This is a genomic window from Streptomyces sp. NPDC047085, from assembly GCF_040643735.1.
Classification (GTDB): domain Bacteria; phylum Actinomycetota; class Actinomycetes; order Streptomycetales; family Streptomycetaceae; genus Streptomyces.
In genome coordinates this window covers 1-56,450 of record NZ_JBEYUW010000009.1, presented here as the reverse complement: position 1 = coordinate 56,450, position 56,450 = coordinate 1, and the positions used below count along the sequence as shown (strand labels likewise).

53 protein-coding genes (1 of these 53 running past the window's edge) are annotated in these 56,450 nt (G+C 71.8%); 34 read left to right on the top strand and 19 right to left on the bottom strand.

Features of this window, described 5'->3' with window-relative positions:
* From ABZ865_RS27315 to ABZ865_RS27295, 5 genes are all read right to left on the bottom strand, one after another.
* Positions 1-372: the start of an MFS transporter gene (locus ABZ865_RS27315; RefSeq protein WP_361235630.1), read on the bottom strand. Its footprint begins 855 nt before the window's first position; only the first 372 of its 1,227 coding nucleotides appear in the window; the start codon lies at positions 370-372; its stop codon lies off the left edge, out of view.
* A 100-nt stretch (positions 373-472) separates the two neighbouring features.
* Positions 473-1,273, bottom strand: coding sequence for a sugar phosphate isomerase/epimerase family protein (locus ABZ865_RS27310; protein WP_361235627.1), 801 nt, complete (start codon positions 1,271-1,273; stop codon positions 473-475).
* Positions 1,274-1,331: 58 nt separating this feature from the next.
* Positions 1,332-2,294, bottom strand: coding sequence for a bifunctional helix-turn-helix transcriptional regulator/GNAT family N-acetyltransferase (locus tag ABZ865_RS27305; RefSeq protein WP_361235624.1), 963 nt, complete (start codon positions 2,292-2,294; stop codon positions 1,332-1,334).
* 99 nt (positions 2,295-2,393) lie between these two features.
* Positions 2,394-2,990 (bottom strand): dihydrofolate reductase family protein, encoded by a 597-nt coding sequence (locus ABZ865_RS27300; protein WP_361235621.1) that lies wholly within the window; start codon positions 2,988-2,990, stop codon positions 2,394-2,396.
* A 131-nt stretch (positions 2,991-3,121) separates the two neighbouring features.
* A complete protein-coding gene (locus ABZ865_RS27295) occupies positions 3,122-4,171 on the bottom strand; it encodes a LacI family DNA-binding transcriptional regulator (protein WP_361235618.1) in 1,050 nt (349 codons plus the stop codon).
* Positions 4,172-4,438: 267 nt separating this feature from the next.
* Between ABZ865_RS27295 and ABZ865_RS27290 the strand changes: the two genes are divergently transcribed.
* From ABZ865_RS27290 to ABZ865_RS27270, 5 genes are all read left to right on the top strand, one after another.
* Positions 4,439-5,590 carry a Gfo/Idh/MocA family oxidoreductase gene (locus ABZ865_RS27290; protein ID WP_361235615.1) on the top strand — a complete coding sequence of 384 codons (1,152 nt, stop codon included), beginning with the start codon at positions 4,439-4,441 and terminating at the stop codon, positions 5,588-5,590.
* On the top strand, positions 5,587-6,753 hold the full coding sequence (locus ABZ865_RS27285) for a dihydrodipicolinate synthase family protein (protein WP_361235611.1): 1,167 nt from the start codon (positions 5,587-5,589) through the stop codon (positions 6,751-6,753). The genes ABZ865_RS27290 and ABZ865_RS27285 overlap by 4 nt, the downstream gene beginning before the upstream one ends.
* A complete protein-coding gene (locus ABZ865_RS27280) occupies positions 6,750-7,589 on the top strand; it encodes a sugar phosphate isomerase/epimerase family protein (RefSeq protein ID WP_361235608.1) in 840 nt (279 codons plus the stop codon). The genes ABZ865_RS27285 and ABZ865_RS27280 overlap by 4 nt, the downstream gene beginning before the upstream one ends.
* 5 nt (positions 7,590-7,594) lie before the next feature.
* Positions 7,595-8,116, top strand: a complete 522-nt coding sequence (locus ABZ865_RS27275) for a hypothetical protein (RefSeq protein ID WP_361235605.1) — start codon at positions 7,595-7,597, stop codon at positions 8,114-8,116.
* 168 nt (positions 8,117-8,284) lie between these two features.
* The gene (locus ABZ865_RS27270) at positions 8,285-9,523 is read left to right on the top strand and encodes a hypothetical protein (RefSeq protein ID WP_361235602.1); all 1,239 of its coding nucleotides are present in this window, start codon (positions 8,285-8,287) and stop codon (positions 9,521-9,523) included.
* A 103-nt stretch (positions 9,524-9,626) separates the two neighbouring features.
* On the opposite strand, the gene ABZ865_RS27265 is transcribed toward ABZ865_RS27270, so the two are convergent.
* A complete protein-coding gene (locus tag ABZ865_RS27265; RefSeq protein WP_361235599.1) occupies positions 9,627-10,532 on the bottom strand; it encodes a ribokinase in 906 nt (301 codons plus the stop codon).
* Between the two features lie 51 nt (positions 10,533-10,583).
* Complete coding sequence (locus tag ABZ865_RS27260; protein WP_361235596.1) at positions 10,584-10,988, bottom strand: ATP-binding protein; 405 nt, start codon at positions 10,986-10,988, stop codon at positions 10,584-10,586.
* A 166-nt stretch (positions 10,989-11,154) separates the two neighbouring features.
* On the opposite strand from ABZ865_RS27260, the gene ABZ865_RS27255 reads away from it, so the two are divergent.
* From ABZ865_RS27255 to ABZ865_RS27240, 4 genes are all read left to right on the top strand, one after another.
* Entirely contained in the window at positions 11,155-11,991 is an 837-nt protein-coding gene (locus ABZ865_RS27255; RefSeq protein WP_361235593.1) for a helix-turn-helix transcriptional regulator, read from the top strand.
* Between the two features lie 7 nt (positions 11,992-11,998).
* Positions 11,999-12,190, top strand: a complete 192-nt coding sequence (locus tag ABZ865_RS27250) for a DUF397 domain-containing protein (RefSeq protein WP_361236342.1) — start codon at positions 11,999-12,001, stop codon at positions 12,188-12,190.
* A 33-nt stretch (positions 12,191-12,223) separates the two neighbouring features.
* Complete coding sequence (locus tag ABZ865_RS27245; protein WP_361235590.1) at positions 12,224-14,482, top strand: ATP-dependent RecD-like DNA helicase; 2,259 nt, start codon at positions 12,224-12,226, stop codon at positions 14,480-14,482.
* Between the two features lie 241 nt (positions 14,483-14,723).
* On the top strand, positions 14,724-16,013 hold the full coding sequence (locus ABZ865_RS27240) for a citrate synthase (protein WP_361235587.1): 1,290 nt from the start codon (positions 14,724-14,726) through the stop codon (positions 16,011-16,013).
* A 636-nt stretch (positions 16,014-16,649) separates the two neighbouring features.
* On the opposite strand, the gene ABZ865_RS27235 is transcribed toward ABZ865_RS27240, so the two are convergent.
* The 4 genes from ABZ865_RS27235 to ABZ865_RS27220 all read right to left on the bottom strand — a co-directional run bounded on the left by ABZ865_RS27235 (position 16,650) and on the right by ABZ865_RS27220 (position 21,039).
* Positions 16,650-18,905 (bottom strand): heavy metal translocating P-type ATPase, encoded by a 2,256-nt coding sequence (locus ABZ865_RS27235; RefSeq protein WP_361235584.1) that lies wholly within the window; start codon positions 18,903-18,905, stop codon positions 16,650-16,652.
* Between the two features lie 87 nt (positions 18,906-18,992).
* On the bottom strand, positions 18,993-19,232 hold the full coding sequence (locus ABZ865_RS27230) for a heavy-metal-associated domain-containing protein (protein ID WP_361235581.1): 240 nt from the start codon (positions 19,230-19,232) through the stop codon (positions 18,993-18,995).
* 72 nt (positions 19,233-19,304) lie between these two features.
* Positions 19,305-20,279, bottom strand: a complete 975-nt coding sequence (locus ABZ865_RS27225; protein ID WP_361235578.1) for a PrsW family intramembrane metalloprotease — start codon at positions 20,277-20,279, stop codon at positions 19,305-19,307.
* 121 nt (positions 20,280-20,400) lie between these two features.
* On the bottom strand, positions 20,401-21,039 hold the full coding sequence (locus ABZ865_RS27220) for a TetR family transcriptional regulator (RefSeq protein ID WP_361235575.1): 639 nt from the start codon (positions 21,037-21,039) through the stop codon (positions 20,401-20,403).
* A gap of 160 nt (positions 21,040-21,199) precedes the next feature.
* Here ABZ865_RS27220 and ABZ865_RS27215 point away from each other — a divergent pair, with 160 nt between their 5' ends.
* Both ABZ865_RS27215 and ABZ865_RS27210 read left to right on the top strand, forming a co-directional pair.
* Complete coding sequence (locus ABZ865_RS27215; protein WP_361235572.1) at positions 21,200-23,455, top strand: MMPL family transporter; 2,256 nt, start codon at positions 21,200-21,202, stop codon at positions 23,453-23,455.
* Positions 23,456-23,487: 32 nt separating this feature from the next.
* Positions 23,488-24,531, top strand: a complete 1,044-nt coding sequence (locus tag ABZ865_RS27210; protein ID WP_361235569.1) for a zinc-dependent alcohol dehydrogenase family protein — start codon at positions 23,488-23,490, stop codon at positions 24,529-24,531.
* On the opposite strand, the gene ABZ865_RS27205 is transcribed toward ABZ865_RS27210, so the two are convergent.
* The 3 genes from ABZ865_RS27205 to ABZ865_RS27195 form a co-directional block, all read right to left on the bottom strand.
* Positions 24,512-25,075, bottom strand: a complete 564-nt coding sequence (locus tag ABZ865_RS27205) for a GNAT family protein (RefSeq protein WP_361235566.1) — start codon at positions 25,073-25,075, stop codon at positions 24,512-24,514. The genes ABZ865_RS27210 and ABZ865_RS27205 overlap by 20 nt on opposite strands.
* 63 nt (positions 25,076-25,138) lie before the next feature.
* Complete coding sequence (locus ABZ865_RS27200) at positions 25,139-25,339, bottom strand: MerR family transcriptional regulator (RefSeq protein WP_100826341.1); 201 nt, start codon at positions 25,337-25,339, stop codon at positions 25,139-25,141.
* A gap of 290 nt (positions 25,340-25,629) precedes the next feature.
* A complete protein-coding gene (locus tag ABZ865_RS27195; protein ID WP_361235563.1) occupies positions 25,630-26,544 on the bottom strand; it encodes a sugar phosphate isomerase/epimerase in 915 nt (304 codons plus the stop codon).
* A gap of 167 nt (positions 26,545-26,711) precedes the next feature.
* Here ABZ865_RS27195 and iolC point away from each other — a divergent pair, with 167 nt between their 5' ends.
* The 6 genes from iolC to ABZ865_RS27165 all read left to right on the top strand — a co-directional run bounded on the left by iolC (position 26,712) and on the right by ABZ865_RS27165 (position 34,622).
* Positions 26,712-27,662: a 5-dehydro-2-deoxygluconokinase gene (gene iolC / locus ABZ865_RS27190; RefSeq protein WP_361235560.1), complete on the top strand. Its 951-nt coding sequence runs from the start codon at positions 26,712-26,714 to the stop codon at positions 27,660-27,662.
* Between the two features lie 11 nt (positions 27,663-27,673).
* The gene (locus ABZ865_RS27185) at positions 27,674-28,606 is read left to right on the top strand and encodes a deoxyribose-phosphate aldolase (RefSeq protein ID WP_361235558.1); all 933 of its coding nucleotides are present in this window, start codon (positions 27,674-27,676) and stop codon (positions 28,604-28,606) included.
* Between the two features lie 7 nt (positions 28,607-28,613).
* Positions 28,614-29,438: a 5-deoxy-glucuronate isomerase gene (gene iolB, locus ABZ865_RS27180; protein ID WP_361235555.1), complete on the top strand. Its 825-nt coding sequence runs from the start codon at positions 28,614-28,616 to the stop codon at positions 29,436-29,438.
* Positions 29,435-31,321, top strand: a complete 1,887-nt coding sequence (gene iolD, locus ABZ865_RS27175; protein WP_361235552.1) for a 3D-(3,5/4)-trihydroxycyclohexane-1,2-dione acylhydrolase (decyclizing) — start codon at positions 29,435-29,437, stop codon at positions 31,319-31,321. The genes iolB and iolD overlap by 4 nt, the downstream gene beginning before the upstream one ends.
* Before the next feature lie 16 nt (positions 31,322-31,337).
* Complete coding sequence (mmsA, locus tag ABZ865_RS27170) at positions 31,338-32,840, top strand: CoA-acylating methylmalonate-semialdehyde dehydrogenase (protein ID WP_361235549.1); 1,503 nt, start codon at positions 31,338-31,340, stop codon at positions 32,838-32,840.
* Between the two features lie 375 nt (positions 32,841-33,215).
* Entirely contained in the window at positions 33,216-34,622 is a 1,407-nt protein-coding gene (locus tag ABZ865_RS27165; RefSeq protein ID WP_361235546.1) for an APC family permease, read from the top strand.
* 42 nt (positions 34,623-34,664) lie between these two features.
* Here the strand turns inward: ABZ865_RS27165 and ABZ865_RS27160 are convergent, their stop codons facing one another.
* Entirely contained in the window at positions 34,665-35,090 is a 426-nt protein-coding gene (locus ABZ865_RS27160) for a GNAT family N-acetyltransferase (protein ID WP_361235543.1), read from the bottom strand.
* A 117-nt stretch (positions 35,091-35,207) separates the two neighbouring features.
* Here ABZ865_RS27160 and ABZ865_RS27155 point away from each other — a divergent pair, with 117 nt between their 5' ends.
* Positions 35,208-37,865, top strand: a complete 2,658-nt coding sequence (locus ABZ865_RS27155) for a CocE/NonD family hydrolase (protein WP_361235540.1) — start codon at positions 35,208-35,210, stop codon at positions 37,863-37,865.
* Positions 37,862-38,725, top strand: coding sequence for an ABC transporter permease (locus ABZ865_RS27150; RefSeq protein WP_361235537.1), 864 nt, complete (start codon positions 37,862-37,864; stop codon positions 38,723-38,725). The genes ABZ865_RS27155 and ABZ865_RS27150 overlap by 4 nt, the downstream gene beginning before the upstream one ends.
* Before the next feature lie 84 nt (positions 38,726-38,809).
* Here the strand turns inward: ABZ865_RS27150 and ABZ865_RS27145 are convergent, their stop codons facing one another.
* Together ABZ865_RS27145 and ABZ865_RS27140 are read right to left on the bottom strand one after the other, a co-directional pair.
* Complete coding sequence (locus ABZ865_RS27145) at positions 38,810-39,217, bottom strand: rodlin (protein ID WP_361235533.1); 408 nt, start codon at positions 39,215-39,217, stop codon at positions 38,810-38,812.
* Between the two features lie 253 nt (positions 39,218-39,470).
* Positions 39,471-39,869 (bottom strand): rodlin, encoded by a 399-nt coding sequence (locus ABZ865_RS27140; RefSeq protein ID WP_361235530.1) that lies wholly within the window; start codon positions 39,867-39,869, stop codon positions 39,471-39,473.
* A 258-nt stretch (positions 39,870-40,127) separates the two neighbouring features.
* Between ABZ865_RS27140 and ABZ865_RS27135 the strand changes: the two genes are divergently transcribed.
* The 9 genes from ABZ865_RS27135 to ABZ865_RS27095 all read left to right on the top strand — a co-directional run bounded on the left by ABZ865_RS27135 (position 40,128) and on the right by ABZ865_RS27095 (position 46,081).
* Positions 40,128-40,541 (top strand): rodlin, encoded by a 414-nt coding sequence (locus tag ABZ865_RS27135; protein WP_361235527.1) that lies wholly within the window; start codon positions 40,128-40,130, stop codon positions 40,539-40,541.
* Between the two features lie 311 nt (positions 40,542-40,852).
* On the top strand, positions 40,853-41,080 hold the full coding sequence (locus ABZ865_RS27130; RefSeq protein ID WP_361235524.1) for a chaplin: 228 nt from the start codon (positions 40,853-40,855) through the stop codon (positions 41,078-41,080).
* 119 nt (positions 41,081-41,199) lie between these two features.
* Positions 41,200-41,652, top strand: a complete 453-nt coding sequence (locus ABZ865_RS27125) for a chaplin (protein WP_361235521.1) — start codon at positions 41,200-41,202, stop codon at positions 41,650-41,652.
* Between the two features lie 445 nt (positions 41,653-42,097).
* Positions 42,098-42,337 (top strand): chaplin, encoded by a 240-nt coding sequence (locus tag ABZ865_RS27120; protein WP_361235518.1) that lies wholly within the window; start codon positions 42,098-42,100, stop codon positions 42,335-42,337.
* Between the two features lie 166 nt (positions 42,338-42,503).
* Positions 42,504-43,715, top strand: a complete 1,212-nt coding sequence (locus ABZ865_RS27115) for a hypothetical protein (RefSeq protein WP_361235515.1) — start codon at positions 42,504-42,506, stop codon at positions 43,713-43,715.
* 189 nt (positions 43,716-43,904) lie between these two features.
* The gene (locus ABZ865_RS27110; protein WP_361236339.1) at positions 43,905-44,195 is read left to right on the top strand and encodes a hypothetical protein; all 291 of its coding nucleotides are present in this window, start codon (positions 43,905-43,907) and stop codon (positions 44,193-44,195) included.
* Between the two features lie 166 nt (positions 44,196-44,361).
* Positions 44,362-44,865: a DUF5949 family protein gene (locus ABZ865_RS27105; RefSeq protein ID WP_361235512.1), complete on the top strand. Its 504-nt coding sequence runs from the start codon at positions 44,362-44,364 to the stop codon at positions 44,863-44,865.
* A complete protein-coding gene (locus ABZ865_RS27100) occupies positions 44,865-45,449 on the top strand; it encodes a vitamin K epoxide reductase family protein (RefSeq protein WP_361235509.1) in 585 nt (194 codons plus the stop codon). Before ABZ865_RS27105 ends, ABZ865_RS27100 begins: the two co-directional genes overlap by 1 nt.
* A 116-nt stretch (positions 45,450-45,565) precedes the next feature.
* On the top strand, positions 45,566-46,081 hold the full coding sequence (locus tag ABZ865_RS27095) for a hypothetical protein (RefSeq protein ID WP_361235506.1): 516 nt from the start codon (positions 45,566-45,568) through the stop codon (positions 46,079-46,081).
* A gap of 131 nt (positions 46,082-46,212) precedes the next feature.
* Here ABZ865_RS27095 and ABZ865_RS27090 read toward each other — a convergent pair whose 3' ends face one another.
* Complete coding sequence (locus ABZ865_RS27090) at positions 46,213-46,458, bottom strand: chaplin (RefSeq protein WP_361235503.1); 246 nt, start codon at positions 46,456-46,458, stop codon at positions 46,213-46,215.
* A 298-nt stretch (positions 46,459-46,756) separates the two neighbouring features.
* Between ABZ865_RS27090 and ABZ865_RS27085 the strand changes: the two genes are divergently transcribed.
* The 5 genes from ABZ865_RS27085 (at position 46,757) to ABZ865_RS27065 (ending at position 53,264) form a co-directional block, all read left to right on the top strand.
* Positions 46,757-47,578: an AfsR/SARP family transcriptional regulator gene (locus ABZ865_RS27085; RefSeq protein ID WP_361235500.1), complete on the top strand. Its 822-nt coding sequence runs from the start codon at positions 46,757-46,759 to the stop codon at positions 47,576-47,578.
* A gap of 204 nt (positions 47,579-47,782) precedes the next feature.
* Positions 47,783-48,559 carry an alpha/beta fold hydrolase gene (locus ABZ865_RS27080; RefSeq protein ID WP_361235497.1) on the top strand — a complete coding sequence of 259 codons (777 nt, stop codon included), beginning with the start codon at positions 47,783-47,785 and terminating at the stop codon, positions 48,557-48,559.
* 399 nt (positions 48,560-48,958) lie between these two features.
* On the top strand, positions 48,959-50,827 hold the full coding sequence (locus ABZ865_RS27075; protein ID WP_361235494.1) for a 1-deoxy-D-xylulose-5-phosphate synthase N-terminal domain-containing protein: 1,869 nt from the start codon (positions 48,959-48,961) through the stop codon (positions 50,825-50,827).
* Between the two features lie 332 nt (positions 50,828-51,159).
* A complete protein-coding gene (locus tag ABZ865_RS27070) occupies positions 51,160-52,665 on the top strand; it encodes an FAD-dependent monooxygenase (RefSeq protein WP_361235491.1) in 1,506 nt (501 codons plus the stop codon).
* A gap of 179 nt (positions 52,666-52,844) precedes the next feature.
* Entirely contained in the window at positions 52,845-53,264 is a 420-nt protein-coding gene (locus ABZ865_RS27065) for a DUF4260 family protein (RefSeq protein ID WP_361235488.1), read from the top strand.
* A gap of 74 nt (positions 53,265-53,338) precedes the next feature.
* On the opposite strand, the gene ABZ865_RS27060 is transcribed toward ABZ865_RS27065, so the two are convergent.
* The gene (locus ABZ865_RS27060) at positions 53,339-54,844 is read right to left on the bottom strand and encodes an MFS transporter (RefSeq protein WP_361235485.1); all 1,506 of its coding nucleotides are present in this window, start codon (positions 54,842-54,844) and stop codon (positions 53,339-53,341) included.
* A gap of 250 nt (positions 54,845-55,094) precedes the next feature.
* On the opposite strand from ABZ865_RS27060, the gene ABZ865_RS27055 reads away from it, so the two are divergent.
* Positions 55,095-56,360: a cytochrome P450 gene (locus ABZ865_RS27055; RefSeq protein WP_361235482.1), complete on the top strand. Its 1,266-nt coding sequence runs from the start codon at positions 55,095-55,097 to the stop codon at positions 56,358-56,360.
* Positions 56,361-56,450: the final 90 nt, after the last annotated feature.

Below are 56,450 nucleotides of genomic sequence, written 5' to 3'. Positions count from 1 at the left end.
GCCGAAGGCCGACTGCACGGCGACCAGCGCGAGCACCGCCCCCACCGGGACATGCCCGGTGAAGCCCTGCACGGCGAGCAGCAGGGAGCAGACCGCCTGGCCCACCGTGGCCGTCAGGAACGTCCGGCGCCGGTCCGCCCGGTCCACCCACGCCCCCGCGAACAGCCCGAACACCACCAGCGGCAGCGCCTGCGCCAGCCCGACCGCGCCGGTCCAGGCGGTGCTGCGGGTCATGTCCCACACCTGATACATGACCGTCACCATGGTCATGAACCCGCCGAGCACGGACACGGTCCGCCCGATCAGCAGCCGCCGGAAGACGGGCGAGGTGCGCAGCGGCCGTACGTCGATCAGTGAGCGGGTGAGGCTCATGAGAGGGAACGCGGGAGTACGAGGGCGCGCGGCGCGGGCTGCTGAATCACCGGGGGAGGCTAACCGGCCCTCCGAGGCACCGCCAGCGAATTAGACCCCGCTAGGCCGCCTCGCCGAGCAGGCGTACGAGATGCTCGCGGCCCGCGTCCAGCAGGTCCGGGAGCGGGGCGGCGGAGTCGTACCAGCGCTTCTCGTACTCCCAGCACAGCCAGCCGTCCCAGCCGTGCCGGGAGAGCACGTCCACGCACTCGGTGAGCGGGAGGACACCCGCGCCGAGCGGGAGCGGGGTGGTGTCCTCTGCCGAGGCGATGTCCTTGACCTGGACGTAGCCGAGATGCGGGGCGAGGGCCGCGTAGCTCTCCGAGGGCTGCTCGCCGCCCAGCCAGGTGTGCATCACGTCCCACAGCGCGCCCACCTGACGGTGGCCGACCGGGCCGAGGACGCGGATCACGTCGGCGCCGGTGCGGTGCGAGTCGTGGGTCTCCAGCAGGATCCGCACGCCGAGCGCGGAGGCGTCCTCGGCGGCGACCCCCAGCCGCCGGGCGGCGAGGGCGTCGGACTCCGCGGAAGGACGGTCCGGGTCGGCGCCGGGGAACACCCGGACGAACGGGGCGCCCACGTCGTGCGCCAGCTGGAGCAGGCCGCGGATCTCGTTCAGGACGGGGGCGTCGTCGCCGGGCGCGGCGACCCGCGCGTATCCGGCGAGGCCGATCATCTCCACCCCCGCCCCCTTGAACAGGGCGGCCGTCTCGGCGCGCTCGGCGGGGGAGAGGCCCGGATGCACCGGTTCCTCGGGATGGGCGCGGAGTTCGACGCCGTGGTAGCCGTGCGCGGTCGCGAGCGCGAGAACCTCGGGGACGGGCAGGCCGGGGACACCGAGTGTGGAGAACGCCAGCTTCATGGCTTCGGACCCTACTCGCCGGGGGCCCGTTCCACCCCTCCTCCGGCCGGTCCGCGCGTCATTCGCTCGGTTGGCGCAGCTCCAGCCGCCAGTCCTGGCCCACCAGATCCTTGCCGAAGGACCGGTGCGGCTTCTCGGCGACGAGCACGAAGCCGTGCCGCTGGTAGATGCGGCGGGCGCTGCTGAGCACGTCGTTCGTCCACAGCACCAGATCGCGGTAGCCGACTTCGCGCGCGAACTCGACCACGGCCCGCACCAGCCGGTCACCGACACCGCGCCCGCGCGCGTCGGGCTCGACGAGCAGCAGCCGCAGCCGGGCGGTGCCGGGCACCTCGTCCCGGACACACATCACACACCCCGCCGGACGGCCGTCCGCCTCGGCGATCCACACCCGCTCCAGATGCGGATCGTGGTCCTCGGCGAAGTCGGCGACGATCCTCGCGACCAGCCCCTCGTAGTCGGCGTTCCAGCCGTACTCGGCCGCGTAGAGGGCGGCGTTGCGCTGCACGATCCAGCCGAGGTCCCCCGGACGCGGCTCGCGCAGTACGACCTCTCCGGCGCCCGACCCGGGAGCCTGCCGCTGTCCGTCCCCGTCCCCGTCCCCGTCCCCGAGGATGCCCCGGATGGTCCGCATCGCCTCCGCCAGCCGTGGCCGGTCCTCCGGGGCCACGGTGTCGAGCAGCGCACCGACCGTGTCCCGCGCCCGCTCGTCCAGCAGTCCGGCGGCCTCGCGCCCGGGGGCGGTGAGCGTGACGCTGCGCCGGCGCGGGTCGTTCTCCGAGGGCCCGCGCTCGATCAGCCCCGCCTCCTCGAACTTGTTCAGGATCCGGCTCAGATACCCCGCGTCGAGGTCGAGCCGCCCGCGCAGTTCGGCCGCGTCCAGCTGCTCGGCGTGCGCGAGCTCGTACAGCAGGCGGGACTCGGTGAGGGTGTAGGGCGCGTAGAGGTGGCGGCCGTAGTCGAGGGCGCCGATGAGGCGGGTGTAGAAGCGGTTGAAGGCGCGAACGTCCTGGACGGTCATGATCGCCTCCGGATGTTTGACTCAGTCAGAGATACCGTCCCCCGAGCCTAAGCCGGCCACCCGCCGCCGTCTACGCCTACGAGCTCCTGCCGTCCACGCCTACGCCTCCTGGACAGGCCGGAGCACGTTGACCTGCACCCCGGTCTTCCCGGTGTTCGACGACACCAGCTCCCAGGTCCGCTTCACCCCGTCCTCCGGGAAGATCGACTTGCCGCCGCCCAGCATCACCGGCATCACCACCAGCTGCAGCTCGTCCACGAGCCCCTCGGCCAGCAGCGCCCGCACCAGCGTGGGGCTGCCCATCATCGCGAGGTCCCCGCCCTCGGCCGCACGCAGCTCGCGCACCTTGCCGAACGCCTCGGCGACCGGCACGCGCACGCTGTTCTCCCAGGTCAGCCCGTCCTCGCCGAGGGTGTCGGAAATGACGTACTTCCGCAGGGAGTTGAGCCGGTCGGCGAAGGGGTCCCCGGCCCGCTCGGGCCACGCGGCCGCCATCGTCTCGTAGGTCCGGCGCCCGTACAGCAGCGCCTCGGCCTGCTCCAGCCCCGCGGCGAAGGCCCCGCCGACCACCTCGGGGTCGAAGAACGGGTGCGACCAACCCCCGTGCGCGAACCCGCCGTCGGTGTCCTCCTCGGGCCCGCCGGGCGCCTGCACCACTCCGTCGAGGCTGATGAACTCGGTGACGACGACACGCATGACGATGCTCCTCGCTGTCTGAACCATCCGGTACCGGCGGTACCCGTTGTGTACGCGGATGAAGACCGGCCCCGCTCCGAAAACTCATCGGCGCCCCATCTCATCGACGCCGAAAGGCAGCAAAAGACAGCTCAGGACGGCCGGGGCACCCCCGTCGACCCCCGCACCATCAACTCCCCGCGCACCGAGGCGATCCCCCCGGGCGGCGCCTCCTCCCGCCCCATGGCGATGCGGCCCGCGCGCGCCCCCGCCTCGGCGAGCGGCAGCCGTACCGTCGTCAGGGCGGGGACCGCGTCGATGCTGAAGGGGAGGTCGTCGAAGCCGGCGACCGAGACGTCCTCGGGTATGCGCAGGCCGGAGTCGCGCAGGGCCGCGCAGGCGCCGAGGGCGATGGAGTCGTTGGCGGCGACGACGGCCGTCAGGGCCGGGTCGCGGCGGAGGAGTTCCAGCGTGGCCTCGTAGCCGGATCGGCGGTCGTAGCGCCCGCACACCGTCCAGCGGTCGTCCTCCTCGATGCCGGCGGCCTCCAGCGCGGCGCGGTGGCCCTCCAGGCGGTGGCGGGTGGTCGTACGGTCCTGGGGGCCGGCGATGTAGCCGAGGCGGCGGTGGCCCAGGCCGGTCAGATGCTCGGTCAACTCCCGTGCCCCGCCCCGGTTGTCGAAGGCCAGGGCGACGGCGTCGGTGTCCGGCGCCGGCGGGCGCCCGCACAGCACCACCCGCGTCCCCGCCTCCGCCAGCTTCCGCAGCTTCGCCGCGACCTTCGCCGCGTGCGGCTCGTCCTCCACGGCCCCGCCGGTCAGCACCACGGCCGCGGCCCGCTGCCGCTGGAGCAGGGTCAGGTAGGTCAGCTCGCGCTCGGGCGAGCCGCCGGTGTTGCAGACGACGGCCAGGCGCTCGCCGCCCGCCCGGCCGCCCGGGCCCCCGATCTCGCCCTGGATCGCGCTCGCCATGATCCCGAAGAAGGGGTCGGCTATGTCGTTGACGAGGATGCCGACGAGGTCGGAGGTGGCCGCGGCGAGCGCGCTGGCGGGGCCGTTGAGGACGTAGTCCAGTTCGTCCACCGCCCGCAGCACCCGCTCACGGGTGGAGGCGGCCACCGGGTAGTTGCCGTTCAGTACGCGCGACACCGTCGCGGGGGAGACCTGGGCTCGGGCGGCCACGTCCGCCAGGGTCACCGTCATCTCGTCGTCCTCCGGTCGCGCTTCGGGCCGCGCGTCTCGTCCTCGTGTGGTTCGTCCACGTAGACAGGGCGTGCGCGGCCTCGGTTCCGTGCGGTGTCGAGCCGACCTTAAGGCCAACCACCCGGTTTGTTCGCCCCCTCGAACAACGGGGTGACCTTTCCGAAACCCGGCTCGAAGCTGTCCGGCCCTTGTCGGGGCCATGGGTCGGGCGCTAGCTTCGCAGGCGCAGAAAGCGCTTGCTGCACCAGCCTACGCGAGAGGACTGACGTGACACGCAAGACGGTGCGTATCGCCATGAACGGCGTGACCGGGCGCATGGGCCACCGCCAGCACCTCGTCCGCTCGATCCTCGCCCTGCGCGACCAGGGCGGCCTCGACCTCGGCGACGGCACCGTGCTGTGGCCCGAGCCCCTCCTGCTCGGCCGCCGTGAGCACGCCCTCCGGGAGATCGCCGAACGGCACGGCCTGGAACACTGGTCGACGGACCTGGACGCCGTCCTCGCCGACGACACGGTCGACATCTACTTCGACGCCCAGGTGACCTCCGCCCGCGAGGACGCGCTCCGGAAGGCGATCGCGGCCGGCAAGCACGTCTACACCGAGAAGCCCACCGCCACCGGCCTCGACGGCGCCCTCGAACTCGCGCGGCTGGCCCGGGAGAAGGGCGTCAAGCACGGCGTCGTCCAGGACAAGATCTTCCTCCCCGGCCTGCTCAAGCTGAAGCGGCTGATCGACGGCGGCTTCTTCGGCCGGATCCTGTCCGTCCGGGGGGAGTTCGGCTACTGGGTCTTCGAGGGCGACTGGCAGCCCGCCCAGCGCCCTTCCTGGAACTACCGCGCCGAGGACGGCGGCGGCATCGTCGTCGACATGTTCCCGCACTGGGAGTACGTGCTCCACGAGCTGTTCGGCCGCGTGACCTCCGTGCAGGCCCTGGCCACCACCCACCTCCCGCAGCGCTGGGACGAGCACGGCAAGCCCTACGACGCGACGGCGGACGACGCCGCCTACGGCGTCTTCGAGCTCGAAGGCGGCGCGATCGCCCAGATCAACTCCTCCTGGGCGGTGCGCGTCCACCGTGACGAACTGGTCGAGTTCCAGGTGGACGGGACGGAGGGATCGGCGGTCGCGGGTCTGCGGCGCTGCCGGGTCCAGCACCGCTCGGCCACCCCCAAGCCGGTCTGGAACCCCGACATCCCCGTCACCGAGGCCTTCCGCGACCAGTGGCAGGAGGTCCCGGACAACGGGGACTTCGACAACGGCTTCAAGGCCCAGTGGGAGCTGTTCCTCAAGCACGTCCACGCCGACGCCCCCTACCGCTGGGACCTCCTGGCCGGCGCCCGTGGTGTCCAGCTCGCCGAGCTGGGCCTGAGGTCCTCGGCCGAGGGACGCCGTATCGCCGTACCGGAGATCGCCCTGTGACCATCCGACTCCCCTCCGCCGACGGCACCTTGCGGACGTACGAACCCCGCCCCGATCCGCCGGCCGTTTCCCCCGGCGCCCCCTTCACCTCCCGTACGGTCTTCTCGGCGGCGCACGTCGTGGCCGACCCGTACGCCGATGTGTCCCCCGCCGATGCGTCCCCCGGCGCGCCCGCCGCCGTCGACTGGGACGCCACCCTCGCCTTCCGCCGCCACCTGTGGTCCCACGGGCTCGGCGTGGCCGAGGCGATGGACACCGCGCAGCGCGGGATGGGCCTGGACTGGGCGGTCGCGGCCGAGCTGATCCGGCGGAGCGCGGCGGAGGCCAGGGCGGTCGGCGGCCGGATCGCCTGCGGGGTGGGCACCGACCAGCTCACGGGCGGGACCCTCGCCGGGATCCGGGCGGCGTACGAGGAGCAGCTGACGGTCGTCGAGGAGGCGGGCGCCCAGCCGATCCTCATGGCGTCCAGGGCCCTCGCGGCCGCCGCGCACGGCCCCGAGGACTACCTGGAGCTCTACGGCCATCTCCTCCGCCAGTCCGCCGAGCCCGTGATCCTGCACTGGCTGGGCCCGATGTTCGACCCCGCGCTGGAGGGCTACTGGGGCTCAGCGGACCTGGACGCGGCCACCGAGACGTTCCTCCAGGTCGTCGCCGCGCACCCCGACAAGGTCGACGGCGTCAAGATCTCCCTCCTGGACGCCCGGCGCGAGATCGACCTCAGGCGGCGGCTGCCGCGCGGCGTCCGCTGCTACACCGGCGACGACTTCCACTACCCCGAGCTGATCGCGGGCGACGAACAGGGCTTCAGCCACGCCCTGCTCGGCATCTTCGACCCGCTGGGCCCGCTGGCGGCGGAGGCGGTACGGGTGCTGGACGCGGGTGACGGGGCGGGCTTCCGGGACCTGCTGGACCCGACCGTCCCCCTCTCCCGCCACCTCTTCGAGCCCCCCACCCGCTTCTACAAGACGGGAGTCGTCCTCCTCGCCTGGCTGGCCGGCCACCAGTCCCACTTCACGATGGTCGGCGGCCTCCAGTCGGCCCGCTCCCTCCCGCATCTCGCCCGCGCCTACGAACTCGCCGACGGCCTGGGCCTGTTCCCGGACCCGAAACTGGCCGAGGAACGCATGAAGAACCTTCTGTCGCTCCACGGGGTGGACCAGTGAACAATCCGGACCTCGCACGCTTCTCCATCAACCAGATGACGGTCAGGCAGCTGTCCCTCCCCGAACTTGTCATAGCCTGCGTGGAGTTGGGAGTCCGGGGAGTCGGCCTGTGGCGGGAACCCGTACAGGCCTACGGCGTGGAGGCGGCCGCCGGGCTCGTACGCGACGCGGGCCTCACCGTCACCACCCTGTGCCGGGGCGGCTTCCTCACGGCGACCGACCCCGTCGAGCGGGCCGAGGCACTCGGCGACAACCACGCGGCCATCGACGAGGCCGCCACGCTCGGCACCGACACCCTGGTCCTGGTCTCCGGCGGGCTCCCCATCGGCAGCAAGGACATGCACGGCGCTCGAGAGCGCATCGCCGACGCGCTGTCCGTCCTCGCCCCGTACGCCGCCGAGCGGGGCGTCCGCCTGGCCATCGAACCCCTCCACCCCATGTACGCCTCCGACCGCTGCGTGGTCTCCACCCTCGCCCAGGCCCTCGACCTCGCGGAACGCTTCCCCGCGCACCAGGTGGGCGTGGCCGTGGACACGTACCACGTCTGGTGGGACGACCGCGCCCCCGAGCAGATCGCCCGCGCGGGCGCGGCGGGCCGCATCCACACCTTCCAGCTCGCCGACTGGACCACCCCGCTCCCCGAGGGCGTCCTCACCGGCCGCGGCCAAGTCGGCGACGGCGCGATCGACCTGCGGCAATGGAAGGGGCACGTGGACGCCGCCGGCTACACCGGCCCGATCGAAGTCGAGCTGTTCAACGAGGAGTTGTGGGCCCGGGACGGCCGGGAGGTGCTGGCGGAAACGGCGGACCGTTTCCTCACACACGTGATCAAATAAGGGGTATGACCGACACGATCGCCTCGCTGGGCCCGCTGGAGCGGATCGACGGCCGCTGGGTGCTGGGGGATGCCCGGCGCCCGGACGGCTTCCGGGTGGAGTTCCGCGAGGACGGGCTGTACCAGCACGAGCGGAGCGGCGAGGGGCTGCTGATCCCCTGGTCCAGAATCATGCTGGGCGTGCGCCTCACGCTGGGCGCGAAGTACCCGCACAAGGGCCACGGGTTCGGGCTGCGCGACTGTTTGCCGGGTCCCTGGAAAGGCCATGGCAGCGGCTATCTGCACATGACCCTGCGCCACCCGTACGAGGACTTCATCCTCCGCTTCACCACCCACCCCCACCGCTACCGCGCCACCGACGTACTGCTGCTCGAGGCCCTGCTGACCCACGCCGTGCAGGAGGGCGAGGTCCACCGGCTCGCGGCCCAGGACCGGCTGAGCCGCATGGTCGCCCAGCTGGTCCCACTGAAAGCCCGGACACCCGGGGCCCTCAGCCGGGCGGTGGCAGGGGCGTGGGAGGCGGGGTGAGCCTGCCGCAGGTCGCCTGACGAGATGTCATCGACCGGTGGCCGTCAGGTAGCCGTTGTGTATTGACCCGTCCCCCGATGACGGGCGCGTGCGCGCCGCGGTGCATAGTTGGGCAGGTTCCGGCCGGGCCGGAGCATGACAACTATTACTCACAGGGGGACTGGCTTCATGCCATTCATACGCCGCCGCGGCGTCACGGCCGCTGTCGCCGTGATCGCCGCGGTCATGCTGACCGCCACGGCCTGCGGCAGCAACACGAACGACGGGGGCAAGGCGTCCGCCTCGTCGTCCGACCGGGCGAACCGGAAGGATCCGGGTGCCGACACCGGCCAGGGAGGCGGCGGGACCTCGATCGGCGGCTTCAAGCTGCCGGACGGCGTCCCCACCGAGCTCACCGGTGATGCGCTGCAGAAGTGGAAGGACGGCGGCTGGAAGGACTTCAGCAACTGGAAGTCCAAGGCCGAGGACTTCGCCAACCCGTACATCAAGGACTTCTGGACACCCGAGCGGCTGGCCGAGGCGAAGGCCAATATGCCGGCGGTCCCCGAGGCGAGCAGCATCAGCTCGGGCTCGGGCCGCACCACCAAGGTGTACGCGCCCGACGGCCTGGTGAAGCGGAAGGCGGCCACCCGGGTCGCGGCGACGTACCACCACTACGCGCCGCCCGTGGGCAAGCTGTTCTTCAGCTCGCCCCAGGGATCCATGGTGTGCTCCGCCGCGGTGGTCACCGACCCGGCGCATCCCGGCAAGTCCAACCTGGTGTGGACGGCCGGGCACTGCGTGCACGCGGGCAAGGGCGGCGGCTGGTACCGCAACATCGCCTTCATCCCGTCGTTCAACAACAGCGCCCGGTACGGCATCCAGCAGGCGACCCGCAACGCCCGCTCCTCGTCGGTCTCCCCGTACGGCATCTACTGGGCCGACTGGGCCACCACGTCCCAGGCGTGGATCAAGGGCGGCGCCCACCAGGCCACCGTGGCCTACGCGTACGACTACGCCGTGCTGCACGTCAAGCCGGAGAAGGGTCACAAGTCCCTTCAGGAGAGCCTCGGTTCGGCGCTCCCGGTGTGGTTCGGCGCGCCGGCGGCCAACAAGGCCAAGAACCTGAAGCTGCGCGGCTACCCCGCCGAGGCGCCCTACGACGGCTCGAAGATGTACGACTGCCGCGGCGCCACCAAGCGTCTCGTGCTCGGCTACAGCTACCCGAGCAAGTACCCGGCGCAGTACATGATGGGCTGCACGATGAACGGCGGCGCCTCCGGCGGCCCCTGGTTCACGACGCACAACGGCCGCACGTACCTGGTCTCCAACAACTCCCTGAGCGACCGCAGGACCTACGTCAGCGGCCCGCACCTCGGTGACAACGCCAAGCAGGTGTACCTGGCGACCAGCAGGAAGTTCAGGTAGAGCGGCCGGCCTCGGCGCGGGCCCTCCGCTCCCGGTCCCCGGTGCCGCCAGGCGCCGGGGACCGCGTCGTCGTCGCCGCCACTGCGAGGGCCACGGCGGGTCTTCACAAAGCGCCGACTTCCTTCGCCGTCGGGTACGACTCCTGCGCGCCCCGTTTCGTCACGGCAGCCGCGCCGACCCGGGCCGCGTAGGCCGCCGCGTCGGGCAGGGGCGTGCCCGTGCCGAGCTTCCAGGCCAGGGCGGCGGCGAAGGCGTCTCCCGCGCCGGTGGTGTCCACCGCGTCGACCTTCACCGACGGCACCCGCGTCACACCGGAGGTGGATTCGCACACCAGCGCCCCCTCCGCACCCAGCGTCACCACCACCGAGCGCGGGCCCTTGGCCAGCAGGAGCCGGGCCCAGTCCTCGGGGTCCTCGCTCACACAGGAGTCGCCGAGGATCACCCGGGCCTCGTGCTCGTTGACGATCAGCGGGTCGCACGCCGCGAGCACCTCGGTCGGCAGCGGGCGCGGCGGGGAGGGGTTGAGGACGAAGCGGCTGTCGGGCGCCAGATTCCGTACGACCTCCACGACCGACTCCAACGGGATCTCCAGCTGTGCGGACACCACCCGGGAGGCGAGGAACACGCTGACGGCCGCGCGGATGTCGGTGGGCGTGAGGTGTGCGTTGGCACCCGGCGACACCACGATGCTGTTGTCCCCCGAAGGGTCCACGGTGATCAGTGCCACGCCCGTCGCCGTCTCACCCACGAGCACCCCGACCGTGTCGACCCCGGCCGCGCGCAGGGAGTCGAGCAGCAGCCTGCCGTACGCGTCGTCGCCGACCCGGGCCACCAGCGCCGTACGGGCACCGAGCCGGGCGGCGGCGACCGCCTGGTTGGCACCCTTGCCGCCCGGGTGCACGGCCAGGTCGCTGCCGAGCACCGTCTCACCTGCGGCCGGCCGTCGCTCCACGTCGATCATCAGGTCGGCGTTGGCCGAACCCACGACCAAGAGGTCGTAGTCGAACATCACTGCACTGCGCTCCCGTCAGCCGGTCCCCAGACCGTAGCGGCTGCGGACTCAGGCCGTGGCCAACTCGCACCACACGTACTTGCCCCGGTTGCCGAACCTGGCGGAGGGCTGCCAGCCCCAGTATTCGGCGCAGGCCATCACGAGGCCCAGCCCTCGCCCCTCCTCCAGTTCCGTCGCTTGCTCCAACGGCCTTGGCGGATCCGGTGGTTCCGGGTCGGCGTCCCACGCCCCGATCCACACCATGCCCTCCGGCGACCGGCGCACCCTGAGCGCGGCGGGCCCCTTGGTGTGCCGTACGGCGTTCGAGACCAGCTCTGCGGCGAGCAGCTCCGCGGTGTCCACGAGTCCGATGAGCCCGTGCATGGTGAGGATCAGGCGCAGGGTGCGGCGACAGATGGTGACGGCTCTGAGGTCGTTGGGGATGTGGAGGGTGTAGTCCCAGGTTTCGGGCATGCGGCATCAACTCCGGTGAGGTGGGGTGGATTTCACGCACGGTGGCATCGCCGCATCCACGGTGCACTTCCGCTGCGTGTGCGGTACGTCACTGACGGTAGGGGTAACGTGTAAGCCGTGGCAAGCTGATCGTGCGGTCCGCCCCCCGAAAGAGGAGAAGCAACTCATGGTCCAGAGGCGCGAACCAACAGCACGTCAGTTGCGCCTGGGGGTCGAACTGCGCAGACTCCGCGAGGCGGCCGGACTCACGGCCGTCCAGTCGGCGGCGCTGCTCGGGGCGAACAGGGTTCAGATGAGCCACATCGAATCGGGGCTCACCGGAGTGAGTGAAGAGCGACTGCGCCGACTCGCGTCCCATTACGCCTGCACGGACACGGAGTTGATTGACGCCCTGATCGAGATCGCCACGGACCGGACACGCGGCTGGTGGGAGGAGTTCCGGGGTTCGCTGCCCAACTCGTTCCTGGACCTCGCCGAGCTGGAACACCATGCCTTGTTCTTGTACGAGGTGGCGATCCTGTACGTACCCGGCATGTTGCAGACCGAGGATTACGCCCGCGCGGTCTTCTCCTCCAGGGTGCCGGAACTCACCGCTGAGGAAACGGAGTTGCGCGTGCTCCACCGAATGAGGCGCCAGCAGAACACCGTTCCGTACGAGGCGGTGATCCATGAGGCGGCGCTGCGGATCAGGGTCAGCGACCGCACCGCGTCGAAGGAACAACTGGCCCGTCTTCTCGAACTTTCCGAAGCCGACCACGTCACCCTGCGTGTCATCCCCTTTGACCTGGACGGCTTCACCAGGGCCTCAAGCACCATGACGTATGTGGGCGGCGCCCTGCCGAAGCTGGACACGGTGGTGCGGGACGCGCCCCACGGCTCGGTCCTCATCGACTTTGAAGCTCAGCTCAATGCCTATCGAACGCGTTTCCGTAAGCTGGAGGCTGTTTCACTCGAACCGGACCGGTCTCGCGACTTCATCCACGGGCTGGCGAAGGAGCTGTGAGGTGCCCATGATCACCCCCGACAACTGGCGGAAGTCGTCGTACTCGGGTGAAGGCGACGGCAACGCTTGCGTGGAGATCGCCACCACCCCCACCCACATATCCCTCCGCGACTCCAAAGCCCCCGCCCGGGCCACCCTCACCTTCCCCGCGCCCGCCTTCACCGCCTTCCTGGAAGCCCTGAAGAAGGCGGAGCGGTAACCCACTGTCACACCCCGCCTGTACCGTCGGAGCATGGCTCAGCAGGCGGGGACCCAGACCGGCGAACGACGGCTCGCCGTGCTCGAAGGCGTGCTGGAACGGATCACGTACGCCAATGAGGAGAACGGCTACACGGTCGCCCGGGTCGACACCGGAAGAGGTGCCGGAGACCTCCTCACGGTCGTCGGCGCGCTGCTGGGTGCCCAGGTGGGGGAGTCCCTGCGCATGGAGGGGCGCTGGGGGTCCCATCCCCAGTACGGCAAGCAGTTCCACGTGGAGAACTACACGACCGTCCTGCCCGCCACCGTCCAGGGCATCCGGCGTTACCTGGGATCCGGGCTGGTCAAGGGCATCGGACCGGTCTTCGCCGACCGGATCACCCAGCACTTCGGCGTGGACACCCTCAGGATCATCGAGGAGGAGCCCAAGCGGCTCGTCGAGGTGCCGGGGCTCGGGCCCAAGCGGACGAAGAAGATCGCCGACGCCTGGGAGGAGCAGAAGGCGATCAAGGAGGTCATGCTCTTCCTGCAGACGGTGGAGGTGTCCACCTCCATCGCCGTGCGCATCTACAAGAAGTACGGGGACGCGTCCATCTCGGTCGTGAAGAACCAGCCGTACCGGCTCGCCGCCGACGTATGGGGCATCGGGTTCCTCACCGCGGACAAGATCGCCCAGAGCGTCGGGATCCCGCACGACAGTCCGCAGCGCGTGAAGGCGGGCCTGCAGTACGCGCTGTCGCAGTCCGCCGACCAGGGCCACTGCTTCCTGCCCGAGGAGCGGCTGATCGCCGACGCGGTCAAGCTGCTCCAGGTCGACACCGGGCTGGTCATCGAGTGCCTCGCCGAGCTGGCCGAGCCGGGGGAGGAGGGCGAGGAGCCAGGGGTCGTACGGGAGAAGGTGCCCGGGCCGGACGACGGCGGCGACGAGCCCGTCACCGCCGTCTACCTCATCCCCTTCCACCGCGCTGAGCTGTCCCTATCCGCCCAGCTGCTGCGCCTGCTGCGGACGGAGGAGGACCGGATGCCGGCGTTCCGGGACGTCGACTGGGGCAAGGCGCTCGGCTGGCTGAGATCCCGCACCGGTGCCGATCTCGCGCCCGAGCAGGAGGCCGCCGTACGGCTCGCGCTGACCGAGAAGGTGGCCGTGCTCACCGGCGGCCCCGGCTGCGGCAAGTCCTTCACGGTCCGCTCGATCGTGGAGCTGGCCCGGGCCAAGCAGGCCAAGGTGCTGCTCGCCGCGCCCACCGGGCGGGCGGCCAAGCGGCTGGCCGAGCTGACCGGCGCCGAGGCCTCCACCGTGCACCGGCTGCTGGAGCTGAAGCCCGGCGGCGACGCGGCCTACGACAGGGACCGCCCGCTGGATGCCGATCTGGTCGTGGTCGACGAGGCGTCCATGTTGGATCTGCTGCTTGCGAACAAGCTGGTCAAGGCGGTGCCGCCGGGCGCCCATCTCCTCTTCGTCGGGGATGTCGACCAGCTGCCCAGCGTCGGCGCGGGGGAGGTGCTCAGGGACCTGCTCGCGGACGGCGGCCCCATTCCCGCCGTCCGGCTCACCCGGGTGTTCCGGCAGGCCCAGCAGTCCGGTGTCGTCACCAACGCGCACCGCATCAACGCCGGGCAGCACCCGCTCACCGACGGCATGAAGGACTTCTTCCTCTTCGTCGAGGACGACACGGAGGAGGCGGGCCGGCTCACCGTGGACGTGGCCGCACGCCGGATTCCGGCCAGGTTCGGGCTCGACCCGCGCCGGGACGTGCAGGTGCTCGCGCCGATGCACCGCGGCCCGGCCGGTGCCGGCACCCTCAACGGACTGCTTCAGCAGGCCATCACGCCCGGCCGGCCCGACCTGCCGGAGAAGCGGTTCGGCGGCCGGGTCTTCCGTGTCGGCGACAAGGTCACCCAGATTCGCAACAATTACGAGAAGGGGAAGAACGGTGTCTTCAACGGCACCGTGGGCGTGGTCACCTCGCTCGACCCGGTCGACCAGCGCCTGACGGTGCTGACGGACGAGGACGAGGAGGTTCCGTACGAATTCGACGAACTGGACGAACTGGCCCACGCTTACGCGGTGACGATCCACCGCTCGCAGGGAAGTGAATATCCAGCGGTGGTGATTCCCGTCACCACGGGAGCATGGATGATGCTCCAGCGGAACCTGCTGTACACGGCGGTCACCCGGGCCAGACGACTGGTCGTCCTCGTCGGTTCACGCAAAGCGATCGGGCAGGCGGTACGCACGGTGTCGGCCGGACGCCGGTGCACGGCCCTCGACTTCAGGCTCGCGGGCCGCTGACCAGCCGCTGGCCGCGGGCGTCACCCCTGCCTCATAAAAAATGATCGATCAAATGAGTCATGAAGGTCACAGAGCACTTCCAGATACCCCCGTAAGGGGGCAGGATGAGCAGGTTGGCGGCACTGAGTGCCGCCGATGAGCCCAATGGTCGACCCCGAGTGCACTCTCCTGAGCCAAATGGGGGATGGTAGAGACAGTCAGGGCACCTCGAAGATGAGGCACTACGTCGGTGAGGGAAGACGTGAGCGACAACTCTGTAGTACTGCGGTACGGCGACGGCGAGTACACCTACCCGGTGGTCGACAGCACCGTCGGCGACAAGGGCTTCGACATCGGGAAGCTCCGCGCCCAGACCGGTCTGGTGACTCTGGACAGCGGTTACGGCAACACGGCCGCCTATAAATCCGCCATCACCTACCTCGACGGCGAGGCGGGCATCCTCCGCTACCGCGGCTACCCGATCGAGCAGCTGGCCGAGCGCTCCACCTTCCTGGAGGTGGCCTACCTGCTGATCAACGGTGAGCTGCCGACCGTCGACGAGCTGACGACGTTCAAGAACGACATCACGCAGCACACCCTGCTGCATGAGGACGTCAAGAACTTCTACAAGGGCTTCCCGCGCGACGCCCACCCGATGGCCATGCTGTCGTCGGTGGTCTCGGCGCTGTCCACCTTCTACCAGGACAGCCACAACCCGTTCGACGAGAAGCAGCGCAACCTCTCGACGATCCGTCTGCTCGCCAAGCTTCCGACGATCGCCGCCTACGCGTACAAGAAGTCGATCGGTCACCCGTTCGTCTACCCGCGCAACGACCTCGGCTACGTCGAGAACTTCCTCCGCATGACCTTCTCGGTCCCGGCGCAGGAGTACGAGCTGGACCCGGTCGTCGTCTCCGCGCTCGACAAGCTGCTGATCCTGCACGCGGACCACGAGCAGAACTGTTCGACGTCGACGGTCCGCCTGGTCGGCTCGTCGCAGGCGAACATGTTCGCGTCGATCTCCGCCGGCATCTCCGCCCTCTGGGGCCCCCTGCACGGCGGCGCCAACCAGTCCGTCCTGGAGATGCTGGAGGGCATCCAGGCGACCGGCGGTGACGTCGACTCCTTCATCCGCAAGGTGAAGAACAAGGAGGACGGCGTCCGCCTGATGGGCTTCGGCCACCGGGTCTACAAGAGCTTCGACCCGCGCGCCAAGATCATCAAGGCCGCCGCGCACGACGTCCTCTCCGCCCTCGGCAAGTCCGACGATCTGCTGGACATCGCGCTGAAGCTGGAGGAGCACGCGCTCTCCGACGACTACTTCGTCTCGCGCAACCTCTACCCGAACGTCGACTTCTACACGGGCCTGATCTACCGGGCCATGGGCTTCCCGACCGAGATGTTCACGGTCCTGTTCGCCCTCGGCCGGCTGCCGGGCTGGATCGCCCAGTGGCACGAGATGATCAAGGAGCCGGGTTCCCGTATCGGGCGTCCGCGCCAGATCTACACGGGTGTCGTGGAGCGCGACTTCGTGCCGGTCGAGGAGCGCTGAGCGCACTGAGCGCGAGGGCCTGCCCACTGGGCAGGCCCTGAATGCCGGGCAGGCAGTAGCAGGCAGAGCCCTGAACGCCGAGCAGGCAGCAGTAGGCAAAGACAGAAGGCGCCCTGAGTCGCCAGTCCCCCCACGGGCCGACGACCAGGGCGCCTTCCCATGTCCCGGTACGGATTCCCCCCACGGGATCCGGCCGGGCGCTCGGAGAGGACAGCGCCTGAATTCGCTGTCTGAGCACGACGGACCGTGCCCGCCGTGCTCCAGTGATGCGGTGCGATCTGCCGGGACAGCGCACGCTGGGAGGGCCGCTCAAAGCTTCCCGGTGTACGTGTCCCGGCAACGCATCTCTGAGGAAGTCCCCCAAGACATCCCCAGATGCCAGTCAGCGCCCCCCAAGACGCTGGGCTGACATCGCCAACTTAGACCTTCGAACCCCTTCGATGGTTACGTTCGCATCACTGTGATCTGCGTCTCTTGCATATGTCCCTTAAGTGCGCAAGAGCCCCGATACACCGATCGAGCCCCAAGCGTAAGGATGATGCGCGAGCCTTGTGAAGAGCTTATGTGAGGCTCGCGTCCGACTCTAGAGGGACTCTTACTTCAACGCGGGCGAACCCCCGGTAACCCCGGGCGACTTCAGCGGAAGCGGCGCAGCCGCAGGCTGTTGGTCACCACGAACACCGAGGAGAAGGCCATCGCCGCGCCCGCGATCATCGGGTTCAGCAGGCCCGCCGCGGCCAGCGGCAGCGCGGCCACGTTGTAGCCGAACGCCCACACCAGGTTGCCCTTGATGGTGGCGAGGGTGCGCCGGGAGAGCCGTATCGCGTCACCGGCCACCCGCAGGTCCCCGCGCACCAGCGTCAGGTCGCTCGCCTCGATCGCCGCGTCCGTGCCGGTGCCCATGGCCAGGCCCAGGTCGGCGGTGGCGAGCGCGGCCGCGTCGTTGACGCCGTCGCCGACCATGGCCACGGTCCGCCCCTCGTCCCGCAGTCGTCGTACGACGTCCACCTTGTCCTCGGGGAGCACCTCGGCGATCACCTCGTCGATGCCGACGGCCCGCGCGACCGCCTCGGCGACCGTCCGGTTGTCCCCGGTCAGCAGGACCGGCGTGAGCCCCAGCGCGCGCAGCTCGCGCACGGCCTCGGCGCTGGTCTCCTTGACCGCGTCGGCCACCGCGAGGACCCCGCGGGCCGTGCCGTCCCAGCCGACCACGACGGCCGTACGGCCCTCCTGCTCGGCCCGGGTGCGGGCGGCGGCCAGTTCCTCGGGCAGGCCCTCGTAGAGCCGGCCGACGGCCACCTCGTGGCCCTCCACGCGCCCGCGAACGCCCCGCCCGGGAACGTTCTCGAAGTCCTCGACGGGCGGCAGGGTCCCGGCGCGCTCCTCGGCGCCCGTGGCGATGGCCCGGGCGACGGGGTGCTCGGAGGCGTGCTCCAGGGCGCCGGCGAGGCGCAGCAGCTCCTTCTCGTCCTCGCCGTCGGCGACGTACACGTCCTGGAGGGTCATCCGGCCGGTGGTGACGGTGCCGGTCTTGTCCAGGACGACGGTGTCGACGCGGCGCGTGGACTCCAGCACCTCGGGGCCCTTGATCAGGATGCCGAGCTGGGCGCCCCGGCCGGTGCCGACCATCAGCGCGGTCGGCGTGGCGAGGCCCAGCGCACAGGGGCAGGCGATGATCAGGACGGCGACGGCGGCCGTGAACGCGGCGACGCTGTCCCCGGTGGCGCCGAGCCAGACGCCGAAGGTGGCGGTCGCGATGAGGATGACGACGGGCACGAAGACGGCGGAGATCCGGTCGGCGAGCCGCTGCACCTCGGCCTTGCCGTTCTGCGCGTCCTCCACCAGCCTCGCCATCCGGGCGAGCTGGGTGTCCGCGCCGACCCGGGTCGCCTCGACGACCAGCCGCCCGCCGGCGTTCACGGTGGCGCCGGTGACCTGGGTGCCGGGACCGACGTCCACCGGCACCGACTCGCCGGTCAGCATGGACGCGTCCACCGCGGAGACGCCCTCGACCACGGTCCCGTCGGTGGCGATCTTCTCGCCGGGCCGTACGACGAACCGGTCGCCGACCGCCAGCGAGGCCACCGGCACCCGCACCTCGCGCTCCGCCCGCAGCACGGCGACGTCCTTGGCACCCAGTTCCATCAGGGCGCGCAGGGCCGCGCCCGCGCGGCGCTTGGAGCGGGCCTCCAGATAGCGGCCGAGGAGGATCAGCGCGACCACTCCGGCAGCGACCTCCAGGTAGATGGTGGAGGCGCCGTCCGCGCGGGAGACGGTGAACCGGAAGGCGTGGCGCATGCCGGGCATGCCCGCGTCACCGAAGAACAGGGCCCACAGCGACCAGCCGAACGCGGCCAGCGTGCCGACCGACACCAGCGTGTCCATGGTGGCGGCGCCGTGCCGGGCGTTGGTCCAGGCGGCGCGGTGGAAGGGCCATCCGCCCCAGACGACGACGGGCGCGGCGAGGGTGAGCGAGAGCCACTGCCAGTTGTCGAACTGGAGCGCGGGAATCATGGCGAGCAGCACGACGGGGGCCGCGAGCAGGGCGGAGACGAGCAGGCGGTGGCGCAGGGCGGCGAGTTCGGGGTCCGGCCCGGGCGTGTCCGGGCCGGCCTCGGGTTCGGGCCGCGGCGGCGCGGGTTCCTCGGCGGTGTAGCCGGTCTTCACCACGGTGGCGATCAGGTCGGCGACCTGGACGCCCTCGGGGTAGCTGACCTTCGCCTTCTCCGTCGCGAAGTTCACGGTCGCGCTCACGCCGTCCATGCGGTTGAGCTTCTTCTCGACCCGGGCGGCGCAGGAGGCGCAGGTCATGCCGCCGATGACCAGCTCGACCTCGGAGGTCGTACCGGTCGTACCCGCGGTTATGGGCGTCTCTGCGGTGGTGCTGGTCATGTCCGGACTCCAGACATCGGACCGGACCGCACGGATCCAGTATCAGCTGGTCGGCGCGGCCCGGTCGGGGAAGAGGGTGCGTGCTTCTCAGGCCTGGCCGGTCAGCTCGTAGCCCGCCTCGTCGACGGCGGCGCGGACGGCCTCGCCGTCGAGCGGGGCCGCGGAGACGACGGTCACCTCACCGGTCGACGCGACGGCCTTCACCGAGCTGACGCCGGGGATCTGGGAGATCTCGGCGGAGACGGAGCCCTCGCAGTGGCCGCAGCTCATGCCGCTCACCTTGTAGACGGTGGTGACGGAGCCCGGGGTGTCGGTCTGGGCGCTCATGTCGTTCTCCTCGTCGGGGCGTGTGGGGTCGATGGTTCCACGGTGGAACCCCGTGCCTCTCACACTATACCCCTAGGGGGTATGACGCCAAGAGGCGCCACGGCGCGCGTCCCGGTGCCCGTCCCGATGGGCCAGCGACCGCACCCAGCCGACGCCGAGCAGAGCGACGAGCACCAGGCCGCCGAGCGAGAACAGCGCGAACAGGTGCCCCTGTACGGCACTGGGCCGGGCGAGGTACCCCTGCGCGAACAGCACCGCACCCGCGTCGGCGCCGGTCAGCCGGGCCACCAGCCACAGCGCGAGGCCGTGCGTGGAGTCCCACAGGGCGTGCAGCAGGGCGACGGCCACACAGGTGGCGATCACCGGCGGGGGGAAGCGGAAGCGCCCGCTCGCCCGGCGGTGGGAGAGCAGGACGCAGCCCGTGATCGCCGTCCACAGGCCGTGCCCGAAGGGCGCGAGCAGGCCCCGCAGGAACTCCGTCTCCAGCAGCGCCCGCAGGTCGGTGCCGTGGGCGGTGACCGCCGCGTCGAAGGCGTACCCGGCGCTCTCCAGCGCGGCGAAGCCGAGGCCGACGGCCGCGCCCAGCACCAGCCCGGCCCGCCTGCCGCGGATGGCCGGCTGCCGGCGCAGCGCGAACACCAGCGCGCCGAGCTTGGCCGCCTCCTCGATCAGCCCGACGCCGACGAACATCCCGAGGGAGGGGCGGAGCAGGTACGACTCCATCGCCGACGCGCCGAGCACGCCGAGCGTGCCGCCGGCCAGGAAGCAGCCGAGGATCGCGCTGACGCCCAGGTCCCGGCCGTGCCGTTCGTACGCCCAGAGCACGAAGGCGACGGGAACCAGGAAGGCGCCCAGCAGGATCAGGATCGGCAGCGGCGCGGTGTCCGCCGTCACGTACGTCGCCAGCGCGGTCAGCGCCCACAGGGCGAGCCCGCCGCCCAGGCAGCGTCTCCACAGGCCCGCCCCGATGCGCGGGTACGGCGGCGGGGGCTGCTGCGGGCCGGGGATGCGGGCCCTGGGCGCGCCGGGCGGCGGAGAGTGGGTCACGTCGGGTCCCCCTCGGGCTCCTCGGACTCCTGCTGGGCGATTCATCCCGCACCCTATGCAGACGCGCCCTTTGTCGCAGTCCGGGACATCCCGTTGCCGCGGTCCGGAACGGCCCGTCGGGTCAGCAGTGTCCGAGCCGGTCGCCCACCAGCGGATCCAGGTAGCGGACCAGCACGTTCTTGACCTCCTGGACGTAGGCCTCGCGCTCGGCGCCCTCGTGGGCGAGGACCAACTCCAGGCCGGCCTTGTAGATCCCGAGGCAGACGTGGGCCGTGCGCGTGAGGTCGGCCGGCGCGGTCTCGGGCAGCAGGGAGGCGAGCAGGTCCTCGACGCGGCCGATCAGGGTCGCGTGCAGCTGGTCGTGCGACTCGGTGATCCCGCCGGGCATGTCGGGGCCGTGCATCAGCGCGAAGAAGACCGGGTGCTCGGTGTTGAACGCCATGAACCGGTCGACGGCCGCGCCGACCGCCTCCTCCAGCGGAGTGGCCGGGTCGACCGGGGCGAGGGCCTCGCCGTAGGTCTCCCGCATCCGGTGCATCAGCCGGTCGCCCAGCTCGATGGCGATCGCTTCCTTGTTCGGGAAGAACTGGTAGAGCGTGCCGGGCGAGACGCCCGCCTCGCGGGCGATGGCGTTGGTGCTGGCCGCGGTGTAGCCCGTGGCACAGAAGACCTGGGCGGCGGCCTCCAGGAGCTGCTCGATACGGCGTTCGCCGCGCGCCTGCCGGCGGCGCGGCTGCTCCTTGTCGGCGGTGTCGGACACCGGTTATCCCCAGCCCTTCGGAGGCGATTGACAAACGCGAGTGGTCGCTCGCATTCTTGAGAAACGCGAGCGATCTCTCGTGTTTGCCAGTTTATGGCAATGACCGATCCATGCTGCCTGCCTGTACAGACATGGGTCACGGTGAAGGGGACACCGCACGATGACCGAAGTCAACAAGGCTGCGCGCACGGGGGACGGACCACCCCGGCCCGGTGGCTGGACCCGATTCGTGACCGCCCGGCCCCGCCTGTCGCTGCTCGTGGCCCTGGTGCTCACCGCGCTCGCCGTGCTGGCCGGCGGCGGCGTCGCGGACCATCTGGGCAGCGGCGGCTGGGAGGACCCGGCCGCCGAGTCCACGTACGCGACCAAGGCGCTGGAGCGCGAGTTCCCCGACTCCCAGCCCAACCTGCTGCTCCTGGTCGACTCCGGCCGCGCCTCGGTCGACGACCCCGCGGTCGCCGCCGAGGCCCGCGACCTGACCCGGCGGCTGGCCGCCGAGCACGGCGTGACCGGCGTCGGCTCCTACTGGGGGACCAAGTCGCCCGGCCTGCGCGCCACGGACGGCCACGAGGCGCTGATCGCCGCCCGCATCACCGGCGACGAGAACGCGATGGGCCGGACCCTGGACCGCATCACGCCCCACTACCGGGGCACGCACGGCCCGGTCCAGGTGAGGATCGGCGGCATCGTCGCGGTCCGGCACGAGATGCAGACGATCATCAAGGAGGACCTGACCCGCGCCGAGATGATCGCCCTGCCGATCACCCTGGTGCTGCTGGTGATGGTCTTCGGCAGCGCGATCGCGGCCCTGCTCCCGCTGGGCATCGGCATCGTCGCCATCCTCGGCACCAACGCGGTGCTGCGCGGCCTGACGACCTTCACCGACGTCTCCGTCTTCGCGCTGAACCTCACCACGGCCCTCGGCCTGGGCCTCGCCATCGACTACGCCCTGTTCATCGTCCGCCGCTACCGCGAGGAACTGTCCACCGGCGCCCGCCCGTTGACCGCCGTCGGTACGACACTGCGCACGGCCGGACGCACGGTGCTGTTCTCCGCCCTCACCGTCGCGGTGTCGCTGGCCGCCATGATGCTCTTCCCGCAGTACTTCCTGCGGTCCTTCGCCTACGCCGGCATCGCCGTGGTCCTGCTCGCCGCGGCCGCCGCCCTGATCCTGCTCCCGGCGGCCCTGATCCTGCTGGGCCACCGGGTCAACTCCCTCGACCTGCGGCGCCTGTTCCGCCGAGGCCGCGCCCCGAAGGCCACCGGCGCCGAGGGCACCGCCTGGGCCAGGACCGCCTCGCTCGTCATGCGCCGTGCCCCGCTCTTCGCCCTCGGCACCAGCGCCCTGCTGGTGATCCTCGGACTGCCCTTCCTGGGCGTGAAGTTCGGCACCGCCGACGACCGCCAGCTGCCCTCGGGCGCCGAGTCGCACGTGGTGCAGCAGCACATCCGGGACGGCTTCCCGGGCACCCCCGGCGGCGGTCTGGAGGTGCTCGCCGAGGGCAGGGCCACCGAGGCCCAGTACGCCGACTACAAGCAGCGGGTGGCCGCCCTGCCCGAGGTGGTCCGGATCGACGGCCCCCTGGTCAGGGGCGACGCGGCCTACTTCACGGTGCAGCCCAGGGGCGAGGCAGTGGACCCCGACGCCCAGCGCCTGGTCGGCGACCTGCGCTCGCTGAAGACCCCCTTCGACACCAAGGTGACCGGCACGGCCGCCGTCCTGGTCGACTCCAAGCACGCGATAGGTGAACGGCTGCCCTGGGCGGGCGCGTTCATCGCGGTCGTCACCCTGCTGCTGGTCTTCCTGCTCACCGGCAGCGTGCTGATACCCCTGCAGGCGGTGGTGCTCAACGCGCTCAGCCTGACGGCGATGTTCGGCGCGGTCGTCTGGGTCTTCCAGGACGGCCACCTCTCCGGCGCGCTCGGCTTCACCAGCCCCGGCTCCATCGAGACCACCCTGCCCGTCCTGATGTTCTGCGTGGCCTTCGGCCTCTCCATGGACTACGGAGTGTTCCTGCTCTCCCGCATCAAGGAGGAGTACGACCGCACCGGCGATCACAACGAGGCGGTCCGCCACGGGCTGCAGCGCACCGGCGGTCTGATCACCGCGGCGGCGGTCATCCTCGCGGTGGTGATGGTCGCCATCGGCACCTCCCGGGTGACCAACACCAAGATGCTCGGCCTCGGCATCGCCCTCGCGGTCCTGATGGACGCGATGGTCGTCCGCAGCCTGCTGGTCCCCGCGATCATGCGGCTCACGGGCCGCGCCACCTGGTGGGCCCCGGCACCGCTGCGCCGCTTCCACGAACGGTTCGGACTGAGCGAGGGCGAGCCGGCCGCGCCCGCCGAGGAGGACGAGGGCAAGGGTGAGGGCAAGGACGAGGACAAGGAGGAGAAGGAGACCGCGACGGTGTGAACGGCGGGGGGGGGGCTGGGAAGCTGGGGCCCATGAGAGCCGTGGTGTTCGAGAAGTACGGGGAGCCGGCCGAGGTGCGGGAGGTGCCCGACCCGGAGCCCGCCGAGCACGGGGTCGTGGTCCGCGTCGAGGCGACCGGCCTCTGCCGCAGCGACTGGCACGGCTGGATGGGCCATGACCCGGACATCACGCTGCCGCACGTGCCGGGGCACGAACTCGCCGGTGTCGTCGAGGCGGTGGGCGCCCGGGTGACCGGCTGGCGGCCCGGTGACCGGGTCACCGTGCCGTTCGTCTGCGCCTGCGGCGGCTGCCCGTCCTGCGCGGCCGGCGACCAGCAGGTGTGCGAGCGCCAGACCCAGCCCGGCTTCCACCACTGGGGCTCCTTCGCCCAGTTCGTGGCCCTGGACCACGCAGACGTGAACCTGGTCGCGATCCCGGACGGGATGGCGTACGCCACCGCCGCCGCCCTCGGCTGCCGCTTCGCCACCGCCTTCCGCGCGGTGGTGCAGCAGGGCCGGGTCGCGGCGGGGGAGTGGGTCGCGGTGCACGGCTGCGGCGGGGTCGGACTGTCGGCGGTGATGATCGCGGCGGCCTCGGGGGCGCGCGTGGTCGCCGTCGACGTGTCGCCCCAGGCCCTCGACCTGGCGCGGAAGTTCGGGGCGGCCGAGTGCGTGGACGCGAGCGGCGTGCCCGACACGGCCGCCGCCGTCCGGGAGCTGACCGGCGGGGGTGCCCACCTCTCTCTCGACGCCCTCGGCTCGCCCGTCACCTGCGCGTCATCCGTCGAGTCCCTGCGCCGCCGGGGCCGGCACGTCCAGGTCGGCCTGCTGCCCTCGGCCGACGGCACCACCTCCGTCCCGCTGGCCCGCGCCATCGCCCTGGAACTCGAACTCCTCGGCAGCCACGGCATGGCCGCCCACGCCTACCCGGGAATGCTGGAGCTGGTGCGGTCCGGGGTGCTGCGCCCCGACCTGCTGGTGACGCGGACGATCCCGCTCGACGCGGCCCCGGCCGCCCTCGCGGCGCTGGGCACGACGCCCGGGGCGGGCGTGACGGTCATCGAGCCCTGGAGCTGAGCGCGGCCCACTCGCGGTCGAGGATCGCCATGATCACTTCGTCGGCCCACTCGCCGTCCCGCCGCTGCACCTCGCGCCGTACCCCCTCGACCATGAATCCGACCTTCTCGTAGACGTGCAGGGCCCGGCGGTTGTCGGCGTAGGCGCCCAACTCGATGCGGTGCAGGCCGAGTTCCCCGAAGCCGTGGCCGACGATCAGCCGGGTCGCCTCGGTGCCGATGCCGCGGCCGCGGCCCCGGGGGCCGATGAGCGTGCGGAAGGTGCAGCTGCGGGCGGCCGGGTCGTACTCGTTCAGGACGACCTCGCCGAGGAGCTCGCCGGTCGCGGGGTCGGTGACGGCCAGGTCGAGACGGTCGGGGGCGGTGGCACGGGAGCCGTACCAGGATTGCAGCCGTTCCAGGGTGAGCTCGTTGGACGGCTCATACGTGAAGCGGAGGACCTCGGGGTCGGCGATGATCTCCGACATGACGTCGGCGTCGGCCTCGGTGAAGGGCCGCAGGACGGTCTTCCGGCCGGTCAGAACGGGTTTGACGGAGAAGCTCATGCGACGACTGTGCCCCACGCGGCAGGTGGGGCACAGCTGCTTTTCCGGGAGGTGCGGTGCAGGTCAGTCCCCTCGGCGACCCCGGTTGCCCGGCCGGGAGGCGACCCAGGCGCGGACGGTGTCGGCGTACCAGTAGGGCTTGCCGCCTTCCACGTGGTCGGGCGGAGGCAGCAGGCCGTGCTTGCGGTAGGACCGTACGGTGTCGGGCTGCACCCGGATGTGCGCCGCGATCTCCTTGTACGACCAGAGCCTTCGGTCGGTCATGCGTTGCACCTCCCTGCGTGCGCCGCGGCGGCGACCGGGAACGGCCGTCGAGGGAGCCGGGCGCTGCGCTGGCGATCACCAAGCCTGTGTCCGGTGAACGACACAGAGTGACCGTGGGAAAGCGGCTGTCGATCGGGTGTGACGCAGGGGCCGCGTATGCGTGACACCTGTGACAAGAGCGTCGTATTTGTGACACGCCTGCCGAAAAGAGCCCCTACGCCTCCGAGTGCGCCCCTACGCCCCGCCGGGTGCGCGCCCAAGCCCGGTGGGGCGTCCCGTCCCCGTGAGCCCTACGCCCCGCAGGACCGCAGGAAAGCCCGGGTCCGCCGGGCGATCGGCAGTGGTGCGTCCGGCTCGCAGGGGTACATGTCCTGCTCGACGATCGCGAACAGATCGACGCCCAGCCGCTGCGCCGCCTCCAGCACCGGTCCCAACTCGGGCACCCCGGAGGGCGGTTCGCACATCACGCCCTGCGCGACGGCCGGACCGAACGGCGTGCCCTTGGCCCGGACGTCGGCCAGGATCTCCGGGTCCACCTGCTTCAGGTGCAGATAGCCGATCCGCTCGCCGTAGGTCTCGATCAGCTTGACGCTGTCCCCGCCGCAGTAGGCGTAGTGCCCGGTGTCCAGGCACAGCGACACCAGGTCGGAGTCGGTGCCGTCCAGGAAGCGGGTGACGTTCTCCTCGCTGTCGATGTGGGTGTCGGCGTGCGGGTGGACGACGATCGTCAGGCCGTACCGCTCCCGCACCTCCCGCCCCAGCCGTTCGGTCAGCGCGGTCAGATTGCGCCACTGTTCGGGCGTGAGCTCGGAGGGCTCCAGCACCTGGCCGGTCTTGTCGTCCCGCCAGAAGGAGGGGATGACGACCAGGTGGCGGGCACCCATCGCCTGGGTGAGGGCGGCGATGTCGGAGACGTGCGCCCAGGTCTTGTCCCAGACGGGCTCGCCGTGGTGCAGGCCGGTGAAGACGGTGCCGGCCGACACCTTCAGGCCACGCCGGGCGGTCTCCTCGGCGAGCACGGCCGGGTCGGTCGGCAGATAGCCGTAGGGGCCCAGCTCGATCCACTCGTAGCCGGAGTCCGCCACCTCGTCGAGGAAGCGTCGCCAGGGGACCTGCCGGGGGTCGTCGGGGAACCACACGCCCCAGGAGTCGGGCGCCGATCCGATCTGGATACGGGAGAGTGAGGAGGGTGACAGCGACGTCATGCCGGTCAGCGTGCGGGGCTCCGGAAAGCGGTGTCAAGAGCTGGTCCGAATGTCCGGACAAAATATTGACAGGGGTCGGCGGGCAGGACTAGAAAGCCGGGGGAGAGCCGCGTGAGCCGTAGCGGCGCGCCGGAGAGCGAACCGGGCAGCGCGCAGAAGGGAAGCCGATGGCGTACGACCTGATCACCATGGGGCGGATCGGAGTGGACCTCTACCCGTTGCAGACCGGAGTCCCGCTCGCCCAGGTGTCGTCCTTCGGCAAGTTCCTCGGCGGCTCGGCGACGAACGTCGCGGTCGCCGCGGCCCGGCTCGGCCGGGACACCGCCGTGATCACCCGCACGGGCGATGACCCGTTCGGCGTCTATCTGCACGAGGCCCTGCGCGGCTTCGGCGTCGACGACCGCTGGGTCACCCCGGTCACCGGCCTGCCCACGCCGGTCACCTTCTGCGAGGTCTTCCCGCCGGACGACTTCCCGCTCTACTTCTACCGGCAGCCCAAGGCCCCCGACCTGGAGATCGACGCCGACGGCCTGGACCTGGACGCCATCCGGGACGCCCGCATCTTCTGGGTCACCGGCACCGGCCTGAGCGAGGAGCCGAGCCGCACGGCGACCCTCGCGGCCCTCGCCCACCGGGCCAAGTCGGGTACGACCGTCTTCGACCTCGACTGGCGGCCCATGTTCTGGCGGGACCCGGAGTCCGCCCGCCCCTTCTACGCCGAGGCGCTGCGCCACACCACCGTGGCCGTCGGCAACCTGGACGAGGTGGAGGTCGCCACCGGGCTGCGCGAACCCCATGCCGCCGCCCGCGCGCTCCTCGCCGCCGGGGTCGAGATCGCCGTCGTCAAGCAGGGACCCAAGGGCGTGCTCGCCGTGAACAGCGCGGGCGAGTCCGCCGAGGTGCCGCCGCTCCCGGTGAACGTCCTCAACGGCCTCGGCGCCGGTGACGCCTTCGGCGGCTCCCTCTGTCACGGCCTCCTCGAAGGCTGGGACCTGGAGACGATCATGCGGTACGCCAACGCGGCCGGCGCCATCGTCGCCTCCCGCCTGGAGTGCTCCTCCGCGATGCCCACCCCCGACGAGGTGGCCGCCGCGCTCGACGCCGGAGCGGTGCTGTGAGGGCGGGGCGCGTGGCGGGCACGCACACCGAGGGCGGGGGCGCCGGCCGGCGTCCCCGCGTGGACGTCGCCGAGCTGGTCCGTATCCGCACCCACCATCCCGAGGCGATCGCCGAGGCCGCCGTCCGCCGGGCCCGGCGCCCGCTGCTGAACGAGAACGGCCGGCTGATGATCGTCGCCGCCGACCACCCGGCCCGGGGCGCGCTCGGCGTCGGCGACCGGGGGCTCGCCATGGCCAACCGCGCCGACCTGCTGGAACGCCTGTGCCTGGCGCTGTCCCGGCCCGGCGTCGACGGCGTCCTCGCCACCGCCGACATCCTCGACGACCTGCTCCTGCTCGGCGCGCTCGACCACAAGGTCGTCATGGGCTCCATGAACCGCGGCGGCCTGCAGGGCGCGAGCTTCGAGCTGGACGACCGCTTCACCGGCCACCGCCCCGAGGACATCCAGCGCCTCGGCTTCGACGCCGGCAAGCTGCTGCTGCGCATCGACTACGACGACCCGGGCTCCCTGACCACCCTGGAGTCCACCGCCCGCGCCATCGACGACATGGCCGCGCGCCGGCTGCCCGTCTTCGTGGAGCCGTTCATCAGCCGCCGCACCCCGGAGGGACGGCTGCGCAACGACCTGTCCGCCGAGGCGGTCACCCGGTCCATCGCCATCGCCTCCGGCCTCGGCGGCTCCTCGGCCTACACCTGGCTGAAGGTGCCGGTCACCGAGAACCCCGACGACATGGCCCGGGTCATGGAGACCTCCACGCTGCCCGCCGTGCTGCTCGGCGGAGACATCGGCGACTCGCCCGAGGAACAGGTCGCCGCCTACGAGAAGTGGCGCGGGGCGCTCCAACTCCCCACCGTGCGCGGCCTGGTCGTCGGCCGCTCGCTGCTGTACCCGGCGGACGGCGACGTGGCCGCCGCCGTGGACACCGCCGTAGGACTGCTGTGAGGGCCGCATGACCAGCACCGACCTGCACCTGCCGAACGGCACCACCGCGAACCCCCCGTACGCCGTCGACATCGACCCCAAGTTGGCCGGCTGGACACACAGCAGCCTGCGCGTCGTCGAGTTGGCGCCCGGCGGGAGTCATACGTTCACCACCGGGGACAGCGAATGGATCGTGCTTCCGCTGCGGGGCGGATGTACGGTGCGAATCGAAGAGAACGAGATCCAACTCCTGGGCCGGGAGAGCGTGTTCGCGGACGTCTCCGACTTCGCGTACGCCCCCCGGGACGCCCGGGTCCAGATCGCCTCCGGCGCGGGAGGCCGCTTCGCCCTGGCAGGAGCGAAGTGCGAGCGACGACTCCCCGCCCGCTACGGCCCCGCGCCGGAGGTCCCCGTCGAACAGCGCGGCAGCGGCAACTGCGCCCGCCAGGTGCGCAATTTCGCCTCCGCCGACGCCTTCGACTGCGACAAGCTGATCGCCGTCGAGGTGATCACCCCCGGCGGCAACTGGTCCTCGTACCCGCCGCACAAGCACGACGAGCACCGGCCGGGCGAGGAGTCCGAGCTGGAGGAGATCTACTACTTCGAGATCGACGGCCCGGGCGGGCTCGGCTACCAGCGTGTGTTCCCCTCGCGGGAGGGCGGCGCCGACGTCCTCGCCGAGGTGCGCACCGGCGACGCCGTGCTCGTCCCCGACGGCTGGCACGGCCCGTCGATCGCCCAGCCCGGGCACACCATGTACTACCTGAACGTCATGGCCGGACCCGGCGCCACGCGCGAGTGGCGGATCTGCTTCCACCCCGACCACGCACAGACCACAGGGGGGTACCGATGACCACCGCGACGACGAGACTCACGGTCGCGCAGGCGCTCGTCCGCTTCCTCGCCGCCCAGTACACGGAACGCGACGGCGTACGGCACCGGCTGATCGGCGCCACCTGGGGCATCTTCGGGCACGGCAACGTGGCCGGGCTCGGCCAGGCGCTCGTCGAGTACCCCGGGCTGATGCCGTATCACCAGGGCCGCAACGAGCAGTCCATGGTGCACGCGGCGGTCGGCTACGCCCGCCAGTCGAACCGCCTGTCCACGCACGCGGTGACGACCTCCATCGGCCCGGGCGCGACCAACCTGGTCACCGGCGCCGCCCTCGCGACCATCAACCACCTGCCGGTCCTGCTGCTGCCCGGCGACGTCTTCGCCGCCCGCCCCGCCGACCCGGTCCTCCAGCAGCTGGAGGTGCCGTACGCCGGCGACGTGTCGGTCAACGACACGCTGCGCCCGGTGTCCCGGTACTTCGACCGGATCACCCGGCCCGAGGCCCTGATCCCCAGCGCCCTGCAGGCCATGCGGGTCCTCGCCGACCCGGTGGAGACCGGCGCGGTGACCCTCGCCCTGCCGCAGGACGTGCAGGCCGAGGCGTACGACTGGCCGGAGGACTTCTTCGCCGAGCGCGTGTGGACCGTACGACGGCCGGGCGCGGACCCCGCGGAACTGGCCGAGGCCGTCCAGGCGATCCGGGCCGCGCGCCGGCCCCTGGTCGTCGCGGGCGGCGGGGTCCACCACAGCCGCGCCGAGGACGCCCTCGCCGAGTTCGCCGAGGCCACCGGGATCCCGGTCGCCTCCACCCAGGCCGGCAAGGGCTCCCTGCGCCACGACCATCCGCAGGACGTCGGCGGCATCGGCCACACCGGCACCGCGACCGCGAACGAGCTGGCCCGCACCGCGGACCTGGTGATCGGCGTGGGCACCCGGTACACCGACTTCACGACCGCCTCCGGCACCCTCTTCGAGAACCCGGACGTCCGCTTCCTGAACCTCAACATCGCGCCCTTCGACAGCCACAAGCTGGCCGGGCTCCCGCTGGTCGCCGACGCCCGCAGCGGGCTGGGCGAGCTGACCGAGGCGCTGGTGATGCACGGGCACCGGGTCGCCCGCTCGTACGTCCGCGAGTACACCGAGGACAAGGAGCGCTGGGAGCAGCGCGTCGACGCCTGCTTCGAGGCGCACGAACCGGACGTACGGCCGACCCAGCCGCAGGTCGTCGGCGCCCTCGACGCCCTGGTGGACGAGTCGGACATCATCATCAACGCGGCCGGCTCGCTCCCGGGCGACCTGCACAAACTGTGGCGGGCGCGGTCGTACGACCAGTACCACCTGGAGTACGGCTACTCCTGCATGGGCTACGAGATCCCGGCCGCGATCGGCGTGAAGCTCGCCGCGCCCGAGCGGAACGTGTGGGCGCTGGTCGGTGACGGGACGTATCTGATGATGCCGACGGAGATCGTGACCGCCGTCCAGGAGGGCGTCGCGATCAAGATCCTGCTCGTGCAGAACCACGGGTACGCCTCGATCGGGGGCCTGTCGGAGTCGGTGGGCGGTGAGCGGTTCGGCACCGCGTACCGCTACACCGCCGAGGACGGCACCTTCACCGGCGCCCCGCTGCCCGTCGACCTCGCCGCCAACGCGGCCAGCCTGGGTATGCGGGTGCTGCGCGCGAAGACCGTGGAGGAGCTGCGCACGGCGCTCGCCGAGGCGCGGGCCGCCGACACTCCCACATGTGTCTACGTGGAGACCGAAACGTCCGACACTGTGTCGGGCGCGCCTCCGGCGCAGGCCTGGTGGGATGTTCCTGTGGCCGAGACCGCGACCCGACCGTCGGCGGTCAAGGCACGTGAGCTGTACGAACGGCACGTCTCGACCCGACGCCGCCATCTGTAGTAAGGAGTCTCTGGGCATGACGAAGATCGTCAACCACTGGATCGGCGGGAAGACCGTCGAAGGCGCGTCGGGCACGTACGGTCCGGTCACGGATCCGGCGACCGGCGCGGTCACCACGAAGGTCGCCTTCGCCTCCGTGGAGGAGGTCGACGCGGCGGTCGCGGTGGCCAAGGACGCCTTCGCGACCTGGGGCCAGTCCTCGCTCGCGCAGCGCACCACCATCCTCTTCAAGTTCCGCGCGCTGCTCGACGCCCACCGCGACGAGATCGCCGAGCTGATCACCGCCGAGCACGGCAAGGTGCACTCCGACGCGCTCGGCGAGGTCGCGCGCGGCCTGGAGATCGTCGACCTGGCCTGCGGCATCAACGTGCAGCTCAAGGGCGAGCTGTCCACGCAGGTCGCCAACCGGGTCGACGTGGCGGCGATCCGCCAGCCGCTCGGTGTCGTCGCGGGCATCACGCCGTTCAACTTCCCGGCGATGGTTCCGATGTGGATGTTCCCGATCGCCATCGCGACCGGCAACACCTTCGTGCTGAAGCCGTCCGAGAAGGACCCGTCGGCCTCCATCAAGATCGCCGAGCTGCTGGCCGAGGCCGGGCTGCCCGACGGCGTCTTCAACGTCGTCCACGGCGACAAGGTGGCCGTCGACCGCCTGCTGGAGCACCCGGACGTCAAGGCCGTCTCCTTCGTCGGCTCGACCCCGATCGCCCGCTACATCCACACCACCGCCTCCGCCCACGGCAAGCGCGTGCAGGCGCTCGGCGGCGCCAAGAACCACATGCTGGTCCTGCCGGACGCCGACCTGGACGCGGCCGCCGACGCCGCCGTGTCCGCCGCCTACGGCTCCGCGGGCGAGCGCTGCATGGCCATCTCGGCCGTCGTCGCCGTCGGCTCGATCGGTGACACGCTGGTGGAGAAGATCCGCGAGCGCGCCGAGAAGATCAAGATCGGCCCGGGCAACGACCCGACGTCCGAGATGGGCCCGCTCATCACCAAGGTGCACCGGGACAAGGTGGCGTCGTACGTCGAGGGCGCCGCCGCCGAGGGCGTCGAGGTGGTCCTGGACGGCACCGGCTACACGGTCGAGGGCTTCGAGGACGGCCACTGGATCGGCATCTCGCTGCTCGACAAGGTGCCGACCAGTGCGAAGGCGTACCAGGACGAGATCTTCGGCCCGGTGCTGTGCGTGCTGCGCGTCGACACGTACGAGGAGGGCGTGGCCCTCATCAACGCCTCGCCGTTCGGTAACGGCACCGCGATCTTCACCCGGGACGGCGGCGCCGCCCGCCGCTTCCAGCTGGAGATCGAGGCCGGCATGGTCGGCGTGAACGTGCCGATCCCGGTGCCGGTGGGCTACCACTCCTTCGGCGGCTGGAAGGACTCGCTCTTCGGCGACCACCACATCTACGGCAACGACGGCACGCACTTCTACACCCGCGGCAAGGTCGTCACCACCCGCTGGCCCGACCCGTCCGAGGCCCCGGCGGGCGTGGACCTCGGCTTCCCGCGCAACCACTGAGCCCTCCGCAGCCCCTTGTCAGGCCGTCCGGATTCCGGACGGCCTGACATTTTTTTGACGCCTTGGCTGCGATTCTCGTTTCGGCGGGATGAAACGGATGACGAAGGGGTTATGGGCGGATGACCTTCGAAAGCAAGGTCACATTCGGCCAGGGCTTGATGGATGCTCCAATAGGGCTTCACGGCCTGGGAAAGTGATGTGAGATGCGCCGTGGCGCGGGTGCGGATTCCGAAGGTAAACGGCCATTGACGTGGTGGTTTTCGTCGGGGTTCTATGCAGCGCCGGGAGCGGACCAGAGGACCGCACGACGAGCCGCCGGAGGCGATAGCGCTCCCGACCCCACCCTCACTCGCACCAGTCGATCGGAACCGCCGCATGACCGACACGCTCCGCCCTGTCGACACAGCTGTCATAGAGGCCCCTGACGCCTCCGACAGCCCTCAGAAGCTCAAGCGTTCCATCGGCGTCGTCGGAGGCACCCTGCTGACGCTGTCGTGCGTCACGCCCGCCTCCACGCTCTTCGTGGTCGTCCCCGACCTCTTCGGCTCCCTCGGCACCGCCACCGCCCTCACGATCGCCATCGGCTCCCTCCTCTGTATCGCCGTGGCGTTCTGCTACTCCGAGCTGGGCACCCTCATCCCCAGCGCGGGCGGCGAGTACGCCATGGTGTCGACGATGGCCGGGCGGCTCGCGGGCTGGCTGGTCTTCGTGCTGTCCCTGCTGGTCGTCATGATCGTGCCGCCCGTCATCGCGATGGGCACGGCGGACTATCTGGCGCCCATCGTCCACCTCGACCCGGCCATGACCGGCGCCGGCGTGATGCTGCTCGCCACCCTCGCCGGCCTGCTCGACCTGCGCGCCAACGCCTGGATCACCGGCATCTTCCTGGTCCTGGAGGTCATCGCCGCCGGTGTCGTCGCCCTGCTGGGCTTCTCGCACAGCCACCGCGGGATGGGCAGCCTGGTCTCCATGCAGGTGGCCGGTGAACACGGCCACACCGACACCGTGACCGCCATGCTGGTCGTCTCCGGGCTCGCCATCGCCCTCTTCGTCACCCAGGGCTTCTCGACCGCCGTCTACCTCTCCGAGGAGCTGGAGCACCCGCGCCGCAACGTCGCCCGCACGGTCCTGGCCACCCTCGCGATCTCCACCGTGATCATCCTGGTCCCGGTCGCCGCCATCACCATGGGCGCCGGTGACCTCCAGGAGCTGACCGGCGGCGACATCAGCTCCATGGTCACCGCCTGGTCCAACTCCGCGGTCGGCACCTTCGTGAGCCTGTGCGTGGCCCTCGCGATCATCAACGCGGGCATCGTCATGGTCATCCAGAACTCCCGCGTCCTGTTCGCCTCCGCCCGCGACAAGGCCTGGCCCGAGCCCGTCAACAACGTCTTCTCCAAGCTCGGCCGCTTCGGCTCCCCCTGGGTCGCCACGCTCGCGGTCGGTGTCCCCGGCGCGCTGCTCTGCTTCGTCAACCTGGACACCCTCTACGGCGTCACCGGCGTCTCGGTCACGGGCATGTACCTGCTGGTCGCGGTCGCCGCCCTGCTCTCCCGCCGCGGCTCCCACAAGCACACGCCGGCCTGGCGGATGCCGCTGTGGCCCGCGATGCCCGTCCTGCTGATCGCGGTCCTCGCGTACATCCTGACCCAGCAGGAGGCGAGCTACCTGCTGTGGACCGGCGGCATCACCGCGGTCGCCACCCTCTACTGGGCCCTCTACCTCCGCCCGCGCCGCGACACCCGCTGGCTGGTGTCCATCCCGGAGGACGCGCAGGCCTGACGGCCGCCGCCGTCAGCGGCCGTGAGCGGCCGTGAGCGGCCGTCATGTGAAGTCCCACGTCATCACCGTGCACGTCCCGTCGTCCTTGCCGCCCGCACTGCGATACGCGGCAAGGGCGACGTCGTTTCCGGTGTCGACCCCGACCCACATGCCGTAGCAGCCCCGCTCCCGCGCCAGCCCGGCCAGCCGCAGCACCAGCGCCCGCCCGATGCCACGGCGCCGGTACGGCTCACCGACCCCCAGCTCGTACAGGAACATCTCGGTGCCCTTGTCGGGGTGCACGGTCTCGACCCCGCTGACGAAGCCGACGGGGACGTCCCCGCCGTCCGCCCCGTCCTCGTACGCGAGGAACAGGTGGTGCCCGGCGGTGGTGAGGAAACGCTCCGCCCACTCGGGGCGCACGGGGTGGTCGAAGAGGTGCTGTGCGGCGGTGAGCTCGGTGACGGTGGTGGCCCGGCGAATCTCCATGGGGCTTCTCGTACCACGTCCGAAGTACGCGACGGGAGCCCCGTACTCCCCAGGGAGGGGCCCGGGTTCAGACCGGGGGCAGCCGCCGTTGTCGGTGGCGGCCCGTACCGTTGAGGCATGGATCTTCGAGTGCCCGCGCCCGCGCTGCGAGGGCTGCTGAAGGGGCCGCGGCGGCTGATGGCCGCCGCGGCCGCTGTCGTGGTGCTCGCCGGTGCCGGCACGTGGACGGCGGTCGCCTCCGACGACCCGCCGCCGGTGCACCGCAGTGACCGGGTCATGACCATGGCCGACGGGACGCGCATCGACACCTCCTACTTCACCGGCGCCTCCACCGGCCGCCGCCCCGCCGTCCTGCTGGGGCACGGCTTCGGCGGCAGCAAGGACGACGTACGGCAGGAGGCCGAGGACCTCGCCCGCGACGGGTACACGGTGCTGACCTGGTCCGCGCGCGGCTTCGGCCACTCCACCGGAAAGATCGGGCTGAACGACCCGAAGCACGAGGTCGCCGACGTCTCCCGGCTCATCGACTGGCTCGCGCGGCAGCCCCAGGTCCGCCTCGACAAGGCGGGCGACCCGCGCGTGGGCGTGGCCGGCGGCTCCTACGGCGGCGCGATCTCCCTGCTCGCCGCCGGGTACGACCACCGGGTCGACGCCATCGCCCCGGCCATCACCTACTGGAACCTCGCCGACGCCCTGTTCCCGGACGGCGTGTTCAAGAAGCTGTGGGCCGGCGTCTTCTTCAACACCGGCGGCGGCTGCGCGAAGTTCGAGCCCGATCTGTGCCGGATGTACGACCGGGTCGCCGAGTCCGGCACCCCGGACGCCGCCGCCCGCGCCCTGCTGGAGGAGCGCTCGCCGTCCGCGGTCGCCGGCCGCATCAAGGTGCCCACCCTGCTGGTGCAGGGCCAGACCGACTCCCTGTTCACCCTCGCCCAGTCCGACGCCGCCCAGAAGGCGATCGGGGCCAACGGCGCCCCGGTCGACGTCGACTGGATCGCGGGCGGCCACGACGGCGGCGACATGGAGACCGGCCGGGTCCAGGGCCGCGTGACGGCCTGGTTCGACCGCTACCTCAAGGGCGACACGTCCGCGGGCACCGGCCCCGCCTTCCGCGTCACCCGCACCGGAGGCGTCGACTCCACCGACGGCGCCGCCCAGCTGCGCGGCGCGAGCGCCAAGACCTACCCCGGCCTGCACGACCACCAGAAGGCCATCGCCCTCAGGGGCGGCACCCAGCACCTCGCCAACCCCGCCGGCGCCAGCCCGCCCGGCGTCTCCGCCCTGCCCGGCCTCGGCGGCTCCGGCGGACTCTCCCAGCTGTCCGCGCTCGGCGTCGGCATCTCCCTCGACTTCCCCGGCCAGTACGCCAGGTTCGACTCGGCGCCCCTGCGCACCGGCCTGCGCATCACCGGCTCGCCGACGGTCACCGCCCACGTCACCTCCACCGCCGAGGACGCCGTCCTGTTCGGCAAGGTGTACGACGTCGGCCCCGACGGCATCCAGCAGGTGCTCCCCTCCCAGCTCGTCGCACCCCTGCGGGTCACCGGCGCCAAGGCCGGCAAGGACGTCACGATCACCCTCCCGGCGATCGACCACGAGGTGCAGAAGGGCCACCGGCTCCGCCTGGTCCTCGCCTCCACCGACCTCGGCTACGCCTCACCGGCCGCCCCGGCGACCTACACCGTCTCCCTCAAGGGGGACCTGAGCGTGCCGACGGCCCCCGCCGTCACCACCGCCGCGGCCCCGCTGCCCGCCTGGGTGTGGTGGCTGCCCTTGGCCGGCGCCCTCGCCGCGCTCGCCCTGCTGCTCACCGCCCGCCGCCGTACGACCGCGCCCGCGCCCGACCCGGACCTCGCCGACGTCCCGCTCCAGATCAGCGACCTGAGCAAGCGGTACGCCCGGTCCACCGACCGGTACGCGGTGCGCGACCTGTCCTTCCGCGTGGAGAAGGGCCAGGTCCTCGGCCTGCTCGGGCCCAACGGCGCGGGCAAGACCACCACCCTGCGCATGCTGATGGGCCTGATCACCCCGGACGGCGGCGAGATCCGCGTCTTCGGGCACGCGATCCGCCCCGGCGCACCCGTGCTGTCGCGGGTCGGCGCCTTCGTGGAGGGCGCGGGCTTCCTGCCGCACCTGTCCGGCCGGGAGAACCTGGAGCTGTACTGGCGGGCCACCGGCCGCCCGCCCGAGGACGCCCACCTGGGCGAGGCCCTGGAGATCGCCGGCCTCGGCGACGCCCTCGCCCGCGCGGTGCGCACCTACTCCCAGGGCATGCGTCAGCGCCTGGCCATCGCCCAGGCCATGCTCGGCCTGCCCGACCTGCTCATCCTGGACGAGCCCACCAACGGACTCGACCCGCCCCAGATCCGCGAGATGCGCGAGGTGATGATCCGTTACGCGGCCGCGGGCCGCACGGTCATCGTCTCCAGCCACCTCCTCGCCGAGGTCGAGCAGTCCTGCACCCACCTCGTGGTGATGGACCGCGGCCGCCTCGTCCAGGCGGGCCCGGTCGGGGAGATCGTGGGCTCCGGCGACACGCTGCTGGTCGGCACCGGCACCCCCGTGGAGGAGCCGGTCGTGGAGAAGGTGGCCGCGCTGCCCGGCGTCGCCTCCGCCGTCCGCACCGAGGACGGGCTGCTGGTCCGTCTCGACCCCGGCGGCACCGCCGAGCGGCTGGTCGTGGAGCTGGTGCGCCTGGAGGTGCCCGTCGCCTCGGTCGGCCCCCACCGGCGCCTGGAAGACGCCTTCCTCACCCTGATCGGAGGTTCCGCATGAGCACGCTGGCCGAGCGCACCGAGACGGCCTCCGGCTACCGCGCGGGCCACACCCTGCCCCTGCGCGTGGAGCTGGTCCGCCAGCTCAAGCGGCGCCGCACCCTGGTCATGGGCGCGATCCTCGCCGTGCTGCCGTTCGTCCTGCTGACCGCGTTCGCCATCGGAGGCAGCCCGTCCGGACGCAACGGCCAGGTGACGCTGATGGACACGGCCACCGCGTCCGGCGCCAACTTCGCCGCGGTCAACCTGTTCGTCTCGGCGGGCTTCCTGCTGGTGATCCCGGTCGCCCTGTTCTGCGGGGACACGGTCGCCTCGGAGGCCGGCTGGTCGTCCCTGCGCTATCTGCTGGCCGCGCCCGTGCCCAGAGCCCGGCTGCTGTGGTCCAAGCTCGTCGTGGGGCTCGGGATGAGCCTGGCCGCGATGGTGCTGCTGCCGGTCGTGGCCCTCGCGGTCGGCACGGCCGCCTATGGCTGGGGCCCGCTGCAGATCCCCACCGGCGGCGCGCTGGACGCGGGCACGGCGGCACAGCGCCTGGTGGTCGTGGTGGCGTACATCTTCGTGTCCCAACTGGTCACCGCGGGGCTGGCGTTCTGGCTGTCGACGAGGACGGACGCCCCGCTCGGCGCGGTCGGCGGCGCGGTCGGCCTGACCATCGTCGGCAACGTCCTGGACGCCGTCACCGCCCTCGGCCACTGGCGCGACTTCCTGCCCGCGCACTGGCAGTTCGCCTGGGCCGACGCCGTCCAGCCCCACCTGGAGTGGACCGGCATGATCCAGGGCACCGCCATCTCCGTCACCTACGCCCTGGTGCTGTTCGCCCTGGCCTTCCGGGGGTTCGCCCGCAAGGACATCGTCTCTTGAGGCTCAGCTCGCGTTCCGGGCCGGCGGACAACACGACGGCGGGTCACCGGGGGAACCGGTGACCCGCCGCGGCGGCGCGCTCGATCAGCCGTTGCTGGTGCCGTTGGCCGACAGCGCGGAGATGTCGTCCAGGAGGTGCGAGAGCGGCTCGTCGCCCTTGGCCTGGGTGGAGTTCTCGGTGCACTGCTGGTTCTGCGGGGCGGACAGGACCGGGATGTCCTGGACGCCGACGTTGGCCAGGGCCAGGATCGACTGGGCGTTGACCTTGGCGGGCAGACCGACGCAGGGCTTGTTCAGCGAGCCCTGGACCAGCGACAGCTGCGGGCTCAGGTCGCCGTTCGTGCTGGAGTTGCCGAACGACTGAGTGGCGCTGTTACCGCTGTAGGAGGTCGTGCCGTTGTCGTCGCCCAGCGCGAGGGCCTGGGGGGCGGCCACACCCGCGAGACCGGCGACGGAGGCGGCGACAGCCGCGGTTGCCCACAGCTTCTTCATGTTGATTTCCCTTCGAAAGGCGGACTCCGGGGAGGAGCTGCGTGATCGTCAACGGCGGAGACTCCGCCGTGGTTGCGGTTTATGCCCCGATTGGACCAGTGCAGTCCGATGAATGCACAAACGCCCCCCTGAGGCTGAACGCGCCTACGCCATCTGGGGCGTTCGCAGGACCGACCGGAGGCAGGACGGCGGGCCGCCGAGGAGTCGGCGGCCCGCCGTCCGGAGCCCGCGTGGGGGCCCGGAGATCTCCGGATCAGCCGTTGCCGGTGCCGTTGCCGGCCAGTGCGGAGATGTCGTCCAGGACGTGCGAGAGCGGCTCGTCGCCCTTGGCCTGGGTGGAGTTCTCGGTGCACTGCTGGTTCTGCGGGGCGGACAGGACCGGGATGTCCTGGACGCCGACGTTGGCCAGGGCCAGGATCGACTGGGCGTTGACCTTGGCGGGCAGACCGATGCAGGGCTTGTTGAACGAGCCCTGGATGAGCGCGAGCTGCGGGCTCATGTTGCCGTACGTGGCGGAGTTGCCGAACGACTGCATGGCGCCGTTGCCGCTGTAGGTGGTCGTGCCGGTGTCGTTGCCGATGGCCAGGGCAGGCGACGCGGCGCCGACGGCGGCAGCGGCGACCGCGGCGGAGGCCAGAACCTTCTTGATCACTTGCAATTCCCTTCTGAAGAAACCCCGTCCACCGGAGCGACCGGATCAACTGCCGATACCCCTGACGAGTTGCTCCCGTTCACCCCAATGGCCCATGACCGGGAAGAAAACGCGCCTGGGTGGGTGCCGGGGAATTCCACCGGTTCCCCGAGTCCGAACGATCCGATCGGGTGATCTCCCGCAACCAATCGGCCGCGGCCGGGTTGATGCCAGGGCAGGAACGTGGGTCTTGGCGAGGAGTCAGGAAAGGAAAGCGAAATGCTGAAGAAGGCAATGGCCGCGGCGGCGGTCGCCGCGTCCCTCATCGGTGTGTCGGCGGCGGCGGCCCCCCAGGCGCTTGCCCTCGGCGACGACACGGGCACCACGTCGTACAGCGGGAACAACGCCGCGGAGGCGTTCGGCAACAGCACGACCAATGGGGCCATGAGCCCGCAGACCACGCTGGTCCAGAGTTCGCTCAACAAGCTCTGCGTCGGCCTGCCCGCGAAGGCGGACGTGCAGTCGGCGGTGGCTGTCCTGGCCAACGTCGGCGTGCAGGACGTCCCGGTCCTGTCCGCCCCGCAGAACCAGCAGTGCGCCGAGAACTCCACCCAGGCCAAGGGTGACGAGCCGATCTCGCACGTCCTGGACGGCATCTCCGCGCTGTCCGCCAACGGCACCAGCAACGGCTGATCCCAGCCGGCCGAGGACCGCTCGGGCGGCGCGTGCGATGTCCGCGCCGCCCGAGCGGCTTTTGTCGTTTTTCCGGGCCCTGTCTTTGCTTCCTCTTCGAAGAAGCGTTTCTCTTCGCACCGGGGCGACTGTGCCAACCTGTCAATTCTGTGAGGGCGTTCGAGTGAATTGGGGGGCGACGCGCGTTCCGTAGTTTCTTCTCCTGTCTATCCCTCGTTCTACAGCCTGCCGGTCATGGTGCGAGCCGTTCAAGCTGTGCTCGCTCGGTTTCGGCCGACAAAGGGGCATGACCGCAGAGAAGGGAAAAGTTCATGAAGAAGAGCGCTGCTGTCGTCGCCGGCGCGATCCTGGCCCTGGGCGGTGCCGCCCCCGCCTTCGCCGATGCCGGTGCCGAGGGCGCCGCCACCGGTTCCCCGGGTGTGCTGTCCGGCAACACGGTCCAGATCCCGATCCACATTCCGGTCAACGCCTGCGGCAACACGGTGGACGTCATCGCCCTGCTGAACCCGGCGTTCGGCAACACCTGCAGCAACACCTGACCGCATAACGCAACGCATCAGCCCACCGGCTGTGTTCTGGCCGGCCTCGGACGGTCGATCCTTCGATTCCGTGTTCCGAGGCCGGCCTTTCCACTTCTTCGAGCAGGAAGACAACTCGATTGCGACAGACCCTCGGCAAGGGCGTGGTCGTGGCCGCCGCAGCAACGAGTGTGCTGTCCTTGTACGGCGGCCGGGCGCTCGCCGACTCGGGCGCGCACGGCGCGGCACAGGGATCCCCCGGTGCACTGTCCGGCAACACCGTCCAGGTTCCGGTGGATGTCCCGGTCAACGTCTGCGGCAACTCCGCCGACGTGGTGGCGGCCGCGCTGAATCCGGCTTTCGGTACCTCCTGTGCGAACGCCCACGGTTCGACTTCGAACGCGGCTCCGCCTCCCGGTGGGGGCGACCACACTCCGCCGCCCGGCGGTGGCGGGCGCCGGAGGGTGCCACGCAGTCTTCCGCGCACGGGCGGTGATGCGGCGGTCATGATCGCGACCTCGTTCGCCGGCGTTGCGCTGATCGCGGCCGGCATCGTCCTGTACCGGCGCGGCCGAGCCGCGTCCCGCCGGTAGCGTGCAGGGGGGCCGGACCCGGGGTACGGCCCCGCCGGCCTCCGTGACTCCGCGCCGTTGACAGGGCGCGCGAGGCTCAGGACCCGTCGCCGAAAGCCGGGTGCCGACCGATGTGTCCGCGGGTCGCCCGCGCCGCCCCGGTTGCCGCCGGGGGCGCAGGGCCCGGCGGCAACCGGGGGCGGGGCCGGCGCTCACCGTCGTACGCGGCGGCGGGGCCGGGGAATTGCGCATGCCCGGCGGTGCCTCTCGCGCGTGCGGGAGAGGCCGCAACTTTAGTGACCAGACGTACCGATGCGGAGAATCTGGCCACGTGTGTCGGAAATGTGAAGACGCCCTCTCGGGGAGATCACTCCATTGGCGGCGCAACTCCGAAGAGCGCGGCGCGTTGACACAGCGCCGGGCATTCCGCCCGATGTTTTGTGTCGATCCCAAGGAGCACCTCTCCATGTCGCGTATTGCGAAGGGTCTGGTCCTGACCTCCGCCGCCGTCGCGGCCGTCGCCGGCGGTGCCGGTGTGGCCTCCGCCGACTCCGGCGCATCCGGCCTCGCCGCCAACTCGCCGGGCGTGCTGTCGGGTAATGCCGTCCAGGTCCCGGTTCACGTTCCGGTCAATGTCTGCGGCAACACGGTGGACGTCATCGCCCTGCTGAACCCGGCGTTCGGCAACACCTGCGTCAACGACTGACATCGGGACGCAGCCCTTCGGCCGGCCGTCCGCCCGCGCTTCGTCAGCGGGCGGGCGGCCGGTTCGCTTCCCCCAGATGGGTCGCTCAGAGTGTTCGCGCAGTTGCGGTTCGTCACCAAGGGTTCAACGGTGGGATCAAGGCCCCTGCTTTGGAAAGGAACCCCCTATGCGTGGTCTACCCGCGCGGCGTATCGCCTCCACCGCTTTTTCCACAGCCCTCTTGGTCGGCATCGCCGGCCCGGCCGCCGTAGCCGCCGACGCGTCCCATCAGTCCGCCCATGCGGCCCTCCGCCAGCCCGTCCCCGGCGCGGAGAAGCTGCTCGCCCAGATCAAGGCGCTGGGCAGAACCAACTCCGCCCTCACCCCGGTCGTCAACCTGCTCGACGCATCGCTCCGGAACGGGCGACTGTCCCCCGCCGAGGCCAAGCGACTCGGCGACGCGGCGAAGGCCGCCATCGGCAAGGTCGCCACCAAGGCCACACGGACAACGGTGGCCCTGCCGAAGACGCACGCCACGCCGAGTGCGGCCGCTACGCCGAGTGCGGCGGCCACGCCGAGCACGGTGGCTACGCCGAGTGCGACGGCTACGCCGAGTGCGGCTGCTACGCCGAGTGCGGCGGCCACGCCCAGCGCTGCCGCCTCGCCGAGCAAGCCGGCCGTGCCGAGTACGCCGGCGACGCCGAGCACCGTGGCAAGCCCGAGCACCGCGGCCCTGCCGAGCGCGGCGACTCCGAGCGCCGCGGCCGTACCGACCGTGGCCTCCCCGAGCGCCGTGGACACGGCGGCCTCGCCGAGCACGATGAGTACGCCGAGTGCCTCCGCCTCGCCGAGCACCCCGGCCGAGCCGGCTGTTCCGGCGACTCCGTCCACCGCTTCCACCCCGAGCGGCGAGGTCACTCCGTCCGCGGCGGCCACGCCGAGCACCCCGGCCGCCCCGAGCCTCCCCGCTGCCGAGTCCCCGGCGGTGGTGCCCGCGCTCGTGACGACCGCTGACGACGCCGGGGTGCCGGCGGCACGCGATCTGACCGACGACGAGCTCGCCGCGTTGCAGGATGCGATCGACGCGCTGATCATGGCCGTCACCTCCGACCTCGATGACGTTCTGGCGGCCGTCGCCGACGTGGTTGACCTGCTGACCTCGACCCTGCCGACCGTGCCGCCCGTTTCGGTGCCGCCCGTGCCATCCGTGCCGCCCGTGCCATCCGTGCCGCCCGTGCCATCCGTTCCGCCTGTACCGTCCGTGCCGCCAGTGCCGTCCCTGCCCCCGACCATGCCCCCGACCCCGACCATGCCCCCGACCCCGACCCCGACGATGCCCCCGACCCCGACCCCGACCATGCCCCCGACCCCGACCCCCGAGCTTCCGCTCACCAGCTGACGCGCGACCCCCACGACCTCAGCCGTTGTGCCGACGGGCACGACGGCTGAGGTCTTTTTCCGTGGCAATCTCGTCCGAGGGGATCTCATATGTCTTCTCGCGGCCGAGGTTTCCGGCCCGGCGGGAACTCGTTGGGCACGGCGTCAGAAATCCCTGGGGTGACCTGAGTTGCCGACCGAAAGGAACATGATGAAGTCCCTGAAGGCTGCCGTTGTCGTTGCCGGTTCCGTGGCCCTCGCCGGCGTCGCCGCGCCCGCGTTCGCCCACAACTCCACCAACGTGACGCCCACCAGCCTCAACGGAGCAGTCAACCGCCTCACCTCGGGTGGCCTCACCGTGCGCGACGTGATGCCGCTGCGGCACCAGTCGGACGCGCTCGACACCGAGAACAAAGCCTCCGTCCTCAGCACGGTCAAGGGCGCCACCACCGCCCTGAACCAGCACGGCTCGCTGCTCGGCGGACTGCCCCTGCAGGGCTGACACCCCGCACGGACGCCACAGCAGGGGCCGGTACCCGCACACCGCGGCACCGGCCCCCGGCGTGTTCGACGCCGCTTCGCTCGATCGTGTGGCGCGTCCCCGGGCACTGGTCCGGAAGGGTGAGAAGCCGCCCGGCCGCGGCGCGGCCCGTCGATAAGGTCGCGCGGTGACCTCAACCTCAAGCGATGCCCGCCCCGCCGTCCGCGCCGCCGAACTCGGCACCCTCGTCGTCCTGCCGTGGAGCGGCGAGGCCCCCGACGGCACCGACATGCCCTACCTGCTGGCCTACTCCCTCGGGGACGCGGCGGGCGGCCCGGAGGCCACCGCGGCCGCGGTCCGGCAGCTGCTCGTGAGCAACGGTCTGCCGGTCGACGGACGGCTGGTCGACGGCACCGCCAAGCCCAGCCTGCCCGTCACCCTGCTCGTCGAGGCCGGCCAGGCGGTGCTCAACATGCCCCAGCTGGTCGCCCAGGCCACCGCGCCGCGGGAGTGGCTCGCCGCCGTCGCCGCCCGCGGCTACGCCTACCTCGTCTTCACCACCCGCGCCTGGCCCGAGGCCGCCCCCGGCCGGCCCGTCGAGGCCGCCGCGCTGGCCGACTTCGCGGGTGCCGAGGAGACCCTGACCGCCGCCGCGCACGTGACCCTGCCGGCCCGCAGCCTGCGCGGCTGATGCCCAGAACCCTGGCCGGCGGCAGAGGGTTCGGACTGCTGCTGGTGCTCACCGGGGCGGCGGGACTGCTCGCCTCCTGGGTCATCACCCTCGACAAGTTCAAACTGCTTCAGAACCCGGCCTTCGTCCCCGGATGCAGCCTGAACCCGGTGGTGTCCTGCGGCAGTGTGATGAAGAGCGACCAGGCCTCGGTCTTCGGATTCCCCAACCCGATGCTGGGCCTGGTGGCCTACGGCATCGTCGTCTGCGTCGGCGTGAGCCTGCTGGCCGACGCCTGCTTCCCCGGCTGGTACTGGCTGCTGTTCGAGGCCGGGTGCCTGTTCGGCGTCGGGTTCGTCTCCTGGCTGCAGTTCGAGTCGCTGTACCGGATCAACGCGCTGTGCCTGTGGTGCGTTCTGGCGTGGGTCGCGACGATCCTGATGTTCTGGTACGTCACCTCGCTGATCGTCGGGAACGGTTTCCTGCCCGCCCCCGGCCGGCTGAAGGGCTTCTTCGCGGAATTCACCTGGGTGCTTCCACTGCTGCACATCGGTGTCGTGGGCATGCTGGTCCTCACACGCTGGTGGGACTTCTGGACGAGCTGATGAGTGACGGGCCGACTATTGCTGCACTCGGGCGAATTGTGCGCTGAAGGCGTTTTCCGGCTCGTTCCGCGGTACGGACGTCGAACCCCCGCATCCTGAAAGGGACCGTACCTGACATGAAGTCGACCACCCGAGGAACCCTTGCCGTCATCGTCACGGGCGTCGCGGCCGCCGTGGGAGCCACGGCCACCCCCGCAGCGGCGGTCGGAACGGTCCCCGTTCCCGTGCCGCTGGAGGGTGTCTCCAACTCCCTGAACACCGAGATGCCCAAGGCCGGTCTGAACCTGCCGCTGCCGACGCCCGGTGCTCCCGACGGTCCTCGGTACGTCACCGGACGGCTCCTGCCCGACCGCACCCTGCCCCAGCTGCCGCTGCACGGCGCGCTGCCGGGCGCCGGCCTGTCGACGCCGGTGCCGCACCTCCTCGGTGACGGCTTCGACCACGTCGGCGTCGACGCCCCCGCCTCCCACCTGCGCACCCTTGCCCCGGGCCTGTCCCTGGACGCCCCGCTCACCCCGCCCGATCCCGACCGCTTCGGCCTCCCGGACCTCAAGCTCCCCCGGGCCGGCGTGCTCGCCCCCGCCCTGCAGACCGTCCCGGCCGCCGACCTGGGTCTGGGCCCGGGCTTCTAGAAGGCCGCCGAAAAGCCGTACCGGCCGACCGTGCGGCGAAGAGCCCCGGCGCTCGAGGTGCCGGGGCTCTTGCCTTGCCTTGCCGCAGCCGCTGTCGCTGTCGCCGTAGCTGCCCAGGTGTCGCCGGTGTCCTAACCGCCCTGGTTGGTGCAGGAGTTGCCGAAGGCCGGGTTCAGCAGACCGATCACGTCGACGGTGTTCCCGCACACGTTGAGGGGGACGTGGATCGGGACCTGGACCAGGTTGCCGGAGAGCACGCCGGGCGAGTTGGTGGCCACACCCTGGGCGCCGCTGTCGGCGAGGGCCAGGCCGGCCCCACCGATCACCACGGCACCGGTGCCGAGGGCGACGACGGCCGCCTTCGCGATGCGAGACATCACGTTCTCCTTCTTGTTGCTCGGAAGTACCGACGGCAGGACCGACCCGCCGCACTTCCCCTTCAACGGCCCGGTGCGGGGCTGGTCACGGTGATCGTGCGGGGATCACCCTTCCCACGGCGTGAGGATCCCCCGTCCAGCGGGAGCGGGCCCGCCCGCGTGAGCCGGTGCGACGACCGTGCGGCGACATGACGGATTCATATGGCGGGCACGCGGTTTTCACTGGCAGGAACGTGAAGCGGTGAGTGGGAACCGGGGCCCCGGGCGTGCGAACGTCACAGAGAGGAAAGGGGCACCCATGGAAACGGGGATTCTGGGGCCGCTCGTCGTGCGCGTAGCCGGCACGTCCGTGGTGCCCACCGCGGCCAAGCCGCGCCAGATGCTCGCGCTCCTGGCGGTCAACGTCGGGCGTGACGTCAGCATGGCCACGCTGGTCGAGGAGCTGTGGGACGGCAGTCCGCCGGGCGGGCCGGCCGGAGTCGTGCAGACGTATGTGAAGCAGCTGCGCCATGCCCTCGCCTCCGCCGCCGCGGGCCTCGGCCCCGGCGCGCCGCAGGCCAAGGAGCTGCTGAGCCGGGGCCACACCGGATACGCGCTGAACCTGCCCGGGGCCACGACGGAGGCTCAGGCCTTCCAGGAACTCGCCGAGGCGGGGCTGCGCGCCGCCGCGCCGGACGGGGACGCCGAGACGGCGGCCCGGCTGCTCCGGCAGGCGCTGGCCCTGTGGCGCGGCCCGGTCTTCGCCGACGTACGCACCGGTCCGGTGCTGCACGCCGAGGGACTGCGGTTGGAGGAGGCGCGCCAGGCGGTGCTGGAGGCGCGCCTGGCGGCCGATCTGCGCCTGGGGCGGCACGCCGAGATACTCGGCGAACTCGCCGCGCTCACCGAGCGGTTCCCCTTCCAGGAGAACCTGCACGCCCTCCTCATGGCGGCGCTCTACCGAAATGGCCGATCCTGGCAGGCCCTGGAGGCCTTCCGGCGGCTGCGCGCGACCTGTGTGCGCGAGCTCGGCATCGAGCCGTCGCCCCGGCTGCAGCGCCTGCACCAGGCGATTCTCGACCCGGACCCCCGGTCCGACGTCCTCGGGACCGCCCTTGATCCAGGTTTGGCCGTTCTTTAGGCGCTCCCGGCACTCTGAGGGCGTACCGGCCGGATCCGTTCCCCGAGGTGACGGTGTCCTCCCGGCCCGGTGGTGGCACCCCCGCGCAGACCCCCCGTCGCCGCGCGGGCCGTGCACCACCCGGTTCGGCAGGCCTTCGGAAACCGTGCGGCGTGGCGGATTCCGGCCGGTTCTTCACGCTGGAGCGAACCGAGGCGGAGCGAGATGACGCGATACCTGGCCCGGAGTGTCACCGACGATTCCGACGACACGATCCGGCTGTTCTGCTTCCCGTACGCGGGCGGCGGTGCCTCCGCCTACGGGCGCTGGCAGCGCACGCTCGACGCGCACGGGGCGGGAGTGCACGTGCTGCCCGTGCAACTGCCCGGCCGCGAGGGGCGGATGGACGAGCCCCGGTTCACCGATCTGTGGGCGCTCGTCGCGGACATGGACGAGCAGCTCGACGCCGAGCTGGAGCGGCCGCACATCTTCTACGGCCACAGCATGGGCGCCCTGCTCGCCTACGCGCTGGCCTGGCGCCGCCAGCAGCGCGGCGCGAACATGCCGCTCGCCGTCGCCCTCAGCGCCTACCGTGCGCCGCACCTGCCGGCGCCGAAGATCGCCGACCCGGACGCCAGCGACGAGGAGCTGATCGACTCCCTCGCCGCCCTCGGCGGCATACCCGAGGTGCTGCTCAAGCACCCGGACTTCCTCACCGCGCTGCTGCCCGTGGCCCGCGACGACCTGATGCTGTGCACGGGGTACGCGGCGGCGCACGACACCGAGCCGCTGCGGGTCCCGCTGCACCTGTACGCGGGGCGGCGCGATCGGCTGGTGTCCGTGTCCGAGGTGCTGTCCTGGCGCCGGCACGCCGGCCGCGGCTGCGAGGTGCGCACGATGCCGGGCGGGCACTTCTTCGTACGGGCCCACGAGGGGGAGTTCCTGCAGGAGCTGGCCGGGCTGACCCGCCTGTACGGCAGCCGGGTGCCGGTGGCGGCCTGACACCGGCCACGGGCCCCGCCGGACCGTGACCGGTTCATGGTCCGGCGGGACCCACCGGGTCACCGGGGTCTCACGGTCCCGCGAGGCCCACCGGGTCACCGGGGTCTCACGGTCCCGCGAGGCCCACCGGGTCACCGAGGAGCCCACGGTCCCGTGGGACCCACCGGGTCACCAGGGATGCACGGTCCCGTGGGGCCCGGCTGATCATGAGGGATTCACGGGGGAGCGCGGCGCGACTCCCTTCTTCCGGTCTCCCTCGGCGTGTCAGATTGGCGCGAGTGGAAGGAGCGGGCGGACCAGCGGACCGGCGTGTCGACTCCTGCCGTTCCTCCCCAGACAACGCGCCGGTCGCCGCCGACCCGGCCCCGACCGGACTCCCGCCCGAGCAGGAGGTGCGCCTTGAACCCGCCTCACGAGCCGTCCGACAGACCCGACACACCCCTGCTCGACAGCGTCTACGGCCCGCAGGACGTCCGTCTCCTCGAACCCGGGCGGGTGCCCGGACTCGCCGCGGAGATCAGGGACTTCCTCGTCGCCTCGGTGCCGTGCGCCGACGGCCGGCTGGACGCCAATCTCGGCGCCGTCGAGCTGGCCATCGCGCTGCACCGGGTCTTCGACTCGCCGCGCGACGCGGTCCTGTGGGACACCGGCCACCAGTCCTGGGCCCACCGGCTCGTCACCGGGCGCAAGGACATCGGCCGGCCGGACCGCGGGGACGGCCCGGCGGGCGGCGGCTCCGCACGGGCGGCGTCGCGGCACGACCCCATCGAGACCTCCCGCGCCTCCACGGTCCTGTCCTACGCCGACGGGCTCGCCAAGGCCTACCGCATCGCCGGCCGCGACGACCGTCATGTCGTCGTGGTCGTCGGCGACGGGGCCCTGGCGGGCGGCATGGCCTGGGAGGCGCTGAACAGCATCGCGGCCGCCGGGGACCTGCGCCTCGTCGTGGTCGTCAACGACGACGGCGGCTCCGAGGGCCCCGTGCGCGGTGCCCTCGCCGGCCACCTGGCCACGCTGCGCACCCGGCGCGGCTTCGAGCGGTTCCTCGACACGGGCCAGGAGATCCTGCGCCGTACCCCCGTCGTCGGCGGCCCGCTCCAGGGCGCCCTGCGCGGGGCGAAGAAGGGACTGCACCAACTGGTCGCCTCCCAGGGCCTGTTCGAGGACCTGGGGCTCAGGTACCTCGGACCCGTGGACGGGCACAGCGTGCCGGACCTGGAACAGGCGCTGCGCCTGGCGAAGGACGGCGGCCCGGTGGTGGTGCACTGCGTCACCCGCAGGGGAAAGGGCGCTCCGCGCCGCCCCGCCGAGGCGGAGGGGACCGCACGGCACGGCGGCGCCCCGGTCCTCTCCGCCTTCGGCCCCGCCGACGGCCGGCCCCGCCCCCAGCCCTGGGAGTCGGTCTTCGCCGAGGAGATGGTCAAGGCCGGCGCCGACCGCCCCGACGTCGTGGCCGTCACGGCGGGGGTACCCCGGCCCGTCGGGCTCGGCCCGTTCGCCGACACCTTCCCCGAGCGGTTCTTCGACGTCGGCGCCGCCGAGCGGCACGCCGTCACCTCGGCGGCGGGGCTGGCCACCGGGGGACTGCACCCGGTCGTCACCGTGCACCCGGCCTTCCTCGACCAGGCCTTGGAACAGGTGCGTTCGGACGTGGCGCCGCTCGGCCTCGGCGTCACCCTCGTGCTCGGCGGGGCGGACGCGGACGCCGCCGGCGAGGACGGCCTCGGCCGGCCCGGCCCGGGAGACGGCGCGCCCTGCCGGCCCCTGCCCGGCCTGCGGCTCGCCGTGCCCCGCGACGGGGCCCGGCTGCGGGCGCAGTTGCGCCAGGCCCTGGAGGTGTCCGACGCGCCCACCGCGGTGTGGTTCCCGCCGGGCGACACCGGGCCCGACATCGAGGCCGTGGCGTACGACGGCGGGGTCGACGTCCTGCGCCGCGGGCGGGGCCGCGATGTGCTCGTCGTCTCCGTCGGGGCCATGGCACCGGCCTGCCTGGAGGCCGCGCGGCTGCTGGAGGCCGAGGGCGTCTGCGCGACCGTCGTCGACCCCTGCTGGGTGCAGCCACTGGACGCCGCGCTCCCGCGGCTGGCGGCCGGGCACCGGCTGGTGGTCACCGCGGCGGACGGCGGACCGGGCGGCGGCGTCGAGGCGGCCCTCCTCCAGGAACTGAACGACGCCCGTGTGGCCGTACCCGTCCTGCGGACCGCGCCCGGGCCGACCGGAGCGGACATCGCGCACGCGGTGCTGGGCCGGCTGCGGGACGGGACATGACGGCCTTCGCGTACGACGTCACCGCCCCGGCACCCGGCAGGACCGCCTCCGCGCGCGGCACGGCCTCCCGCGTGGACGCCTCCAGTACGGCGTCCGCGCCGCACCCTTCCCCTACGGCGTCCGCGCCGCACCCTTCCCCTACGGCGTCCGCGCCGCACCCTTCCCACGACCCCTTACGCGACTCCTTACGTGCCTGCGCACGCGGCTCCGTGCCCGCGGGGACGCCCCGCTGTGCGTAGCCGACTGAATCGCGAGGTCAACGAGATGCCCCCCCACCTGATGATCCCGCCGCCTCGCGCACCACCCCTGTATCCAGGTGAAAGGAACCGGTCATGGCATCTCCCTCTCGTCCCTCTCCAGGGGGGCCGCGCACCGCCCTCGTTCTCGGCGGGGGGCTCGCGGGCGTCCTCGCCGCACACGAACTCTCCCCCCACGTCGACTCGGTGATCCTCGTCGACCGGCGCGGCGACTCCGCGTCCCACGCGGCCCCGGGCGGCACCGACCCCGCCGTCATGCTGCACTCCGCGGGCGCCCGCGCCCTGGACGCCCTGCTGCCCGGCATCGTCAACGACCTCGTCATGGCCGGTGCCCACCGGCTCGGCATGACGAAGGACATGGCCATCCTCACCCTCCGCGGCTGGCTGGCGCACGGCTGCGACGGGCAGTTCGTCATCACCTGCACCCGGGACCTCGCCCGGCGCGTGGTGCGCGAGCGGGCGCTGCGCCCGGACAACATCACCGTCCTGGCGAACACCGAGGCCGTCTCGCTGACCGGGGACGCGTACCTGCTGACCGGCGCGGTGGTACGGGACCGGGCCACCGGAACGGTACGACGGCTCGACGCCGAGATCGTCGTGGACGCCACCGGACGCGGCACCGGCGTCGCCGACCGGATCAGCGAACTGGGGCTGCCGCCCGTGCCCGTGGACTCCCTGGACGGCGGGATCGCCTACGCCACCCGGATGTTCCGGCTCGCCCCCGAGGTCGCCGCCGGCCGCCCCGCCGTGCACATCCAGCCCGACCCCTCCACCGACAGCCGTGGCGGCACGCTGCTGCCCGTGGAGGGCGACCGCTGGATCGCCACCTTCGTCGGCATGCGCGGCACCGAACCGCCCGTGGACGAGCGTGAGTTCACGAGGTTCGCCGGGGTGCTGCGCGACCGTGCCCTCGTCGACCTCCTGGCCGGTGCCGAGCCGCTGGGTCCGGTGAGCGGCCTGGACGGCCTGGTGAACCGCAGGCTGCACCTGAAGTGGCTGCCGCGGGTCCCGAAGGGGCTCATCGTGCTCGGCGAGGCGGAGACCTGCTTCAACCCGGTGTACGGCTACGGCGCGTCCACCGCCGCGATGTCGGTCCTGGCGCTGCGCCGGGGCCTGGAGCGGTACGGCACCGGCGACAAGCTCACGCCCCGCGTGCGGCGTGCCGTCGCCAAGACCACCCAGGGACCCTGGGGCACGTCCTCCCCGGGCGAGCGGCGGCATCCCGAGACCGTCGCGACCATGCAGCCCAGCCGGGCCGCCCTCGCCGTGATGCGGGTGCTCGGCCGCTACACCGACCGCGTCCTGCGGGCGGGGACGGGACGCCCGGCCGCCACCCGGGCGCTGGTGGACATCATCACGCTCTCCCGGAGCCCGGCCGCGCTGCTCACCCTGCCGGTCGTGGCCGCCGCGGTGCGCGGACCGGGCCCGGACGCCCAGCTGCACACCCCGCCGCCCGCCGCGGCCCCCCGCGCCCGGACCACGCGTCCCGTCGCCGGCGGCGTCGCCGACGGGGGCGTCGCCGTCACCACCAAGGCCGTTCCGATACCCGCCGGTTCCGACGCGGACGGCGCCGGACGTTGACCCGCCCCGCACGGCCGGCTCATCGGGGATTGCCTGGTTTGGCCGCAGTTTAGGGAACGTTGCGAGGCTGGACGCGCGCCTGCCCGGGGCCGTGTCCGGCCTCGCGGCGCGTTCGTCCCCCTTCTCAGGCGCACGGTTCCGTGGTGCCTGAGCCCTCCAAGGCCCCGAGGAGCGAATTCATGTCCAACCACACGCATGCCGGCGGTGCCATCCGCAGCTCGACGTCGCGGCCGGTCCGCGTCGCCTGGGGGCTGCTGGCCGCCTTCCTGGCCGTCTGGACGGTGTTCGAGGCGGTGAAGCACGCCGGGTGGGTGATCCCGCTCGCGCTGCTCGGCCTCATCGGTCCCGACCTGTCGTTCTTCGTCGGGGCGTCGGGCCCGCACCAGCACGGTCAGCTCCCGCGCGGCACCGTCCCCGTCTACAACCTGCTGCACCGGCCGCTCGCGCCCCTCGCCGTCATGACGGTCGCCGCGCTCCTGTCGGACGGTCCCGGTGACAACGCCGCGCCCTTCACCTTCGGTCTCGCGTGGATGCTGCACATCGCGCTCGACCGGTCCCTGGGGTACGGACTGCGCACCGCCGAGGGCTGGCAGCGCTGACCGGCTCCCGACACGTTCGAGGCCCGCCGCCCATCGGGGCGGCGGGCCTCAGTCGTTCAGGCAGCCTCGGTCGTTCAGGCGGCGGTGGCCTGCTCGGCCGGGGCGGCGGCCTCATCGGCACCCGCACCGGCGCCGGCACCGGCCTCGGCACCCTCACCGGCCGGGCGGATGCCCCGGAAGCCGATGACGCCGTTGGCGATGCTCAGCACCAGGAAGACCAGCAGCACGGTGAACCCGGACTGCAGGCCCTCGACGAGCACGACGTCGTGGTGGGCGCCGGTCTTGGCGACGTCCGTCATGCGGTTGTTCATGACGGTGACGGCGACCGCGATACCGAAGGCCGCGCCCAGCTGCGTCGAGGCGTTGAGCAGCGCCGACGTGGAGCCGGAGTCCTCGTCCGTGGCCTGCGAGGTGCCGACGACCGGCGTCGGGATCAGGCAGAGCACCAGGCCGACGCCGAACACCGCGGTGACCGGCAGCAGGTAGCCCCAGTAGCCGTGGTGCACCGGAAGGCGCGTCAGCATCACGACGACCACCGCGAAGGCGACCGTACCCACCAGGTACATGCCACGCGGACCGGTCTTGCCGATCAGCTGCGAGGCGACGGGCGCGAGGACCAGCAGCGCGATGCTCACCGGCAGGTACGCGAGGCCGGTCTGCAGCGGGCTGTAGCCGAGCACGCCCTGCATCCACAGCGGAAGCAGGAAGAAGATCGGCATCATCATGGCGGCGGTCAGGAACTCGCCCAGGCTGCCGGCCACCACGGACCGGGTGCGGAACAGCCGCATCGGCACCAGCGGGGCCGGGCTGCGCCGCTCCACCGACACGAACGACACCAGGAGCACGGCGGCGACGACGAAGGAGGAGAGCACCTTCCAGTCGGTCCAGCCCTCGTCGCTGCTGGAGACGATGGCGTACACCAGCAGCAGCACACCGCCGGTGCCGGTCACCGCGCCGGCGACGTCCTTCGCGGGCCGGTCGCCGGACGGCCGGGGCAGCTTGACCAGGGCCAGCGCGGCGGCGGCGAGGGCGACACCGACCGGCACGTTGATCCAGAATGCCCAGCGCCAGTCGGCGTTGACGATGGCACCGCCGAGGATGGTGCCGACGCTGGCGCCGATGCCGATGACCGCGCCCCACACACCGAAGGCCTTCGCCCGCTCCTTCGGGTCGGGGAAGACGGTCACCAGGATCGACAGGGACGCGGGCGACAGCGCGGCCGCGCCGATGCCCTGGACGGCTCGCGCGGTGAGCAGCGCGGTCTCGTTCTCGGCGAGACCGGCGCCCAGCGAGGCGAGCGTGAACAGCGCGAGGCCGAACAGGAACACCTCCCGCCGGCCCACCACGTCGGCCAGCCGGCCGCCGAGCAGCAGCAGACCGCCGAAGAGCAGGACGTAGATGTTCATCACCCAGGTCAGACCGGTGGTCGACAGACCGATGGCCGACTGGAGCTTGGGGCCCATCACGTTGATGATCGCCGAGTCGATGGCGATGACGAACTGTGCGACGGAGACAACGCCCAGAATCCACCAGCGCCGCGCGGGGGCGTCGGTGGTGGGCGCGGTGTTTTGGAGCGGCATGGGTCCTCCTGCCGGTCGCTCCGGAAAGCCGGGACTTCCGCGGGTCGGGGACGGCGGATCGGAAAGCGGAACACGGGAATCACGTGTGCGTGGAGCGTAGGACGGGGCGTTGAAGCCGCCCTAAAGCCAGGCGAACCAGGCGCCTTTGCCGTGGCACAAGCCGATATTGCGAGGATCTCGGCGCCCGTTTTCCGATGGGGGCACCCACGGTCCGCTCCCGGCCCCCCATGCCCGTACGGAGGCAGCATCCATGGAGTCAGTGGACACCGTCACACCGCCCGCGCCGGGCGGTGCCGACCATTCCGAGCCGACCGGACCGTCCGAGCCCACCCTGGACTATCCCTTCCATCGGCCGTCGGCGGTCGAGATACCCCGCGTCTACGCCGAGTTGAGGGACCGCTGCCCGGTCGCCCATGTGCGGCTGCCCAGCGGTGACGAGGGGTACGTCGTCTCCCGTTACGACGACGTGCGCACCGTCCTGGCCGACCCCCGCTTCAGCCGGGCCGCCACCACCGCGCCGGGCGCCCCCCAGCTCACCAAGACGCCCCCGCTGGCCGGCGGCCTGTTCACCATGGACCCGCCCGAGCACACCCGGCTGCGCCGGCTGGTGTCGAAGGAGTTCACCTTCCGGCGCGTGCAGAACCTGCGGCCGCGGATCCAGGAGCTGACCGACGGGCTCCTCGACGCGATGGAGAAGCAGAGCCCGCCCGTCGACCTCAACACCGCGCTCGCCTTCCCGCTGCCGGTGATGGTGATCTGCGAACTGCTCGGGGTGCCCTTCGAGGACCGTGACAAGTTCCGCGGCTGGTCCGACGCCTTCGTCTCCCTCACCTCGCACACGCCCGAGGAGATGGCCGCCCAGCGCAGGTCGATGATCGAGTACCTGGCCGCGCTCATCCAGCGCAAGCGGGAGGAGCCGACCGACGACCTGATGGGCGCGCTCGTCACTGCGCACGACGAGGAGGGCCGGCTCACCGAGCACGAGCTGATCACCATGGGCATCACCCTGCTCGTGGCCGGGCACGAGACCACCGTGTCCATGATCGGCAAGTGCATGCTCACCCTGCTGCGCCACCCCGAGCACCTGGCCGCGCTGCGCGACAGCCCCGAGCACATCGACCACGCGGTCGAGGAGCTGCTGCGCATCAACCCCATCGGCGACGGCGGACCCCTGCGGGTGACCCTGGAGGACGTCGAGGTCGCCGGCACGCGCATCCCCAAGGGCAGCGCGGTCCTCGCCGCGATCTGCTCCGCCAACCAGGACGCGGAGCGCTTCGCCGAGTCCCCGGCCGACGCGTTCGACCCGGCCCGCCCCACGGCCGGCCAGCACGTCGCCTTCGGGCACGGCCCGCACTTCTGCCTCGGGGCACCGCTGGCCCGCGCCGAACTCCAGATCGTCATCGGCTCGCTGATCCGCCGCTTCCCGGCCATCAGGCTCGCCGAGGACGTCGAGGACCTGCACCTGACGACCGGGATGATGGTGCACGGCCTGGAGCGGCTGCCGGTCACCTGGTGAGGACCGGCCGCACCACCGCGCGGCCGCGGTGAGACGGGACGACGACAGAGGACGACGACAGAGGCGGCGCCACCGGGAGGACCGGTGGCG

Coding starts and splice junctions, on each gene's coding strand:
- ABZ865_RS27160 (WP_361235543.1), bottom strand. CDS start 35,090: ATGGAGATTCGCCGGGCCACCACCGTCACCGAGCTCACCGCCGCACAG.
- ABZ865_RS27250 (WP_361236342.1), top strand. CDS start 11,999: ATGATCACCCCCGACAACTGGCGGAAGTCGTCGTACTCGGGTGAAGGC.
- mmsA (WP_361235549.1), top strand. CDS start 31,338: ATGACGAAGATCGTCAACCACTGGATCGGCGGGAAGACCGTCGAAGGC.
- ABZ865_RS27055 (WP_361235482.1), top strand. CDS start 55,095: ATGGAGTCAGTGGACACCGTCACACCGCCCGCGCCGGGCGGTGCCGAC.
- ABZ865_RS27300 (WP_361235621.1), bottom strand. CDS start 2,990: ATGCGTGTCGTCGTCACCGAGTTCATCAGCCTCGACGGAGTGGTGCAG.
- ABZ865_RS27245 (WP_361235590.1), top strand. CDS start 12,224: ATGGCTCAGCAGGCGGGGACCCAGACCGGCGAACGACGGCTCGCCGTG.
- ABZ865_RS27165 (WP_361235546.1), top strand. CDS start 33,216: ATGACCGACACGCTCCGCCCTGTCGACACAGCTGTCATAGAGGCCCCT.
- ABZ865_RS27065 (WP_361235488.1), top strand. CDS start 52,845: ATGTCCAACCACACGCATGCCGGCGGTGCCATCCGCAGCTCGACGTCG.
- iolD (WP_361235552.1), top strand. CDS start 29,435: ATGACCACCGCGACGACGAGACTCACGGTCGCGCAGGCGCTCGTCCGC.
- ABZ865_RS27110 (WP_361236339.1), top strand. CDS start 43,905: ATGAAGTCCCTGAAGGCTGCCGTTGTCGTTGCCGGTTCCGTGGCCCTC.
- ABZ865_RS27265 (WP_361235599.1), bottom strand. CDS start 10,532: ATGTTCGACTACGACCTCTTGGTCGTGGGTTCGGCCAACGCCGACCTG.
- ABZ865_RS27235 (WP_361235584.1), bottom strand. CDS start 18,905: ATGACCAGCACCACCGCAGAGACGCCCATAACCGCGGGTACGACCGGT.
- ABZ865_RS27270 (WP_361235602.1), top strand. CDS start 8,285: ATGCCATTCATACGCCGCCGCGGCGTCACGGCCGCTGTCGCCGTGATC.
- ABZ865_RS27100 (WP_361235509.1), top strand. CDS start 44,865: ATGCCCAGAACCCTGGCCGGCGGCAGAGGGTTCGGACTGCTGCTGGTG.
- ABZ865_RS27230 (WP_361235581.1), bottom strand. CDS start 19,232: ATGAGCGCCCAGACCGACACCCCGGGCTCCGTCACCACCGTCTACAAG.
- ABZ865_RS27115 (WP_361235515.1), top strand. CDS start 42,504: ATGCGTGGTCTACCCGCGCGGCGTATCGCCTCCACCGCTTTTTCCACA.
- ABZ865_RS27080 (WP_361235497.1), top strand. CDS start 47,783: ATGACGCGATACCTGGCCCGGAGTGTCACCGACGATTCCGACGACACG.
- ABZ865_RS27210 (WP_361235569.1), top strand. CDS start 23,488: ATGAGAGCCGTGGTGTTCGAGAAGTACGGGGAGCCGGCCGAGGTGCGG.
- ABZ865_RS27275 (WP_361235605.1), top strand. CDS start 7,595: ATGACCGACACGATCGCCTCGCTGGGCCCGCTGGAGCGGATCGACGGC.
- ABZ865_RS27205 (WP_361235566.1), bottom strand. CDS start 25,075: ATGAGCTTCTCCGTCAAACCCGTTCTGACCGGCCGGAAGACCGTCCTG.
- ABZ865_RS27145 (WP_361235533.1), bottom strand. CDS start 39,217: ATGAAGAAGCTGTGGGCAACCGCGGCTGTCGCCGCCTCCGTCGCCGGT.
- ABZ865_RS27215 (WP_361235572.1), top strand. CDS start 21,200: ATGACCGAAGTCAACAAGGCTGCGCGCACGGGGGACGGACCACCCCGG.
- ABZ865_RS27195 (WP_361235563.1), bottom strand. CDS start 26,544: ATGACGTCGCTGTCACCCTCCTCACTCTCCCGTATCCAGATCGGATCG.
- iolC (WP_361235560.1), top strand. CDS start 26,712: ATGGCGTACGACCTGATCACCATGGGGCGGATCGGAGTGGACCTCTAC.
- ABZ865_RS27085 (WP_361235500.1), top strand. CDS start 46,757: ATGGAAACGGGGATTCTGGGGCCGCTCGTCGTGCGCGTAGCCGGCACG.
- ABZ865_RS27255 (WP_361235593.1), top strand. CDS start 11,155: ATGGTCCAGAGGCGCGAACCAACAGCACGTCAGTTGCGCCTGGGGGTC.
- ABZ865_RS27135 (WP_361235527.1), top strand. CDS start 40,128: ATGCTGAAGAAGGCAATGGCCGCGGCGGCGGTCGCCGCGTCCCTCATC.
- ABZ865_RS27090 (WP_361235503.1), bottom strand. CDS start 46,458: ATGTCTCGCATCGCGAAGGCGGCCGTCGTCGCCCTCGGCACCGGTGCC.
- iolB (WP_361235555.1), top strand. CDS start 28,614: ATGACCAGCACCGACCTGCACCTGCCGAACGGCACCACCGCGAACCCC.
- ABZ865_RS27305 (WP_361235624.1), bottom strand. CDS start 2,294: ATGACCGTCCAGGACGTTCGCGCCTTCAACCGCTTCTACACCCGCCTC.
- ABZ865_RS27200 (WP_100826341.1), bottom strand. CDS start 25,339: ATGACCGACCGAAGGCTCTGGTCGTACAAGGAGATCGCGGCGCACATC.
- ABZ865_RS27070 (WP_361235491.1), top strand. CDS start 51,160: ATGGCATCTCCCTCTCGTCCCTCTCCAGGGGGGCCGCGCACCGCCCTC.
- ABZ865_RS27095 (WP_361235506.1), top strand. CDS start 45,566: ATGAAGTCGACCACCCGAGGAACCCTTGCCGTCATCGTCACGGGCGTC.
- ABZ865_RS27260 (WP_361235596.1), bottom strand. CDS start 10,988: ATGCCCGAAACCTGGGACTACACCCTCCACATCCCCAACGACCTCAGA.
- ABZ865_RS27130 (WP_361235524.1), top strand. CDS start 40,853: ATGAAGAAGAGCGCTGCTGTCGTCGCCGGCGCGATCCTGGCCCTGGGC.
- ABZ865_RS27150 (WP_361235537.1), top strand. CDS start 37,862: ATGAGCACGCTGGCCGAGCGCACCGAGACGGCCTCCGGCTACCGCGCG.
- ABZ865_RS27060 (WP_361235485.1), bottom strand. CDS start 54,844: ATGCCGCTCCAAAACACCGCGCCCACCACCGACGCCCCCGCGCGGCGC.
- ABZ865_RS27310 (WP_361235627.1), bottom strand. CDS start 1,273: ATGAAGCTGGCGTTCTCCACACTCGGTGTCCCCGGCCTGCCCGTCCCC.
- ABZ865_RS27155 (WP_361235540.1), top strand. CDS start 35,208: ATGGATCTTCGAGTGCCCGCGCCCGCGCTGCGAGGGCTGCTGAAGGGG.
- ABZ865_RS27120 (WP_361235518.1), top strand. CDS start 42,098: ATGTCGCGTATTGCGAAGGGTCTGGTCCTGACCTCCGCCGCCGTCGCG.
- ABZ865_RS27295 (WP_361235618.1), bottom strand. CDS start 4,171: ATGACGGTGACCCTGGCGGACGTGGCCGCCCGAGCCCAGGTCTCCCCC.